Here is a 55,194-nt window from a genome sequence, read left to right as displayed (position 1 = left end):
TGCGCGCCGAGACGCAGATGAGCGCGAATCAGCATTGGCTGGACTACGCGTCGGTCACCACGACCGAGAACTTCGTTTTGTGCGCGGCGTCTGCGAAGGGCACGTCGACGCTGGTCAACGCTGCGTCCGAGCCGCACGTGCAGGAGTTTTGCCGCTTCCTCGCGATGCTGGGTGTCGAGATCGAAGGTATCGGCACCTCGCGTCTGAGCGTGTCGGGCGGCAAGCCGCTCGGCGGCGGCGAGTTCCGCTTCAGCGAGGATTTCCACGAAATCGCTACGTTTCTGGCGCTGGGTGCGATTACCGGCGGCGACATCGTGGTGCGGAATACCGCGCCCGAGCAGTTCCCGCTGATCGACCGGACGTTCGCCAAGTTCGGCGTGGAAGTGGAGCATCGCGACGGCTGGTCCCGCGCGCTTCGCGAAGGGCCGTTGAAGGTCCGCCGGCCGTTCACGCAGAACATCCTCACCAAGGTGGAAGCGGCGCCCTGGCCGTATCTGCCGGTGGATCTGCTGCCTATCTTCATCGCCCTTGGCGTGAAGGCCGAAGGCAGCGCGATGTTCTGGAACAAGGTGTATGACGGCGCCATGGGCTGGTCCGGCGAACTCTCCAAGTTCGGTGCGCACGTGTTCCTGTCCGACCCGCATCGGCTGATCACGTTTGGCGGTTTGACGTTGAGTCCGGCTCGAGTCGAAAGTCCGTACATCATTCGCGTGGCGATCGCGCTGCTGATGGTCGCCGCCAGCATCGAGGGCCGTTCGGAAATCATGAACGCGTTGCCGATCCGCCGCGCGCATCCGCACTTCGTGGAAAACCTGCGCTCGGTCGGGGCAAACGTGGAATGGACCAGCAGCGAATAACCCGCCTTCACTGCACGGTGTAGCCGCGCCCTTGCATGCAGGTTGCGTAGGCGCGCCAGTAGCGCGTCATCGGCGGTTCAGGTGGCGGCATCGGCGGCGCTTTGACTTCGGCCTCGGTGAGCGGCTCGCTGGCGCCACCCAGTTCCGGCACGCCGTTCTTGTCGGTTTTGGGCATCGGCTCACTGGCCTGCGCCGCGGCGGCGGGTGTACTGCTGGCGCTAGCCGGCGCCGCAGTCGCCATCGCCGCGCTGGCCGGCACGCTACCACTGGCCGCCGTCGTACCGCTTGCGGGGAGCGGCGGTTGCGACACCTGGCCCGCCCCACCAATCCCGACGGCGCCCGAGGCGAGCTTCGGACGCATCGGCGACTGGGCTTCACGCGTGATGTTGACGCCGGACTGACGGCTTGCCGTGCTGTAGCAGGTGGCGGCGTCGACGCTCTGCTGCGATGCGCTCTGGCTGCGGACCGGGTAAACCACGGGCTGCCACGCCGAAGCGGCGCCGCTCAAGGTCAACAGCGCCAGGCTCATCGGGATCGTCATTTTCATCGCAGCGCCTCCTGATGCGGTCTCGCTGCAATCCGTGTCCGGGTTCACGGCCCGAAGGCATGCGGCGCCGCGAACCCATCCCCGCTTCGCGGCTCGCGCTCGACCGGCAATAGATATCGGTTCAGCGTAACACCGGGCCTCGGCGATGAGCGGCGCGATATATCGGCGCTGTCGGCCATTGTGAAGTGCAATTAGGGCTGGGTGGCGGCTTCCGGCGGCGGGCACGAGCGGTGCCGCGCCTCGCTGGCTTCTCTACCCTCACCCGGACTGCCAGGTAAGGTATAGGGACTTAGGGCCTAACGCGCCTCGCCAACCGGTTCGAGCGCGACTGACAGCGCCAGATGGCCGGTCTCCACGCCCATCGTGTTGCGCATCGGCGGGGTGCGGAAGGTTTCGAACTCGGCGCGTTGCGCGGCGGTGCCGATGTCGAGCTGGCCCAGCAGATCGGCCACGATGGCGTAAAGCACCGTCGTATTGCCGTCTTCCACCTTCACCGCGATTCCCAGCGCGCCGTGGGCACCCAGCCGCGCCGTCTGCCCGGACGGCCGGACGCCGATCGCATAGCTCGCGTCCGCTCCCACCTTGGCGACCAGCGCCCCGTCGAAAGCGCGCATCAGCATGGTACAAAAGCGCCCTTCGCCTGCGACCATCTCGGGATAGCCGGTCATCGCACGATAGATGCGCGCGAGCGCAGCGCTGCGTGCAGACGCGGCCTCTCCGGCGGGTTGCGCGGCCGCGTCGGCCAGCTTCGCATATAGCCGCGCCAGACGCTCCAGCGGAAAAGCGGGCGTGGGCAGGTTGCAGCCGTCAATCGCCCACTGGACACTCTCGTCAGGCAGATCGCAGACCTCGGCGACGATGTGCTTCACGTGCACCTGCAGCGGATGGTCGGGGCGGTGGTAGTCCCGCACGGCCGCACCGAGCGCCTGCGCGCCCGCGAGCATGCCGGCGTGCTTGCCGGAGCAGTTGCTGCATACCGCGCCCGGTGTGAAATCGCGTTTGATCCACGACCGGTAGACGGCCTCCGAAATGGGCGGATGGCCGCCACAGCGCAGATCTGCTTCGCTCGCGTGGGCTTTCGCAATCATCCGGCGGGCGCGCTCGATATGCCGCTCTTCGCTGCTGTGCGAGCCGCACATGAGCGCGAGATCGGCCTCCTCGAAACCGAAGCGCTCGAGTGCGCCGGTTTCGAGCACGGCGAGCGCCTGCGCGGGCTTGGCTGCCGAACGCGCCAGCGTCATCCGCGCCGGATCGCCGAACGCGTAAAGCAGACGCCCTTGCGCATCGACCACCGCGACGTGCGCCCTATGGGTGTTTTCGATCGCGTCGCCGCGATAGGTCGTAGCCGCAATTGGCCCGGTTGCGCCCGCAGTCATTGAGGTCTCTCCTGGACAGTGTTTGGAATGCAGCGGATTTTACGTTTTATATCGCGAAAACCAAACCCTGATGAGTGCGGGGCTCTGTGGATTGTTCAGGTCATACGGGTGTCAGCGAGCGGACCCGAATATGTCACAACCGGGTCGCATTCTTGAAGGAGCAACACCCGTATTTGTATGATGAATAAGGTACTAATTACTGACTTAAAATTGAATTGAAATGGATGGAAATGTGCAGAGGATTTCGCGGCGAATTTTAGTCAGGGAAAATTCGCAGTATTCGCGCGACTCGCTACTCGTTAAGCGTGCCAAGAATCCGGTCAATTTCGTCGAACTGGGCCGGTGACAATTGATGGTTTTGCATGACGCTTTGCAGGCGCTTGCGCCAATAGGCGCGAGGCAAGCCCGAGCGGTCCAGATCGGACACCGACAGGCGCTCGATTACAAGCCGGATATGCATGATTTCGCTGTGGACGAGTTTTGCCGAATGCGCGCCTGACATTTTCGACTGCTCGCCAATGCACAAACCTCTCTCGGAGATTATTCCCATTGTCGCTTGCCGCCGAGCGGGTGACGCCGCGCAAAAAGCCCCGGAACGCGTCGTCGACTCGAATGCGGCCTCCTGTCGCTATTTTTCGTGGTGGGGCGCACCGTGAATCAGGAACGCCGCGTACCGAATAATTAATTTGTTCGGCTCTACCGAACCGTGTTCGGCAGTAGTTTTATGGTAATTTCCAGATTAGTGACTGTCAATATGAGATGTGGGATGCTATCGGGGCAGTTTCATCAATCAGACGGAATCAAAACAAAATGACAGATGCAGTTCAAACTGCAGAGGACCGATACGCGTTACGCAGTGTTAATCGCGCGCTCGATGTCCTTGAGGCCTTGGGGAAGGCCGGCAACGAGGGGATGACCGTCGCGGGAGTGGCTGAGCAGATCGGCGTATCGAAGAGCACCGCGTTTGCGCTATTGCAGACGTTGTTGCTGCGCCACTTCGTAGCCGATGTCCGGCTTGGCGGTTCGCGTCGTTACCGGTTAGGACTGTCGCTGGTCTTTCTGGGCGATCGCGCCGCGGAAGATGTCGCCGTTTCGCAGCTTGCAATGCCGGTGCTGCGCGATCTCACCGCGCTGACCGGCTTGACTTCGCGTCTTGCGATTCTCGATCATGGCTACGCGGTGGCGATCAGCCGCGTCGACGCGCCCGGCATCTTGCGGATCGCGTCCGCGCTGGGGCAACGCGAACTGCCGCATTGCTCGGCGCTCGGTAAATCGCTGCTGGCGCTGCTGCCGCCGGCGCGGGTCGTCAAACTGCTGACGCAAACCGGCATGCCGCGGCGCACCGAATACACCCTCGTGACACCCGCCGAATTGATGACCGATCTGTTGCTGGTTGCCCAGCGCGGCTATGCGTTCGATAACGAAGAGGACAACATCGGCGTGGTGTGTATCGGCGCGGCCATTACCAACCGCGAAGGCGAGGGCGTTGCGGCGATCAGCGTGACCACGCTGAAAAGCGGTTTGAGCGACGACGACCTGCATGAGCTGGGCCGCACGCTGCGAAGACACGCGGATCGGGTAAGCCGGATGCTCGGTGCCGAAGTGGATCCGGAAGTCCTTACACTTCAAACGACCTAGGCCAGGACAACGAGAGGATTGCCTTGACGCGACACCACGGTACGGCGTACCGGCCGGTTGCGTGCGCGGGGCATTGGCACGAAGGAATTCCATGCTGACAACATTTCTGGCCCTGTTCGATTGGCACGGTGCAGGCGACTACATGCCCGCTCTGCTAAGAGGCGCGGCCACCAGTCTCGCGCTCACCGCATGCATCATGTTGATCAGCCTGCCGCTCGGGCTCGTGATCGCGCTCGTCAAACTGGGTCGCTCGCGGATCTTGCGCACCTGTGCATCGACCTATATCGAGGTGATCCGTGGGACGCCCGCGCTACTGCAACTGTTCTACATCTATTTCGTTCTGCCTTCGTTCGGGATTCGTTTCGATCCGTTTACAGCGGGCGTGATCGGACTGTCGATCAATTATTCGGCTTATCTCGCCGAGGTCTACCGCGCCGGCATCGCCGCCGTTCCGCAAGGCCAGATCGAAGCCGCCAAGGCCCTCGGCATGTCGCGCCGCAAGATGCTGCGCCTGATCGTGCTGCCTCAGGCGATTCGCGTGGTGGTTCCGCCGCTCGGCAATTACGGCATTTCGTTGTTCAAGGACACCTCGCTGGTTTCGATCGTCACCGTCAAAGAGCTGATTTTCACGGGGCAAATCGTTTCGTCGACCAACTTCCAGTACGCGACCGTGTTCACGATCATCGGGGCGATCTACCTCGCGTTTTCGTATCCGAGCGCGTTGCTGGTGCGCTGGCTCGAACGGCGCATGAGCGTCGGCGGCAAGGCGAAGCCGGCGGGTAGCGCGGCGCAGGCCACGGCGGCGACGCAATGATCCGTCTCGAGCGTGTCAACAAGCATTTCGGCGAGCTGCATGCGTTGAAGGACGTGTCGCTCAGCGTCGCCAAAGGCGAGGTGCTGAGTGTCGTCGGACCGTCCGGATCGGGTAAGTCGACGATGCTTCGCTGCATGAATCATCTGGAAACCATCGACAGCGGCACGATCTATTTCGATGAGGTACCGGTCTACCAAAACCCCCAGAGGTGTAGACGGCGTGCCGATAGCGACCGGGCGGTCGAGGCGATCCGGGCCAAGGTCGGCATGGTGTTTCAATCCTTTAACCTGTTCTCGCATTTGAGCGTGATCGAAAACATCACGGTTGCGCCGATTCACGTCCTCGGTCGTTCGTTATCCGATGCAACGCGTGAGGCCAATGTTTTGCTCGACAAGGTCGGTCTGCTCGCGAAGGCGAACGCCTACCCGCACGAGTTGAGCGGCGGGCAGCAGCAGCGCGTGGCGATCGCGCGTGCGCTTGCCATGCAGCCGGAAGCCATGCTGTTCGACGAGGTGACGTCAGCGCTCGATCCGGAGCTGGTAGGCGAGGTGTTGCGTGTGATGCGTACGCTTGCCGACGAAGGCATGACGATGGTCGTCGTCACGCACGAGATGGGTTTTGCGCGCGAAGTGTCCGATCGCATTGTGTTCATGGCGGATGGACGCATTGTCGAAGAGGGCGAGCCGGCGGCGTTTTTTGCCGCGCCTCAGCAAGTACGCACCCGCGAATTCCTGCGCTCGCTGTGGGAGCGAAACCGGCAACTAGGCGGGACAGTGAGCCCGTGAGCCTGCTTAAGACCAAAACTTAAAAACGACCTGGGAGCGCTCCATGAGAATGACATCACTAATGTTTGCTTCGATGATGGCGGCTCTGCTTTCTATCTCTCCCGCCCGGGGCGCCGATGGCGCCGCGCTCAGCAGCACGCGTTTCGACGGCGGCGACGGCTCGTTCAAGCGCGCGCTCGAAAACGGCATCACCTTCGTGATTGCCTCCGATCCGCCTTCGACGTTTCAGGACAGCAAGACCAACAGCTTCGATGGGGCCGACGTGCGCATCTTTCGCGAGATCGCCAAACGCCTTGGCATCACCAAGGTCAGCTGGAATATCGTGCCCTTCGACGCGATGATCCCCACGTTATTGTCCGGTCGCGCCGATGTGATCGTGGATAACCTGCATGAGACGGAGGCGCGCCTGCATGTCGTGGCGTTCACGAGTCCGGCCTACTGGTACGGGTCGGGCATCGCGGTGCCGCGCGGCAATCCCGCGAAGATTCACACGTGGGCCGATTTTGCCGGTCATACCATCGGGACCTTGCGCGGCAGCATCAACCACCAGTTGCTCAGCCAGCGCAAAGACCTGAAAGAGCTGAAGCTTTATACGAGCAACGAGGCTGAATTCGCCGATCTGCTAGCCGGACGTCTCGACGTGGCGATGGAAGACGACATCAAGATCTCGCAGTTCCTGAAGCAGCATCCCACTGCTCCCATGCAGATCGTGACGGACTACACGCCGCTGCCGCAGGAATACGGTTACGCACGCTACGCGCTGCGCAAGAACGATGTCGATCTGAACAACGCCGTATCTCGCGCGCTCGATGAAATCCGCGCTGACGGCACGCTGAGGGCGATCATCTCGCAGTTCGGCTATACCGACCGCAACCTCTGGTACTTCCCCGTCAAGAACTGACGTACGCGATTGGCCACGCACTGCGCGCCCGGCGTGGCGGCAATCCATCGCACCGCGCAAAATCCGCACGGCTCGAACTTCACCGTACAATCACGCCTTCGCAAATCGTACGGTTCGAACCGTGCGCCGCGCGGCGTCTGCCATTCCTCGAATCGAAACCCGAAATACTTGTGACCTCCTCCACCAACGCTTCTGCCTCCGCCCCGCGTAAATCGCTGACCATCATCCAGACGCTCGTCATTGTCGGCACGGCCGGATTGATCGGCTCCTTGCTGGTGAAACTGCTGGTCTAGTCGCGCGCTGGGGCGCAGCCATCGCTGAGCGTGCTTTGTATCAATTTGCGTAATAATATTTCGCAGATAGGGTGATTACTCCAGATGGATTGCATAACTAGAATGCAATCACTGGCTGCGAACAAGGTGTTCGCAGCGGCAGAAAATAAAATCTGGAGGTCGTAACCATGAAGTCGCTCATTCAAGCCGTTGCTGTCGCCGCCGCACTCGTCGTTCCGGTCGCATCGTTTGCCCAACAGTCGAACGCCCCTGTCACCCGCGCCCAGGTGCGTGCCGAGCTGGTTCAGCTCGAACAGGCCGGCTACCGTCCGGGCATCTCGGATCCCTTCTATCCGGCCAACATTCAGGCTGCGGAAGCGCGCGTGTCGGAGCAAAACAGCTCGGCCAGCGCCTACGGCGGCGTGGCCAATGCCACCGCAGTCGGTGTGCACGCGACCGCTCCCGCCGCTTCGACTGGCGTGAAGCCGGTGTATTTCGGCCAGTAAGCTTTAGCCAATAAGCGGTTGACGGCGGCCCGTCCGGCCGCCGCTCGCCGGCTAGCGGATGCGCAATATCCTTGCGCACTGCTGCCCAAACGCAAACAGGCTCGTTCGCGGCATCACCGCCGCTAACGAGCCTGTTTCGTTTGTTTCGATACCTCCGCCATTGGAATCCCGATGGCTTCGCCCAGACCTTCACGGTCTGAGCGCTTTTTCGTCTCAGGCGGCGACCGCTTCTTCCACCGAAGCGGTGAGCAGCACCGGAATCGACTTCGACGTCGGCGTGCCGGCGCCATCCGCAACCGACGACAGCGGCACCAGCGGATTCGTCTCCGGGTAGTAGGCGCCCAGACAGCCGCGCGGAATGTCGTACTCGACCAGCAGGAAGCTGTCCGCGCGCCGCTCGACGCCGTCGTCCCACACGCTGGTGATGTCTACGCGCTGGCCGGCCGCGAAGCCGAGCATCGCAAGGTCGTCCTTGTTGGCGAACAGCACGCGGCGCTGACCGTAGACGCCACGATAGCGATCGTCGAGACCGTAGATGGTGGTGTTGTACTGGTCGTGCGAGCGGGTGGTCATCAGCGTCATCAGGCGCTCGCCATGACGGCTGCGGGCGCGGTGAATCGGCGTGTCGACGGAGATCTCGTGCACGACGAACTGCGCCTTGTTGCTCGGCGTCTTCCAGATCCGGTCGCGCGAGGCGACGCCCAGATGGAACCCGCCTGGCGTCTTGAGCCGCTCGTTGTAGTTCTCGAAGCCGTCGAACACCTTTTCGATGCCGTCGCGGATCAGCGCGTAGTCGTTGGTCTGGGCGCGCCAATCGACCTTGGCGCTGCCGAGGGTCGCCTCCGCCATGCGCGCGACGATCGCGATCTCCGACAGCAGATTCGGCGAGGCCGGCTTGTTCATGCCGTACGAGATGTGCACCATGCTGAACGAATCTTCGACGCTCACGCCTTGCGCCACGCCGTTCTGGATGTCGATCTCCGTGCGGCCGAGCGTGGGCAGGATCAGCGCATCGCGACCGTGGATGAGGTGGCTGCGGTTCAGCTTGGTGGTGATGTGCACGGTCAGATCGCACGAACGCATGGCTTCCCACGTACGCGGCGTGTCCGGCGTCGCGATCGAGAAATTGCCGCCCAGGCCGATAAACACCTTCACCTTGCCGTCGAGCATGGCCTGAATCGAGTTCACGACGTCGAGGCCGTGTTCGCGCGGCGGCTCGAAGTCGTACACCTTGCCGAGACGGTCGAGGAACGCCTGGGTCGGACGCTCTTCAATCCCCACCGTGCGGTCGCCCTGCACGTTCGAGTGGCCGCGCACCGGGCACAGACCCGCGCCGCGCTTGCCGATCATGCCGCGCATCATCATCAGGTTCGACAGGATCTGGATCGTCGGCACCGAATTCTTATGCTGCGTGAGGCCCATGCCCCAGGTGGAGATGACCGCTTTGCCCTTGACGTAGATGTCGGCGAGCTTGAGCACGTCTTCCATCGGCACGCCTGCTTCGGCGACGATGGTGTCCCAGTTTTCGGCGCGCAGATCGTCGGCGAAGGCGTCGAAGCCCACCGTGTGCTCGGCGATGAAGTCCACGTCCAGCACGCGTTCAGCGCCGTTCGCGAGTGCCGCGTCGTCCAGTTCGATCACGCGCTTGGCGACGCCTTTGATCAGTGCGAAGTCACCGCCCACCTTCGGGCGAATGAACACGGAGCTGATCTGGGTGCTGCCCATGGTCAGCATTTCAACCGGGTGCTGCGGGCTGGCGAAGCGCTCAAGACCGCGCTCCTTAAGCGGGTTGATCGACACGATGGTCGCGCCGCGCTTCGCGCACTCGCGCAGTTCGCCGAGCATCCGCGGATGGTTGGTGGCCGGGTTCTGGCCGAAGATCAGCAGCGTGTCGGCGTGTTCCAGATCGTCCATCGTGACCGTGCCCTTGCCGACCCCCACCGTGCCCGGCAGGCCGCGGCTGGTGGCCTCGTGGCACATGTTCGAGCAGTCCGGGAAGTTGTTGGTGCCGTACATGCGCACAAACAGCTGGAACAGGAACGCGGCTTCGTTGCTGGCGCGCCCCGAGGTGTAGAAGGCGGCGCGGTCGGGATCGTCGAGGGCTTTCAGATGACGCGCGATCAGATCGAAGGCCTCGTCCCAGCCTATCGGCACGTAGCGGTCGAGCATTGCGTCGTAGACCATCGGGTCGGTCAGGCGGCCGTGCTGCTCGAGTTCGTAGTCGGACTGCGCCATCAGTTCTGCGACGGTGTACTGCTCGAAGAACGCGGGTGTGACGCGCTTGCTGGTGGCCTCGGCGGCGACGGCCTTGACGCCGTTTTCGCAGAATTCGAAGGTCGATGCGTGTTCCCGATCCGGCCAGGCACAGCCCGGACAATCGAAGCCATCCGGCTGGTTCTGCTTGAACAAGGTCTTGTAGTTGCCGCCGGCGACCTTCTCCTTGATGAGGTTGATCGCGACGTACTTGAGCGCTCCCCAACCCGCTGCGGGGTGGGTGTACGGCTCGATGCGCGCTTCGGGTTTCTTCATGACCTGTTGTTTGGAATGGGCGGATTTGCCGATGAACGCAAGCTTACTGTGTTCCGAAAAGATGGCGGAACACAGAAAACTGGAAAGGCGAGGGATACAGTTTCTTTAGATTTGTCATAGACTTCGGTCATTCCCCTTGTCCTATGTTGTTGTCGACCCTTGAAGCTCTACGAAAAACTCGCCGATGAAATCGGCGAAGCCGTCCGCCGCGGCGTGTTCGCGGCGGGCGAGCGGATTCCCTCGGTGCGGCAGTCGAGCCAGCAGCACGGCGTCAGCATCAAGACCGTGCTGCACGCGTATGCCTTGCTGGAAGGCCGCGGGCTGATCGAAACGCGGCCGCAATCGGGCTATTTCGTGCGCGAACCGGCGGCGGCGCCCCAGAACGAGCGGGAACAGGCGGCGCCGCCTGCGCCCGCTTCGGAAGTCGATGTGAGCCGGCTCGTGCTGTCCACGCTACGCAGCATCCGCGCGCACGATGCGGTGCCGCTCGGCTCGCCGTACCCCGATCCCACGCTGTTCCCCTGGCGGCGCATCAACCAGTACGCGAACGCGATTGCCCGCCGTCATTCGAGCTGGAACCTGATCGACGACCTGCCGCCCGGCAATCCGGAACTGATCCGCCAGATTGCGCGGCGCTACGCCGAAAACGGTGTGCCGGTGGACCCGGACGAAATCATCATCACGCTCGGCGCCACCGAGGCGATCAATCTGAGCCTGCAGGCCGTGGCAAAACCGGGCGACACGGTGGTGGTCGAGTCGCCGACTTACTACGCGATGCTGCACGCCATCGAACGCCTGGGCATGCGCGCGATTGCCGTGGCGACGCACCCGACCGAGGGGATCGACATCGAGGTGCTGGCGCAGATTATCGGCGAACAAAAAATCGCGGCGTGCATGGTGATGCCGAACTTCCAGAATCCGCTGGGTTTTCAGATGCCCGACGAACGGAAGAAGCAGCTTGTCGACCTGCTCACGGTGCACGATATTCCCGTGATCGAAAACGACGTCTATCAGGAACTGTATTTCGGCGAAGCGCGACCGACGACGCTCAAGAACTTCGACACCAAGGGCCTTGTCTTGCACTGTGCTTCGTTTTCGAAGAGCCTGACCGCGTCGTACCGGATCGGCTGGGCGATGCCGGGCCGCTACCGCCCGCAGGTCGAAAAGCTCAAGTTCCTGAACACGCTGACGACGCCTTCGGTGCCGCAGGTGGCCGTCGCCGACTATCTGCGCCAGGACGGCTATGATCGCCACCTGCGGCATGTGCGCAAGCTGTACCGGCAGCAGGCCCGGTTGATGAGTGCGATGGTGCTGCGGTTTTTTCCGTCGGGTACGCGCATCTCTTCGCCGCAGGGCGGCTACGTGCTGTGGGTGCAGATGCCCGAGCGCGTCGATTCGATGCGGCTTTATCAGGCGGCGCTTGCGCGCGGCATCACGGTGGGGCCGGGCTACATGTTTTCGACGCGTAACGATTTCCGCTATTTCATCCGGCTGAACTATAGCTACCCCTGGACCGCGCAGACGGAAGCGGCGCTCAGGACGCTAGGCGGCCTCGTTGCAGAGATGGCTTGAGGAGACCCCGATGAACGACGAAGTCGATCCGATGCTGGTGGCGGTGCTGATGCAACTGTGGCGTGCGCTGGAGGAAACGCCGGGGCGCGACTGGTCGCTGGCGAAGCTTTCGAAGCAGGCCGGCGTGCCGATGAGCGCGCTGCGGCGCCAACTGACGGCCTTGGTGGAGGGCGGCATCGCCGAGACGACCTTTACCGAGGAAGGCACCGGCACCGCGCGCTTGAGCGAGGCGGGCCGCAGTTTGTGCGCCGAGCTGTTTCGCGATTCCACGCAGTGACCTCAGCTTCGCGGCGGTGAGGCGGCGCATGCGTCGCTGCGTTGAGCGCGTCTTTTTGGTACCTTATAGTTGCCTGGCTAACTATTTGAGGGTCGCATGTGGACGTGCGGCTATTTCACCATGAAACGTATTGCAGCTTTTTCTCTCGCGACCTGGTCGGCCGCCGCCATTCTGTATTTTGGCCAACACTCCGTTGCATTGATCGCGTTGAGCGGAGTGGTCGTGCTGGGCGGCTTCGACATGCTGCGTCCGTAATTCCGTCACGCGCCGGACTTGCGATAGATTTTGCCGAAATAGAACGGTGTCCTGATTGAATCGGAATAGTATGCCGGGTCGGCGTTTTACGTGGCAAAGATAATCGGCGGATCAAACAATCTTTGAAGAATGCAAAATGCTTTCAACCTGGTAAGCAGTACAACTTGATCTGCGCGTCAGATTGCTCGCCCGCTATATAGGCTGGCGCGTTAGACACGGATTAACCTGTTCGACTCTCGATTTTGGCGTAAAAGCACTACCGGACTGCGAATAGACTCGGTTTAAGTCGAGTCGGGCCTGCGGCCGCACGAGCGGGACCGTAACAAGGTGAATCGCCGATGACAACAGTACGAGACTTGGCGTTGCCTCCGGAGCGTATGATGCGTGGCCTCGCCGCCTTGCCATCTACGTCTGCGCCGGTGCGCCTGCTCGATGAGTGTGCGGCCCGCTCCATTTTCCATGAACCGTGGTGGCTCGATATCGCAACGGATGGCAACTGGAGCGTAGCCAAGGTCGTGCGTGGCGCCGAGTTGCTTGGCGAATTGCCTTACTACTCCGCGCACAAGGGTGTGTGGCGGATTTCGCAGCTTCCTCCGCTCACGCGCACCCTCGGCCCAGTCATTTCCCCCCTTGGCGTCGACAGCGTTCACGAGCAGCATCATCGACTGAGCGTCACGGCGGAACTGATCGAGCAACTGCCGCGTTTCGATAGCTTCGTGCAGATCTTCGATCCGCGAGTCGAAGACGCGCTTGCATTTGCCTTGCATGGCTTTACCGTGTCCGCACGCTATACCTTTCAGATCGCCCCGGATTGCACCATACCGGAGGCCTGGGCGCGTCTGCACGGTAAAACGCGTAATGTCATTCGCAGCGCCGACAAGAAGCTGACCGTCGCCCCTATCGCCACACCCAGCGAATTTCTGCAGTTCTACGAAGCGAATCTGGCGGAGCGTTCGCGCACGAATGTTTACGGATCGGTGGTGATGCGCCAACTCGTGAATGCGTTTGTGGAACGTAAGGCCGGACATCTGCTGGGTGCCTATGGTCCGGGTGGGACACTGGTCGCCGCGATCGGTCTCGTCTGGGACCGCCATGCGATGTATTACCTGCTTTCGTCGCGCGCGCTGGCGGCGCATGGCGGCTCGATCAGCCTGTTGATCTGGACGGCGATCCAGCATGCCATCGAGCGCAAGCTGACGTTCGATTTCGACGGCTTTTCCAGCCCTGCCACCTTCAACTTCCTCGATGGCTTCGGCGGCGTTCTGAAGCAGCGGCTGGGGGTGGAGCGGCTTAGCACGATGTATTCGGTGGCGCGCATTCTCAAGCGGCGCATCGCGCCCGGCTCGAGCGCGGTGTTTGCGCCTAACCTCTGATCTCTGATACGGCTGATTTCCAATCGTCCTGCTTTGTAAAGGCAGCGCGCGGCGATGCGCAGGCCGGCCGCGTCGCTTAGGCCACCTCTTGCGTGCGGCCGGCCGAGCCGATCATGGATTCCGCCAGTTCAATGGTGTTCGACGCAAAGAGCGCTGGTGTCCAACGCCTGACCGAGGTGAGCGCGTTAGCCGAAAAGCGCTCGCGCAACGCGCTGTTGTTGCCCAGTTGCGTGATCCTCGCCGCCAGCGCGGACTCGTCACCAGGTTCGACGATGAAGCCATTGACGCCGTCATGGACGAGTTCGTTCGCCACGCCGCAGGCGTGCGTGACGATGGCTGGCGTGCCCGCCGCAAAGGCCTCGTTGACACATAGGCCCCATTGATCGAACTGGCTTGCGAGCACGATGAAATCGGCGAGCGCGTAGAGACCCGGCATATGCTGGTTCGGCACTGAACTCAGAATAACTACGTGCTTCGCGAGACCGAGCCGGTCGATCTGCTCCAGCAGTGCATCCTTGCACGGACCTTGCCCGACCAGCACCAGCGAAACCCCTACGGCATGCAGTCCCGACTGAAAGAACGCGGCAATCAGCAGGTCGATATTCTTGCGCGCCACGAAGCGGCTCACGCATAGCACGTAGCGCGGCGGCAGCGCGAAGCGCATGCGGATTTCCGGTGCCTCCAGAACCGCCTCGCGCGACATCCTCGAAAAATACTCGACGTCGATGACGTCGAAACCGATGCGCGATCGCTCCATCGGTATACCTAACGATTCGGCGTAGGTCCGGTGCTTTTCGCCGGCCACCAGGGCGGCGTCGAACTTCGACACCAGCACGCGCTTCACGCGTTCCTTGATGGCGTAGCGCGTGCCGTCGTCGGCTTTCGAGTCCGACATGTACATCAGCGAAAAGCGGCGCGTCAGCGCCTTCAGAATGCACAGGACGATTGAGTAATTGGTGTTGTAGCCCAGCGTGACGACGACATCCGGTGCGAACGAGCGGAACACCGACAGCAGTCTGACCGCGACGCGCAAGGTATGGCCGTCGCCCTCGCTGGCCTCCTTGAGCAGCGTGACACAGTTCGCAGGATGAGTATCGAAGAAGGCGGCGCGGCGGTCCTGGGGGAAGCCGTAGACGCCGGATTTGCCGAACACTTCGACAAGAAACACCTCATGACCTCGGCCTTGGGCCAGCCGCTCAAGCGCCTGGTACCGCGGTACTTGATAGTCACCCAGATTGCCGACGACGAATAGGACTCGCATGGAAGGGCCAATTGATCGGGGTTGGGTTGGCAGGATGCTCAGGTTACCAGCACGTCACTTGTCTCCTCGCCCGGTCTGGCGCGGTCGCATGGCTTCGCGAGTACCTTGCCGGCTGATCGGTCTCTGGTGTTCATCGTAACCTGCTGACGGTGCAGGCCGGAGCCTTGTCCGCTGACGGCGAGGGTTTGGCGGATAAATCGGACCATTGGATCACGCGTGGCTTTTCCTGCCCGCAACGTCGATCTGCAAGCCGATATGCAACGCGCACCGCTTCTGTCTTCAGTCACGGCGGATTGGCGCTGTTCTGGGTGGCGCGCACAGTGCGGGTGTATGACGCGATCATCGTCGCGAGTTCCTGCGCCGCCGGTGTCACGGGAATAGCCGCGCGCTGCAGCAAGCAGACGTTCTGCTCGACGGCGCGCTCGCGCACGGGGACCGTGGTCAGCGTCTGAGCGAACAGCGGATGCCGCGCCACAATCGACGATTCGAGCGAGAGGCAATCCGTCTCCCCGACCAGGTGCAGGCTCTCGAACAACCCCTCGACCGTCGCCAGGATCCTGGGCGGCGGCAAACCGTGGCTTTCAAAAAAATTGTTGAGACGGTTGGCCTGTGGGTCGTCTGTCAGGTTCGGCGAGCGGGTGGCGATCCACGTGCAGTCCGTCAATTTGGCGAGCGAAGTCGCTCTGGCTTTCGGATGACCGCGCCGGCATACGACCACCGGATCGGATGGGTAGAGCGTGGTCACGGAGAGATCGGTCGTGTCCGTGTACTTCGAAACCAGTGCCGCAGCGAAGTCCAGCGTGCCTTCGCGGATCCACGCAATCATCATGCGTGAGGTGCCCGTGCGCAGATGCACGGCCACCCGCGGAAAACGCGTGCGGAATTCGGTGAGGACCGGTGCCAGTGCATCGATCAGCGGCTCGGTGGTCATGCCGAACGAGACCTCGCCGACATAGTCGCCACGCAACTGCTGCACCTCCTGCTCGACGCGCTCGCACTCGCCGAGAATCGCCCCGGCCCGCTGCAACAGCCGTTGACCCAGCGCTGTCAGTGCGATGCCGCGGTTAGTGCGGGTGAACAGCGTCGCGCCGAGGATCAGCTCGAGATTCTGCAATTGCTGGGTGACGCCGCTTTGTGCCGTGCCGAGTGCCCGCGATGCCGCACGAATGCTGCCGTGCTCGGCTATCGCGGTGAACACGCGCAACTGGGAGATCGTCAGGGCCATGGCGGTAGCGAGAGGGGTGATCGGTAAAGGTGATCATGATAGCCCGCCAGGGACTTCTTCGATGCACCGGCGAGGGTTAGCATGAGCCCGGACCACGCCTCTCCCCATTCACCTCCTTACCCGACCGGCTCTCCATGAAGACTCCGTTGATGATCCTGATCGCCGCGCTGAGTTTCAGCAGCGGTGCGTTTGCGGCTGACGGCAACACGCTGCGGCTTGGCATCGATCCAAGTTACCCGCCGATGGACGCCAAAGCGCCGGACGGCAGCGTGAAGGGTTTCGACGTCGATCTCGGCAACGAAATCTGCCGGCGCATCCACGCGCATTGCCAATGGGTCGAGCTGGAGTTCTCCGGGATGATTCCGGCGCTGCAGGCGCGCAAGATCGACGCGATCATGTCGTCAATGGCGATTACCGCCAAGCGCGAGCAACAGATTCTGTTCTCCTCGAAGCTGTTCCAGTTCAAGTCGCACCTGGTGGCGAAGCAAGGCTCGGGGCTGAGCGATTCGGTGGCATCGCTGGCCGGCAAGCAGATTGGCGTGCAGTCGGGCACGCAGTTCGAGACCTATGCGCAGGCCAATTGGGCGCCCCACGGCGTCAACGTGGTGGCGTACAAGAGCCAGGATGAGGTCTTCACCGATCTGATCAACGGTCGTCTGGACGGCGCGTTGCTGGGCACGGTGGAAGCCGATCAGGGCTTTCTGCGCACGCCGGCCGGCAAGGGTTTTGCGTTTGTCGGCGCACCGCTTTCGATGGGCGATCGCGGCGTAGGCATCGGCCTGCGCAAGGACGAGACGGCCTTGCAGGCGTCCATCAATGACGCCATCGCCTCGATGCTCAAGGACGGCACCTACGCGCAGATCGCCCACAAGTACTTCGATTTCGATCCGTACGGCGGCAATTGAAATTGAGCGCTGCGATTGCATTGCGGCGCCTATCTACAGTGAGTCCCCACCTCATTTGCACATGAAAAAACAGTCGATTCCGCTTCTGTCGCCCGCTATCGGTACGCATCGCGAACTGGTGAGCTTCCATTTCGGCCCCACGGATAGCGGCCAGAAAATCTACTTGCAGTCCACCCTGCACGCCGACGAGACGCCGGCGATGCTGACCACGGTGCTGTTGAAGCGCCGCCTGCTTGAACTCGAGGCCCAAGGCGCGCTGGCTGCCGAGATCGTGGTGGTGCCGGTCGCCAATCCGGTGGGACTCGGGCAATACGTGTTGGGGCAGTTTCTCGGACGTTTCGATCTGGGCAGCGGCAAGAATTTCAACCGCCATTTCCTGCAGTTCACGCGCTTGCTGGAGCGCGCCAAGGGCACGCTCGGCCCGGACGTAGCGGCTAACCGCCAGCTCGTCCGGCAACTGATCAGCGAACAACTGGAACAGCACAAGCCGCTGACCGAGTTCGAATCGTTGCAACTGGCCTTGCTGAAGCTCTCGTTCGATGCGGACGTGGTGATCGATCTGCATTGCTCGCTGGAGGCGGTGATGCACGTGTACACGAGCGAGTCCGCATGGTCCGACTTCGAGCCGCTCGCACGGTATCTCGGTTCGCGAGCATCGTTGCTCGCCACCGACTCGGGCGGTGAAGCCTTCGACGAGACGCACAGTTTGTTGTGGTGGCAACTGCAGCAAAACCTGCCGGCGCATCAACCGGTCGACAACGGTGCGATTGCGGTGACGGTGGAATGCCGTGGCCAGCGCGATGTGTCGTACGCGGTAGCGCAGCAGGATGCGGACGCGCTGATCGATTACCTGACGTATCGCAAGGCGATTCGCGGTGAGGCGAAGCCGCTTCCCGAGTTGCTCACGCCGGCGACGCCGCTTGCCGGCAGCGAACAGTTCTATGCACCGGTGAGCGGGATTCTGGTGCACCGGGCGAACATCGGCGACACCATCCGCGTGGGCGATCCGCTGTTCGATATCGTCGATCCGTTGACGGACGAGACCACCACGATCAGCAGCAAGACAGAGGGTATTTTCTACATGCGCCGCGCGATTCGCTTCGTCACCGCGGGTGCGCCGCTGGGGCGGGTGACCGGCACGCGTGCGGTGCGCACCGGAGTGCTGCTGGGGGCGTGACGGGCATGCGGTCCATCCGCTGAACCCGCCGGACATCGATCTTGCACGCCCCTCTTGCGAGGCGCGTGTCGATCGATGCCCGGCGGCACCTCAGAGACTTCAGACCACGGTCAAGGTCGGCGCCACAGCGGCCGGATCGCTGATGCTCGGACGGCCGTTTTCGACGTGGCCGGCAAGGCGGCGAGCGAAGCTGGCGTCTTCAGCGCTGCTGACCGTGAGATCGTACCAGTGATGGCTCGACGCCAGCACCCATGCCTCTTCGATCTCCGCACCACCCGGCACGATCACCTGACGCGGACGCGCGCCGTAGGCGTTGTCCGTCACCGTCAGGCGCGCAATGCCGCGGCCCTTGTTGCTGAACTTCAGGAACACGTTGCCGTTCGCCACGTCGTAATGCGTGCGGACTTCCGGCAGCGACGGCTTGCTGTTGTTCGTCTGCGTTTGAGCCGCGTTGCCGGCGAACTTGCGCACAAAGCCGTTCGGGCCGAACACTTCGAACGTGTACACGCCGCTGGTCGTCGTCAGGTCGAAGGTTTCCTTCAGGGACTTGCCGGCTTCGACGGTGTAGCGCCACGGTCCGTCCGTGCGATTGGTTGCGTACACATAGAAGTGCGCGCCTTGCTCGCCGGTGTTGGCCAGTTCGATCGTGAAGGTGTTTTGCGTGGCTTCGAGACGACCGTTCACATGCAGCTCATACGGCAGCGCGCGGGCAAAGCGGATGCCGGATTCCTGCGCGTCGAACGGACCCGGCGTGGCAGGCACCACAGGCTTCGGGTTCGTCGCGCATTGGTTGTTGGCGGTCGTGATGTAGTTGCTCGTATCCGGCAGCGGCGGCATCGTCGCGTCCGGCGTGCGGAAGTCGAACGCCTTCGTCAGATCGCCGCAGACGGCACGGCGCCATTCCGTGATGTTCGGCTCGTACACGCCAAAACGCTTTTCGATGAAGCGGATTACCGAGGTGTGATCGAACACCTGCGAGCAGACAAAGCCACCCTTGGTCCACGGCGAGACGATTGTCATCGGCACGCGCGGTCCAAGGCCGAAGGGCAGGCCGTCGGCGGTGTAGCTGCCGCCGCGGTAGGGGTTCACGACGTTGTGAATCTCGCCTTCCACGCTGACTGTCGACTGACCCTGTGCTGCCGTCGTGGCCGGTTGCGGCGGCACGATGTGATCGAAGAAGCCGTCGTTCTCGTCGTACATGATGAACAGCACGGTCTTGCTCCAGACTTCCGGATTCGACGTGAGCGCATCGAGAATCTGCGAGGTGTATTCCGCACCGTATGCCGGCGTGTAGCTCGGATGTTCCGAGTAGGCGGCCGGCGGGCACAGCCACGAGACCTGCGGCAGGTTGCCTGCCAGCACGTCGTTCTTCAGGTCGACGATGGTGCGCACCGTCTGTGCGCGTTCGTACAGCGCCGAACCCGGCTGGGCGTTGATGTAGTTGACGAAGTTCTGCAGCACGTTGGTGCCGTAGTTGCCGTTCAGCGGATCGGCGCCCGTCAGGCCCTGCTGGTAGACCTGCCACGTGATGCCGGCGGCCTGCAGACGTTCCGGGTACGTCGTCCACGACAGCAACTGATATTGCGGCGGACCGTCGCCGTCCACGTAGTCGTTGTTGTCGAGCAGAGGGCCGCCCATCGTGCCGCTCGGGTCGATCATGCCCGTCATCAAATACGAGCGGTTCGGGTGGGTCGGGCCGGCCAGCGAGCAGAAGTAGGCGTCGCAAACCGTGAAGGCGTCAGCCAGCGCGTAGTGGAACGGAATGTCGCTGCGCAGGTAATAGCCCATCGTCATGTCGGTCTTGTACTGCGGCCACTGGTTGTACGCACCGTTGTTGATGGCATAGTGCGTCGGGTACCACGAGTGGTCCAGATCGCCGATGCACTGCGCGCTGGTGGTCTGCGTGTTCAGATGGAACGGCAGGACCGGTTGCGCCGCATTTTCCTTCGACGGCTGATACCACACCGGTTGCTGGCCGCCCGGCAGCGGAATCGGGAAACGGTCGTTGTAGCCACGCACGCCGCGCATATGGCCGAAGTAGTGGTCGAACGAACGGTTCTCTTGCATGAACACCACAATGTGCTCGATATCCTCGATCGTTCCGGTGCGCGAATTTGCCGGTACGGCGAGCGCATTGCGGATCGATTCGGGGAATGCGGCCAGTGCGGCGGCTGCACCGGCGGACGATGCGACGGTCTGCAGGAAACGGCGACGGCTATTTGAGGTCATTGGTTATCACCTTCTGCGGGGGTAAAGAATAGCGCGGCGGGCGCGCCGGGGGAATCCGGTGGTCAATTGCTATTGCTGTTCTGTCCGCTGTCGCCGGGCGCGTAGTGCAGCACGGGTGCAACTTGCTGGCTGTCTGCCGCGAGGCTCGCTTCGACGCTTTGCACGGCGCTGTCGGAGGCTGCGTCGGGCGAGGCGTTGGGAAGACTCGTGAGCGTTGCGGATGCGCCGAAGGCAGGCGGCGGCAGCGCCGGGCTGGTCGCCTGAGCCGACGGAGTGGCCGCTGAGTTGACCGCATCGGGTGCGGCACGGCTTTGATCGGCGCTTGTCGATGCGCCGTCGTCCGGTCCGCATGCGGATAGCATGATGGTTGTGAGCGCAACGAGTACAGCCGTGGCCGCGACGTAGTGTCTTCTCATGTCTGCATCCAGATTCGGGTTAGCGCATGCAGTCTCCAGAGACTTGAAGAAAAATTTATGAAAGATCGTGTAACGTTTGCGAGCCGTTACACCCACGTGAAAATTGTCGGTTGTTCGAAAGGCGCGCGACACATTGGAGAGGAAAAACGCAGCCACTTCGCCCCGTTGATGGGCAAATCGGTAATATCGAAGCTGTACTAACGGTAGGCGTAAAAATGACACGTATCGAAAAGCCTTTCGATTCCTTCCAGCTCGAGCACGAGTGGCTCGAGGCCGATGGCTTTGGCGGTTTCGCGTCGGGAACGGTCGGTACGGTGCGCACGCGCCGCTATCACGCGCTGTTGCTGACGGCGACCCATGCGCCGGGTGGACGCGTGGTACTGGTCAACGGCATCGAGGCGTGGCTCGAGGCGAACGGCAAGCGCTATCCGCTGAGCATGCAGCGTTACGTGCCGGACGTCGTGTACCCCGATGTCTCCTCCAGCCTGCTGGGTTTCGATACGCAGCCGTGGCCGAGCTGGCGCTTCCAGCTCGACGCGGAGGCGGTGCTGATCGCCGAAGTATTCGTGGCGAAGGTGACTGGCGAGACAGTATTGCGTTGGCGCTTCGAGCGGGGCAGTGCGAGCGATACGGCGGTGGCCGGCTACACCTTGCATGTGCGGCCGCTGCTGTCGGGCCGCGATTATCATGCGCTGCACCATGAAAACGCTGCGTTCAATTTCAACGCGGATGTAGACGCAGCGCATGCTCGCGTGAGCTGGCAACCGTATGGCGACCTGCCCGTGATCCATGCATCGACCAACGGCACGTACACGCATGCGCCCGACTGGTATCGAAACTTCTGCTACGTGCGTGAGCGCGAACGCGGGCTCGATTTCAGCGAAGACCTCGCGACGCCCGGTATGTTCACTTTCTCGCTCGCCGATAGCGAAGCGTTGATGATCCTGCAAGCGGGCGCTGAGCCGGAGATCGCGTCAGTGGTCGACCGCTTCAAGGCGCTTGCCGACACCGAATATGCGCGACGTAACGCCTTCGCCTCGCGCCTGCATCGATCCGCCGACGCCTATCTGGTGGCGCGCGATGGCGGCCGCACCGTCCTCGCGGGGTTTCCATGGTTCACCGATTGGGGACGCGATACCTTCATCGCGATGCGCGGCTTGCTGCTGGCGTCCGGGCGTCTAGAAGCAGCGGAGTCGATTCTGCTCGAATGGGCTAATACGCTCTCCGAAGGGATGTTGCCGAACCGCTTTCCCGATTACGGCAGTACGCCCGAGTACAACGCCGTCGATGCCTCGCTATGGTTCGTGATTGCCGTGCACGACTACCTCGCGGCAGAGCAAGCCGGCGATGACACGCGCAAGCGCTTGCAGCAGGCCGTAGAGGCGATTCTCACAGGCTATAGCAGCGGCACGCGCTTCGGCATCCGCGCCGATGACGACGGCCTGTTGCGCGCTGGTGTGCCGGGTGTGCAACTGACGTGGATGGATGCGAAGGTTGGCGACTGGGTGGTGACGCCGCGCATCGGCAAGCCGGTCGAAGTCCAGGCGCTGTGGATCAACGCCCTGCGCATTGCGGCGGTCTGGAATGCGCACTGGCAGGAACCCGCGGCGCGGGCGGCGCAGGCATTTCATGAACGGTTCGTCGATCCGGTGTCCGGAGCATTGTTCGACAACGTCGATGTGGATCATGTTGCGGGGGCGATTGACCGATCGATCCGGCCGAATCAGATCTTCGCGGTGGGAGGCTTGCCGTTTCCGTTGCTCGAAGGGGCGGCGGCACGCGCGGTGGTCGATCAGGTGGAGACGCATCTGCTGACGCCGCTGGGTTTGCGCAGCCTCGCGCCTTCCGATCCGGCTTATCGAGGACGTTACGCGGGCAGTCCGGCGGAGCGTGACGGCGCCTATCACCAGGGAACGGTGTGGCCGTGGTTGATCGGGCCGTTCGTCGAGGCATGGTTGCGCGTGCATCAACCGGACGAGGGGGCGAGGGCGCAGGCGCGCACGCGCTTTCTTGCGCCGCTTGTGGAGCATCTGGATCACGACGGGCTCGATCACATCTGCGAAGTCGCCGACGGTGATGCACCGCACCAACCTGGCGGTACGCCGTTTCAGGCCTGGTCGCTGGGAGAGTTGTTGCGGGTGAAGCGGATGCTGGCGAATGGGTAACTGAACCTCCGTGCCCGCGCCGGCGCATCTCGCTCTGAAAAAGCGCTACGATGTGAATCCCACCGCCAAGCTCGTAAAGCAAGGGAACGCTCCATGCCGCCGCTGCGTGCCGCCAATCTGCTCGCAACCATCGAAGGCGCCCGCCTCCACTCCCGCGAATGTGCCCATTGGCAGCGCTGGGGCCCCTATTTGAGCGAACGCCAGTGGGGCACCGTACGCGAGGATTACAGCGAAAACGGCACCGCGTGGGACCATTTCCCGCACGATCATGCCCGCAGCCGCGCGTATCGCTGGGGCGAAGACGGCATTGCCGGTTTCGGCGACGACAAGCTGAACTGGTGCGTCTCCCTCGCGCTCTGGAACCGCCGCGATCCGATTCTCAAGGAGCGTCTGTTCGGTCTCACCAACGCGCAGGGCAATCATGGCGAGGACGTCAAGGAACTGTACTTTTACCTCGACGGCACGCCCACTCACTCCTATATGCGCATGCTGTACAAGTACCCGCATGCTGCGTATCCGTACGACGATCTGATCCAGGAAAACGCCCGGCGCGGCGCCGATATGCCGGAGTACGAAGTGCTCGACACCGGCGTGTTCGACGACGGATGCCATTTCGACGTACAGGTCGAATACGCCAAGCACACGCCTGACGACATGGTGATGCGCATTACCGTCGAAAACCGCGCGGACGAGGCTGCTACGCTCGACGTGCTGCCGCAGATCTGGGCGCGCAACACCTGGTCGTGGAAGGGGACGCAGGACCGCCCGTCGCTCACTAAGCAAACGGCACGCGGCGAAACGCACCTGGTGGGGCGTCAGCATGGCCACGACCCGATCGTCGTCACTGCATGGTCGAAAGACGCGCCCGAGCTGACATGGCTCTTCTGCGAGAACGACACCAACGTCAAACGCCTCTTCGGTATGGACGGCGCAGGGCCGTTCAAGGACGGCATCAACGATTACCTCGTGCATGGCGACGCGCAAGCGGTGCGCTCCGATGCAGGCAGCAAGGCCGCTGCGCATGTGCCGCTCGTCCTCGCTCCTTATGGCCGCGCGGTGGTCTATCTGCGCTGGCGCCCCGAGTCCGCGCCGGACGACACGCCGCTTGACGCCGACGCGTTGTTTGCCCGCCGCCTCGCCGAAGCCGACGCGTTTTATGCGGCGTTGCAGCACGACATGCCCGATCCCGACGCGCGACTGGTGCAGCGGCAAGCGCTCGCCGGCATGCTGTGGTCCAAGCAGTACTACCAGTTCGACGTACAACGCTGGCTTGAGGGTGATCCGGCGCAGCCTACGCCGCCCGCGAGTCGCAAGCATGGCCGCAATGCCGACTGGCGCCATCTGTGCAACGCGGACATTGTCTCGATGCCCGACAAGTGGGAATACCCGTGGTACGCGTCGTGGGACCTGGCCTTCCATGCGGCGGCTTTCGCGCTGATCGATCCGGAGTTCGCCAAGCGTCAGTTGCTGCTGCTGGTGAAGGACCGCTATCAGCATCCCAACGGACAATTGCCAGCCTACGAGTGGGCTTTCAGCGACGCCAATCCGCCGGTGCATGCATGGGCCGCGTGGCGTGTCTATGAAATCGACCGCGCGCTCACCGGCAAAGGCGATCGCGATTTCCTCGAACTGGTGTTTCACAAGCTGCTGCTGAATTTCTCGTGGTGGGTGAACCGCAAGGACGCCGACGGCCACAACATTTTCCAGGGCGGCTTTCTTGGGCTCGACAACGTCGGCATCTTCGACCGTTCGTCGCCGCTGCCCACCGGCGGCCATATCGACCAGGCCGACGGCACCGCATGGATGGCGGCCTACGCGCTCGATCTCATGCGGATCGCGCTGGAACTGGCGTTCGCCAATCATGTGTTCGTCGATATCGGCGTGAAGTTCTTCGAACACTTCCTGTACATCGCCGAGGCGGTCAGTTGCGACGACGGCTGCGATACGGGCCTGTGGGATAGCGCAGACGAATTCTTCTACGACAAGCTGAGACTGCCCGACGGCTCCAATGTGCCGATGCGGGTGCGTTCGATTGTCGGACTGATTCCGCTGTTTGCGGTGCACGTGCTCGAAGAACGCCTGCACGGCGCGCTGCCCGGCTTGCGCGACCGGCTGTTCTGGTTTCTCGAGCACCGTCCCGATCTCGCCAAACTGGTATCGCGCTGGGACGAACCGGGCAAAGGCAACAACCTGCTGCTGTCGTTACTGCGTGGGCATCGCATGAAGGCGCTGTTGCGGCGCGCGCTCGACGAGTCAGAATTTCTTTCCGATCACGGCGTGCGGGCGCTGTCACGAGTGCATCGCGACGAGCCGTTCGTGTTCCGGCATAACGGCGACAGCTTTTGCGTCAAGTATCTGCCGGCCGAATCGGATTCGCGCGTGTTCGGCGGTAACTCGAACTGGCGCGGGCCGGTCTGGATGCCGGTCAACTATCTGCTTATCGAGTCGTTGTACGAATTTCACCGCTACTACGGCGACGATTTCCGCGTCGAGTTTCCCACCGGCTCCGGTCAGAAGTTCTCATTGAGCGAAATTGCCGACCAGCTCGCCAAGCGCTGCACCACGCTGTTTCTGAAGGACCGCAACGGCGAGCGCCCGGTCATGGGCGCGTATCCGCTGCTGCAAGCCGACCCGCGTTCGCGCGATCTTGTGCTGTTCCACGAATACTTTCACGGTGACAATGGGCGCGGCGTCGGCGCTTCGCATCAGACCGGCTGGAGCGGGCTGGTCGCGCTTCTGTTGCAACCGCGTGCGATGTCGGAGGCCGGCGTTGTGCCGGTTGCCGGCGAGGCTGAGGCGGCGCTTGTGACCAAGTAGGCGCGCGTTGCAGGACGGCAGGGCGGGATTCGGCGCATCACCGAATCCTTGCAAGCAGACGATTCGCGACTGTTTTTGAACTGTGCGGCTACGGGCATGGTCTTTCCTATACCGCCACGTCTGTTCCATTGGCTTCTCTGGATTGAGTGAACCTATGTCGACTCCTTCGAACGCACCCGATTCAACGTCCTCCGCCACCAGCCCGAAGCTGGATCTCGGCTCGCACGCCTCCAACCCGGCGGGACCGGCAGGCAAACATCCCGCGCCGCCCTGCACGCTGGTGATCTTCGGCGCAGGCGGCGACCTCACCAAACGTCTCCTGATGCCGGCGCTGTACAACCTGACGGTCGACGGCCTGCTCGATGCGCAGATGAAGATCATCGGCGTGAATCACGGCGAGGGCGAAACCAGCGCATGGCGCGACGAACTGTCCGCCGCGCTACAGCAGTTTGCGGCCGACAAGGCCAGCACCTTCCATACCTCGAAACTCGACGAGAAGGCATGGGGGTCGCTCGCGCAACGCCTCGAATATATGGCCGGCGAGTTCGAAAGCGACGATACGTATGCCAACCTGAAACAGAAGCTCGCCAACACGCCCGGCGGCAACGTGGTGTTTTACCTCGCGGTCACCTCGCGTTTCTTCAAACCGATTGTCGAACACCTCGGCAAGGCGGGCTTACTGAAGGAAGGCGACGACGGCGCTGGGTTTCGTCGCGTCGTGATCGAGAAGCCGTTCGGCACCGACCTCGCCTCCGCCCGCGATCTCAACGCACATATCCTGAGTTATGCGAAAGAAGAGCAGATCTATCGCATCGACCACTTCCTCGGCAAGGATACGGTGCAAAGCATTCTCGCCGTACGCTTTGCCAACGCCTTGTTCGAGCCGGTGTGGCGACGCGAGTATATCGACTGCGTACAGATTACGGCGTCCGAAACCATCGGCGTGGAAGGGCGCGGTAAGTTCTACGAGCAAACCGGCGCGTTTCGCGACATGTTGCCCAATCATCTGTTCCAGTTGCTCGGCATGGTGGCGATGGAACCGCCCAATTCCTTCGACGCCGAAGCGGTGCGCGACAAGAAGGCCGATATCTTCGACGCCATCCAGCCGTTGAAAGCGGATGACGTGGTGTTCGGCCAGTACGGGAAAGGACCGGCAGGGCAGGGGTATCGCGAGGAACCGGATGTGGCGTCCGATAGCCAGACGGAGACCTATGCGGCAGCGCGCGTGTTCATCGAAAATTGGCGTTGGGCCGGCGTGCCGTTCTATCTGCGTACCGGCAAGCGGCTTGCCGCGCGCCGCACGGAGATCTCCGTGCAACTGAAGGCGGTGCCGTTCCGCCTGTTTCGCGATACACCCGTCGACGCGTTGACGCCGAACGTACTGACGTTGCGGATCGATCCCACCCACGGCACCAGTTTCGATTTCAACGTGAAGGCGCCGGGGCCGGTGATGCAGATGGGCGCGGTGCAGTCGTCGTTCAACTATGGCGATTTCTTCGACGAACAGCCCAACGTCGGCTACGAAACGCTGTTGTACGATTGCATGCTAGGCGACGAGACGCTGTTTCAGCGCGCCGATAGCATCGAGACGAGCTGGGCCGCGGTGGAAGACGTGCTGCATCCGAAGGGCAGCCCGCTGCCGGTGCATGGCTACCAGGCGGGTAGCGCGGGTCCGGCCGAGGCCGATGCCTTGCTCGCACAAAACGGCCATACGTGGCGGCCTTTGAGCAAGGACGCGGACGCAAAGAAGTAAGGCGCAACTAAACACTCCCAGGGGACCACTGTGGCGACACGTCAGACCAACGTCAAAGGTAACGTCAAGAGCCGTGCCGAGGGCACCGGTAAAACCACCGTCAAACGTGCGGCTAAGGCTGCGACGAAAGCCGCGCCTAAAGCCGCGCTTAAAGCGGCTCCTAAGGCTGCACCTAAAACCGCACCTAAAACCGCGCGTAAGACCGCAGCCAAGGGCGGCGTGGAGCAGATTCTTGCCATCGATGTAGGCGGCACAGGGTTGAAGGCCGCGATCATCGACGCCAACGGCAAGATGCTCACCGAGCGCCTGCGCGTGGCGACGCCGCATCCCTGCACGCCCGAGCAACTGGTCGATGCGCTGGTCAAGCTCGTGGAGCCGCTGGTGGCGGCGCATCCGCCCACGCGCATCTCGATCGGCTTTCCGGGTGTGGTGCGCAACAACCGCGTGCTGACGGCGCCGCATTTCGGCGACGAGGGCTGGCACGACATTCCGCTTGCCGAGTCGCTGGCCAAGCGGCTGGGCGGCTTGCCGGTGCGCATGATCAACGACGCCGAAGTGCAGGGCTTCGCGGTCATCGAAGGCCACGGCATCGAATTCGTGCTGACGCTCGGCACCGGTGCCGGCACGGCGCTGTTTCGCGACGGCGAACTGATGCCGCATCTCGAACTGGCCCACCATCCGGTCAGCAAAAACCGCGCTTACGACGAATACATCGGCGACGCGGCGCGCATGAAGGCGGGCAACAAGCGCTGGAATCGCCGCGTCGAGAGGATCATCGGCATTCTTGCTTCGCTGGTGAATTACGACAAGCTGTGGATAGGTGGTGGCAACGCCGCGCGCCTGACCTTCAAACTGCCGGCGAACGTCGCGGTGGTGTCGAACGATGCGGGTATCGAAGGCGGTGCGCGACTTTGGCATCCGCTTTCCCTGCGGGACACGCGGCAATTCCCGGAAGCAACCCAACGCACGGGTGCGTTCGAGTGAGGCGATGCGCGGTACCTCGAGCGAGGTGCCGCGCCTTGCTATTTAGCGCGCGGCATCGCCCCAGCGATACTCGTGCGTCGCGTCGTCGAGTTGTGCCTTCAGTTCCGCGTTGAGCGTGAGGTCTATTGCACTCAGCGTGTCCGTCAGTTGATCGGGGTTGCTCGCACCAATGATCGCCGAGGTGATCAGCGGATTGGCAAGCACCCAGGCGAGCGACGTTTTCGTCAACGAGGCGCCGGAATCCACCGCGATTGCACGCAGCGTGTCGATGGTTTCGAATTCGCGCTTATGCCAGTAGCGCTCCTGATACAACGCACCGGCTTTGCCGACGGTGGCGGTGAAGCGTCCTTCCGCAGGCTGCGTATCGTGACGGTGCTTGCCGGTCAGCAGGCCGCCCGCGAGCGGGTTGTATGGGATCACCGCGAGCTGTTCCTCGCCGGCAAGCGGTAGCAACTCCCGCTCGATCTGCCGGAACAGCAGGTTATAGCGCGGCTGTACGGAGACGAAGCGGGCCACACGCAGCACATCCGCGCGTCCCAAGGCACGCGCGAGGCGGTATGCCAGGAAGTTCGACACGCCGACATAGCGCGCCTTGCCCGAGCGCACGATGACATCGAGCGCTTCGAGTGTTTCGTCGAGCGGCGTCTCGGGGTCGTCGGAGTGCAACTGGTACAGGTCCACATAGTCGGTGCCGAGGCGGCGCAGCGACGTATCGATGGCATCGAGCAGGTGCTTGCGCGAGGCGCCCTGATCCCACGGCGACGGTCCGACTTTCCCCACCGCCTTGGTCGCGACGATGAAGCGATCGCGCTTGCCCTTCAACCAGCGGCCGACGATTTCTTCGGTGCGGCCCGCGAGGTTCTCGCCGCCGCCGAGCGGATAGACGTCCGCCGTATCGATGAAGTTGACACCGGCCTCCGCCGCCTTGTCGAGGATGCTGTGCGAGACCGACTCTTCGGTCTGCAAGCCGAACGTCATCGTACCAAGACATAGACGTGAAACGCTTAGGCCGGTGCGGCCGAATTTACGGTATTGCATGGTGGACTCCGCGAGAGGATCAGACTGCCGGTTACGTTAAGCGAAAAGCATAACGCTTATCCACGATTGGCGTCGGCGGGGCGGCCGACCATTTGCTGTTCGCCGAAACGCACGGCGACCGCCGTCAGGCAGGCCATCGCAACGCCGCCGAGCGTGATGAACACGTCGCTGGTGGAGAGCAGGCTCGTCAGCACCGCACCGAAACACGGCGCGATGAACTGCATGAACATTCCCGCGGACTGCAGCGCCGCGCTGGCGCCCGCCACCTCGTCCGGGAGACGTCGGGCGATGAACAACCGGCACTCGACCCTGAAACGTGCGCCGGCGAGGCCGGTCGCAAAGAAAGCGGCGGCCATCATCCACTCAGCCGGCCGTAGCGGCAGCCGGAAGATCCCGCCAATGGCGACGAACAGCGCTGACGAGACGAACGCCGGCGCGAGTAGCGCGCCCAGACCGGCTTTCTGCGCGTTGCGCCCCATCGGCAGCAGACTGCCGAGCACGCCGCCGAGCGCAGAACAGGAGACCACGATGCCCAGCAAGGACTTGTCGAAGCCGTGGTTCTTCAGCATCAATGGAAACTGGTTGTTGACGGCTGCGGCGAGCGCGAAGTAAATGCCGACACAGAGCAGCAGCGGCACGATGGCTCCGCGCAAAGGGATTCGCGCCGCGGTTTGCTCGTCAGGGGCTGAAGGGACTGAGGACGATGCCTTGCCGTTCGACGCGGCCCCCGACGCCGACGCCAGCATCAGGACAATCGCGACGGCGATCAACACAATCGATACCTCCATCGTGTGATTGTCGCCGGCCCAGGCGCCGACGATGCCGCCGGCCGCAGGCGCACAGATCTTCGCCACGCTTTGCGCCAGACTCAGAAGCCGGAACGCGCGGCTTTGCCGCGCCTCGTCGACGCGAGTGGTGACGTAGAGCGTTTCGGACGGATCGGTGAAACCGAGGGCCGCCGATTTCAGCGCGACGACCAGCAGAAAAGCGATGAAGTTGCCGACCCCAAGCAACGCGGCCGTTGTGCCCAGCGTGAGCGTCAAGGCGATCACGAGAACCCGCGTGCTCGCATAACGACTGCAGACCCGGCTGATGGCGCGTGTCAGCAGAATGGGCGGTACCAGCAATGCCGCGCTCAAGATCACCAGGTCGAACGGGGTCGCGTTGAACCGATAAGTTGCAATGTTCAGAATGGCGAGAAAGTTAATCCAGCCACCAAAGCTGGCAAAGAAACTGCCGGTCAGAAACGTATAAAAGCGGCGATCCCCGGACATAGTCACTCTCAATGCGGATTGGATTTGTAAGGTGTGGTGAGCCGACCTGAAACAGCAGGCGCAACGAAGCCGTCGAAAGTGTTCGAATCGTTATCTAAGGAATGCTAAAAAACCACGACGAGACGACGCGAACCCTTGACGACCCAAGGGTTCGATGCCGCTTGCTAAAGGGTGATGCGGATGATGCTGGCCGTCGAAATGCCGGCCTCTAGAACAGCGCCGGTTGCTGCGCCGACACCATGGGTACAACGTTGAGTTCGTCGAGCCGCAGGCGCGCTTTGGCGAGATCGTGAAGCACTTGCCGTTGCAACCAGGTTTCAGCGCCGCCACCGAACGCCTTGTCGAGTCGCAGCGCCATCTCGGGCGAGATGCCTGCCTTGCCGCTCAACAGATTGGTTAATGCCTGGCGGCTGACGCCCAGAACCAGCGCACCCTCGGTGACGGTCAAATTGAACCGCTCGAGGCAGTTCTGCCGGACAGTGACGCCGGGATGGATGAATTCTGAATCGGCCATGGGACGAACAATATCGGCGAACGCGGTGTTCGTCAACTGACAAGCGCTTCTTGTCATAGGCGTGATTCAGGGTTTTAGCGTGCGTGCTTGTCCTGCCAGACCTTGCCGAAGTGCACGGACGTAAAAAGTCCGATGGCCAACGCACCGGCGAGCGGCGCGATCAGGTCCGGGGTGAAGTCGAGCGTGACCGGGTGGCGCGAAAACAGATAAAGACCGACCAGCAGATTGAAAAAGCCCCACACGAAGTTCACGAGCGAGGAAGAGTCGCCGACGCCGTGCGGTTTCGCAAAGGGTGACGGAAAGGGGACGCCCTGCAACCCTGCAACGAGGTGCGGGATGCTGTTGCAGAGAAAAGCACCGGCAAAGAAAGCAGCGAGGTAGTGCATGCGATGACCTAAGGAAAGGGTGGTGTGACGGATTGCTTTCATGCTGCTAACGAAAGCGCGGACAGTCAGTCAAAACCGGATAGCCTTGAAAGATATGAGAGGATATCCTCTCATAAAATAGTAGAGGACACCCTCGCATAAGTCAAACGCCGCATGCTGCCGCGAGACGCGCATGCCGGCGTTTCGTCCGCGCGGGCCGACACCAGATTTGGGTCTTCGCCGCCACCAGCGCTAACATGCGGGTCGATTCCTGCAAAACACCGGTAGATGGGACTAACTGACATGTCAAGCACACGCTCCACGGGCGCGCACGAACCGAAGCGGCAGCGGGGACACCTGCGTGTCGCGGCAATCATGGAAGCGGGCGCCGAGGTGTTCACCGAAAAGGGCTACGACGCGGCGACGATGACTGAGATTGCAGCGCGCTCCGGCACCGCGATCGGCTCGCTGTACCGGTTTTTCCCGTCCAAGGAAGTGTTGGCGGACGCCTTGCTGGAGCGCTACGCGCAACAGTTGATGGAGCGTTTCGCCGCACTCGCCCAGGCGGCGTCTGCCATGACGCTCGACGCGCTGGCCGATGCGCTGGTCGACTTCATGATGTCGTTGCAGTCGCGGCGTAGTATTGCTGTCGCACTGCTTGACGCGCGCGGCGGCAGCGACGAGCGGCGCGTGAAGTTTCGCCAGGCGATGCGCGAAGGATTGGCGGGCATTTTGCGCACGGTCATTCCCGCGCTCAACAAGGCGAAATCGGAAACCATGGCGGTGGTGCTTTTGCACGTACTCAAGGGTCTCGCCGTTGTCGCGGACGAAAAACCTGCGGCACGCCGCTTGCTTCAGGCGGAAATCCGGCAGCTCGTGCACGTCTACCTGGATTCGGCGCAGCGCCCGTTTACGGCCACAACCCGCGCCGCGCCTGGTGATGCGCCGAAAGCGTAAATATCGCTTTCTGATCGAACTGCTACAATCCACGCATTTTCCTCGTCGTAGACTGCATCATGGGCTTTGAACAACTCGCTGCACTGAAAGACCAGCTGGCGAAACAGGCTGAAGAAAAACGCGTGGCAAAGCGTGCGCAGCATGCCAAGCCGGCGCAAAACGCCAAGCCAGCGAAGCAGGCCGAGGCACCGAAGCAAGCGAGGCCGGCGAGGCCAGGACGGGCTGCGCCCACGGCTGCTCGGCAGGCTCAGGCTCAGGCGCAGAAAGCGCCTGCGCAAAAGTCGAAACCGGTCGACCCCGTTGTGCTGTCTATCGGCAAGCTGCAGAAGCGGTTCCCGAAAGCGTTCCCCAAGAATCCGGCCCCGAAAGTGCCGCTCAAGGTGGGCATCTTCAAGGATCTGCTCGAACACGCGGAAGAACTCGGCCTGAACGAAGCGGCCCTGCGCGACGCCATCAAGGTGTGGTGCTGGGGTAGCCGCTATTGGGCCTGCGTCACTGAAAACGCCATGCGCGTCGACCTGAACGGTCAGGATGCCGGCCAGGTGCTGCCGGCGGAAGCGGCGCGTGCGCGCGGCTTGCAGGCCAAGCGGCAAAGAACGAAGAACGCGGCGCAAGCTGGCGCGGGTCAGCCGGTCGCTGCCGCTCAGCCTCAGCAAGAAAGCCCCGCGCAGCAGGATGCGGTGGTTTCGCAAGAAGGTTCTGCGGTTCAGCAGGGTGTTGCTGCGCAGGAAGAACGCGCGGTTCAGCAGGACGTTGCTGCCCAGCAAGACGTTGCAGCCGAGCAAGGCCATGCCGCTTCGCAAGACAGCGCCGCCCAACAGGGCAACGCAGCTTAATCAGGCAGCGCCGTCCTGAATCAGGACGGCGCGGACAACGTCAACGCCATCGGCGTACTCATACCGAATCGCCGTGCATCCTCCACCGGCGTGAATCCCATCGCGCGATAAAACTCCACGGCGTTCGCCGCCGCATTGATCCGCAGATAAGGTCGCTCGCTGCGCGCCGCACATTGTTTGATTGCTTCCTGAATCAGAAGACGACCGATGCCGCGCCGGTGGTAGCTCGGCTCGACAAACAGACTGCACAGATTCCAGAAGTTCTTCACGAGTACGACGCCAACGATGCGCCCGTCATCGACGCATTTCAGGTGCACGCATTGCTGGGCATGCTCGAACGCCCAACGCATGTTCGCGAGGACATTGGCGACGATCTCATTCATCTCCGCCTCCTCCACCGGCACGCTCGTTTTGATGGTTCGCAGCATCATCGCTTCGAGGCTGGATTCATCGGTGGTCTGGATGTCTTCGATTTTCATCGGATGGTCGTGAGGTGCAGGTGATCCGCGTGTAGCGTCTGGCCGCAATCACGCAGTGTTTGCTGATGGCGATATGAATGGCTGTGCTAACTGTTCGTTGGCGGTTTCTGCCGTGCCGGTTTCCAGCCGTTGCCGCTGAACGGAGACGTGGTGCGGCGTCCCCACCACAAGCGCATCAGCACGGCCATCACGGCGAGCAGCACAAGCGCCAGCACGCTGCCTTCCGGGCCGGTTTTGCCGCCGCTCAGCAGGACGTTACCGAACGGATGTGCGGTGAAGAACCGATGGTCCACCAACGTGCCGCTGTCGGACGTGCCGTAGAAGTACGATTCGCCCCAGTCCCAGGCGGCATGGAAACCGATCGCCCAGAACAGCGAGCCCGTATACCAAAGGCTCAAGCAGAACACGATACCGAAGGCTCCAGCGGAGATGAGACCCACGGGTGTTTCGCCGGGATTGGAACCGTGCAGGCCGCCGAACAGGACCGACAGCAGGATCGCGCTCCACCAGAAACCGATGCCTTGCGTCAGCGTGTATTGAAGGTAGCCGCGCAACGCCGACTCTTCGAAAATGGCGACCAGCAGGAACACGCCGCCCCAGGCTAACGCGCCCAACCATGCGGTCGCACTATGTGCCGTGGGGGCGTCGAGCGTCAGCACGTGCATCTGCATCAGCGCAAACACCGTCACGCTGATCGCAACGAATCCGCAGATCAACCCACCGGCGAAGCGTGACCATCCTGCGGACCCTTGCAAGCCGAAGGACAGCATGGGACGCCGCTCGATAGCCGACACCACGGCCAATGCCACCATCAGGCTGACGATCTGGACGCACTCGCCGAGGTAGAACGGCAGCAGCGTCAACAGTGACTCGCTGTTAGGGATGGGTCCAAAAACATAGTGCAGCAGCTTGGCCATGCCGAATGCGACGCCGAGAAACGTCGCAATGAACAGCGCGATTCTCCAGGGCCACCGAATGCCGTGATTGCCGACGAACACCCGGCGCAACAGCCGCTTGCTGCGCGCTGAAGTTGTCAGGTCATGGGTGGTTTGTGCGGATTGCTGAAGTGAGTCGTCCAAGAAACCCTCCGTTCTATTGACGACGATGGAATGGGCGCATTCGGTTCTCTGTACTCATATCGTGGCTGAGGCGCCCCGCTTGTTGATGCGCCGCATATATATCGCGGCGGTCCACTTGAGCGCATTACTTTAACGTCGTTTCGTACGTTATGCCAACCGACACGATTGCGGACGCAACTGCCTATGCTCGCCGAGGGTAAGATAGCCGCACCAGTCACCCCGGCGCTTCGGGGTGACGTGTCGTGTCAAGTGAGCTTCAGTAATCGATCCATGGCAATCAAACTCGCAATCTTCGATTTCGACGGCACCTTGGCCGATACCTTCCCGCTGTTTATCGACTCGATCAATGGTCTCGCGGTTCGCCATGACTTCAGACAGGTCGAGCATCACGAAGTGGACAGGCTGCGCTCCATGGGCGCACGCGAGATCCTCCGTGATTTGCGGCTGCCCGTACATCGTGTGCCCAGAGTGCTGCTCGATTTCAGGGCGCTCATGCAGCAGCGCAGCGGCGAGATCCGGCCGTTCGCCGGCATCGCGCAGGCGCTGCAAAGCCTCGCGGACCGTCAGGTCATGCTTGCGTTGGCTACGTCGAATTCGCTTGCCAATGTCGAGGCCGTGCTCGGCGAGGCGCTGGTCGAGCGCTTTGCCGCGGTCGAATGCAGTTCGGGTTTGTTCGGCAAAGCGCATCGCCTGCGCAGAATCCTGCAGGCGACGCGTGTCGAAAGAACGGACGCCATTTACATTGGCGACGAGATTCGCGATGCACATGCGGCGCGCAAGATCGGGATCCGTTTCGGCGCGGTGGGCTGGGGATACACGGACTTCGCCGCGCTGACGCGCATGAGTCCGGATGCGGCGTTCAACGAGCCGGGTGAGTTGACCGGACTCGCGGATCGAAGCTGAGCGGCAACGCGCACTACCGAACAATCCTTCAAGCTGCCGCAGCGCCCGACTGCCGATCTCCTGATCCGCCGCCGCCCCGCACTTGCCTTTACACCAGCAGCGAAATGATGCCGCCGATGGTGAGCCCCGCTGCGATCCACCGTCCAGCCGTGTAGAAAGCGTTGTGATTTTCCTGCGGCTGATCGGGGCGCTCGAGTCCCAGCGTGCCGTAGGCGAGCGACTTCAGCGGCGAGACGTTGGCGGTATTGCCGGGATCGTCGGTCGTTCCTGCGGTGCCGGCGTCGCTCGTGTCGCTTGTGTCATCTGTCGTGCCTGCGTTGCTTGCGGCAGCCGCTGTGCCCGTTGTCGTGCCGGTGTCAGTGGCGCCGTCAGTATCGTTCGACGTCGCACTGTCCTGTGTAGCCGTGCCGCTCTGGGCGCCGCTCGCTTCCCGCGCCGCAGCGGCCGCGCCCTCCGGCGAAATGGTGACGGCCGAGTCCTGGCTCGGGCTACTGGTCGCCGAGGTCGCGGCGGTGGTTGTGGTCGGGGCAGCATTATTCGCGGACACCGATGCCGGATCCGATGCTGCGTTTTCGCTGGCCGCTGTTTGCGTCAGCGTGGGTGACGACGCGGCGTTGCTGATTTGCATGGCAATCTTTCCTCATTCTTGTATCCCGGCCGGCAGGGCTGCGCATCGAAAGACCACGCGTGCAAAGCCACAGCCGCAAAGCAGGTCATACGACAAACCGCCCCCGGTCGTACGATCCCATCACGTCTGTTTTGACGACCTTGCAGAAACTTATCTTTAGCGTTGGTAAGGCGCCGTAAGGGCCAGTCCCGGCCCTGCGCGCGCCGCGGTATCATGCGGCTCCGGCGGACATCGACCCCATCCATGGTTCACATCACTCTTTCCGACGGCGTTTTAGGCTCCGCGCTGCAGGCACTCGATCTGTACGCGCTGCTCGGCATCCTGGCTGCGCTGGTATTGGGCGGCATGGTGAAGGGAGTGGTCAGCATCGGCGTACCGCTGGTTGCGATGCCGATTCTCAGCCACTTCCTGCCCATCAAGGCGGCGGTGTTGCTGCTGTCCATGCCGATCATCCTCGGCAATATCCCGCAGGCGCTCGAAGGCGGCCAGATGCTCGCCACGGTGCGCCGGATCGCCGCGCCGCTGGTCGGCACGGTGCTCGGCAACATTGTCGGCGTGACGATGCTGATTTCGCTGGCGCCGCATCGTGCGCAAGCCGCCGCCGGCATTCTGCTGATCGTCGCGGCGCTGCTGCTGTTCGCCTCGCCGCGGCTCACGCTGTCGCCGGGCCTCGCCAAACCGGTGGGTCTGGTACTCGGCTTTGGCGCGGCCGTGATGGAGAGCATCGCTTCCGTGCCCGGCCCGCTGCTGGCCATGTACCTGATCGCCACCGGCGCGAGCGGCAAGGCGTTCACCAAGCAGATCGCCATCATCCTCGTGGTCTCGATCATTACGCTGATCGTCGCGTTCAGCGGCGGCGCGCACGCGAGCTGGATCGATCTCGCTCTCTCGGCCGCCGCAAGCATTCCGGTGATTGCCGGCATGCTGATCGTACGACCGCTGCGCGACAAACTGCATCCGGCGGCTTTCCGCAAGCTGGTGCTGCTGTTTGTCCTCGCGGCGGCCGCGCAGATGATCTGGAAGTCTGGGGTTCTTTAGACGCGTTACCGGCTTTAGGCGCAGTCGTGACGGCGCCTGAGTTGGGCGTCGAGGCCGGCGCACCCAACCCGGTTGAACCCGGCCCAACCCGGCCCAGCGCACCCAACCCCGCGCCCACCTCACCCCGCCCCTCGCTCAGGCCGACACGTCGACCAGCACGCCCACCGGCTGCCAGTTCAGGCTGCTGGCGGTACCCGACAGGCCGTCGAGCACGTCGGACAACGTCACCGTCGTGCCCGGGTCCGAATCGAGCGCGGCGACGTGCGCCTGCAACGCGTTGTTCAGATTCGACACGGCGCTGCCCAGCGGATCCTCGCCGTCTTCCGCTTCCTCCGGCTCGGAAACCTCCACGTCGTCGACTTCGACGTCCCACTCGCCGGCGTCGTCATCCGCATCGTTGTCGACCGCGTTGGCGGCGTTCGACAAGTCCGCAATGCGCGACCCCAGGTCGCGATACGCGCTGACGCCGCCGCCCGAGCTGGCCGAGTCGTTAAAGCTGGCGATCGCGTTGCTCGAACTGTTGCCGGACGAGGTGCCGCCGTTGTCCGCCGAGATCGATTGCTGCAGGGCCAGCGCCTGATACAGCGCGGCGAGGAATTGCGCGCCGGTGCTGGTTGCGTCGGAGCTGGACGCGCTCACGCCGCTCGTGCTGCTGCCGTCCGCGCTGTCCGCGCCGCTGGTGCCGGTACTCGTGAGCGAGCCGGCCGGCATGCTATAGCCGAGTTGCGACAGCGTCTGCTGAAGCGCGGCCATCAGCGGGTCGGTACTCGCGGCCGATGTCGTGGACGAGTTGTCCGATGCGGCCTGTTTCTCGGCAGGTACCGCGTCCACGGACGACGGCGCAGACGGCGGGGTAGGCGCCGGCAGCGACGCCATCGCCATACCAAACGAATCGACTGACATGGTCCATTTCCTCCAGATAAGCACGTTGGATAGCGCAGGCGCGCACGCAATCGAAAGACGAACTCACTTCGACGGCACGAGCCTGATCGAACGGGTTATCGGTGGGATGAGCCTGGAATTTGATGGTTTGTAAGGCGACGAAAGAGCAAGCCGCCTTTCGTGAATATCTGGCGGCCCGCCTGCGACGGCAGGAAGCGGCAGACGGCGCGCGTCTACGTATCGCCAGGTGCGAAGGACGCGAACTGGCCCGGATCGGGAAAACCGCGAGTCCGATACCGCACAGGGTACATCGGCTCTTCTTCGAGCAAGCCGCCCACGAGCGGTGCGATCTGCTGCCACGGCACGATGCGCGTCTCGCCCGACTCGGGACGCACCAGCACGATGCGGTCGGCCTGGGGCAGCAGGGATTCGACGCCCGCCGTCCATGTCGCGGCGGAGAACATCTCGCCGGCGTCGTCTTTCGCGCCATAGAGCAGGTAGTTGGCGACGAACACATCGCGTCCTTCCTGCTTGTGCAGGCGGTCGAGCGCGGCCTTCTGCGTGTCGTAGTCATCCTTGCGATAGCGCAGCGCGAGCTGGGCGAGCCGTTGCGTCACCTCGGCCTGACGCGGCGTGAAGCGGCGCAGGCCTTCGTGGTAGCAGTACATGAACGGCGACACCGGACGGCCGCTCTGCGCGGCCTCGCGGCTCAATTCGATCATGCGCGCGAGGCCGCCGTCGTCCTTGTCGCTGGTGACGAGCAACACGTCGCGGGTGGGAATCATGAAGACGGGAAAGCCGTGCACCGGTGCGCGGTGCAGCAGGTCCGGCAGCAACGCGCGGCTTGCGTCGTAGCCGTCGCGCCAGTCGCCGCGATACACGCCGCGCGCCACTTCGACGAACGCATCGGCGGTGATGTCGCGCAGGTTGTCGCAGGCGATCGCGAGCGCATCGTCGAGCGTCAGGCCCCACGACTCGACTGGCCCGCTCATCAACGTCGAGGTGGACTCAGGATAATCGAGCGCCAGCAGCACCGCGCAGTCGTCGTCGAACGCACGCCATTCGGGGGCGAACGTCGCCGTTCGGCCGGCCGTGCGAAGCCGATGCAGGCGCACGTCTTCGAGTACCCCACGGCCACGGATCAACGGGCGCAGCATGGCGCGCGCGTCGGACAGATGCTCGGGCGCCGCCTGCTGGCTCGCGCATAGCGTTGCGACGAAGCCCTGCAGCGCGGTCTCGCGCGCCGGCTTGTCGCTGCCGCAATACGCGCGGTAGGCGTGGTGCAGGTTGAAGACGGCGTTGTCCCCGTATTCGAGCCGGAACTCGTCGGCGTTGTAATGCAACGAAGTGTCGAAACCCCGGCGTTTGGCGGCCTCGATGAACAGGGCAGCGAACGCGTCCGGCGTGGGCTTGCGTACGAACAGCGCGTCGAAAAATCCCATGTTGAGCAAAGGCAATAAGGCGAACGGGGGCGGTCGATCGAGGGCGCCGTACCGGTTAGGCGCAATGGGAACGTCGTCGCAAATCGCGGCCGGTCAGGTCGCCCAGTTTTGGGGCATGCAAGGAATAACGGCCTCGCGCGGCAATTCTTGAAGGCGTTGTGCGTGGCATCGTTTGATGCGGCTGTGCTGCGAGGGGTGGGCGGTGCAGGCGTGACCGCCGCTGGCGGCGTGCCGGCTTGCGAGCAGTCCGGCTGTACGTCGGGCTAGAATCCCTCACAGACAGGCGCGGGGCGGCTTGGCTTATTGACCGGCAATGGCAGGCAATGGACTGACGTAAAGACGGCCCCGCGCCGGCCACCGACAGACGTCATTCAGATGAACGAATCCGTCAACGAGTTCGATACGTTATTGAAGTCGCGGCGCTCAATCCGGGCGTTCCTGCGGACGCCGGTCAATCACTTACGAACCGAGCGAGAACCCGTCGAGCGCTTTGTGAAGTTCCTCGAATAGCTCGCCACAACAACCCCACTCAAACCCCATTCCCACTATGAAAAATTCACGTCGCAGTTTCGTTCTTTTCAGCCTCGGTGTGGCGTCGTCGCTCGCGCTGACACGCGTCGCGACGGCCGACGCGGCCAAGCTCAGCGAAGCGGATCCCAAGGCGCAAGCAGTGGGCTATAAAGAAGTGGCTGCCACGGTGGACAAGAGCAAATTTCCCAGCTACGTGGCGGGGCAGAATTGCAGCAATTGCTCGCTGTTCCAGGGCAAGGCGTCCGATGCGTGGGGTGGCTGCCTGTTGTTCGGCAGCCAGCAGGTGGCTGCGACCGGCTGGTGCAGTTCTTACGGCAACATGTAGCGGATGCGCGGCGTGACGGCACGCATCCGCGCGCTCACTTGCGGAATATGTCCAGCTTGAGCGTATGCGAGCGGCCGATCCACACCGCCGCGTCGCGATGATCGCGCAGGTCGTCGCCGGTGTTGGGGTGCATGAAGACGTCGAGCGCGCCGTGATTGAGCGTGAGCCATTCCACGATCTCGGCAAAGTGGGGCCGCTCGAACTCGAGTTGATACGACCAGAGCGGATGCGGGCCAACCGGGCGCTCATGAAAACGGCCCAGTTGCAGCTTGCCGTCGAAGCGGGCTTCGATCTGTTCGCGCAGCGCCCATGCTGCGTCGCGATGCTCCGCGTCGAAGTACACGTGGGCATGCCAGCTCGTGACAGCCGGCGTGTCGGAATAGGTCATTGGATAAGCGTGAGTTTGGGACAGTCCGTCAGCATAAGGCAGTTTGCGGATGTTGGGGCACGCGAGGCAATCGCCTGTGCCTCGCGTGTCAATATTGCCTGCATTGCAAATCGGTTCGCCTGACAGCCTGGCTGCCGGGCGATCTGCTCAGTTCGCCTACGTATTGACCTGCTGATTGCGCGACGCGATCCTCCCATTCAATGCGCTATTTCCCCAGTTCATAACCCACGGCGCCGCCCACCACCGCGCCACCAATCGTGCCTGCTGCGCTGTGGTTGGTGGCTTCATTGCCGATTACCCCGCCCGCTGCGGCGCCGCCTAGCGTGCAGCCGCTTGCAAGCGATGCCAGAACCACGAGCGTAACGATACCGGTCCACCTGAATCGAGTGCTCATTTTCAACCTCACTTTTTGTGTCGATACCCCTTGTCAGCAAGTCGCGTGCCGGGTGCCCGGCGATCCGCAAGCAGGGTGATGCAAAGGCTGAAGCCGTTCGATGCGTTTGCATCGATCCATCTGCGCTTGCTAGACTGCCTGCGCAAATCGCATCGTTTTGGCGTGTGCCTGTTTTCCGCCTGCCTGCCTACGCACGCCCGCACGCCCGAGCTAATCCGCAAGACGCACGCAGGACGACCGACCGGAGTTCCGTATGGCTTATATGCTGTTTATCGTCGAACCCACCCATCAGCGCAGCGACCGCAGCGAGGAGGAGGGACGGGCGCTCTACGAGCGCATGGGGAATTACGCCGAGCATCTCCGCGAGCGCGGCCTGCTGCTGGCGTGCGAGTCATTGAAGTCGACCCGCGAGGCCGTCCGCGTGCAAAAGCGCGACGGCCAGTCGAGACTGCTCGACGGACCGTTTGCCGAAGCCAAGGAGATGGTGGGCGGTTTCCTGCTGCTGGACTGCGCCACGCGTGAGGAGGCGATAGCGATCGCCGCCGCCTGCCCGGCGGCCGAATGGTGCACGGTGGAGGTTCGCGAAGTCGGGCCGTGCTACGAATGACGGTGGCGGCGCGATAGCGTCGTCACATCACGCCAGTCACGGCTGCCGGCGTTATCCATTCCAGGGGTTTTCCCGGGTGAGTGGGTTCCGTGTCGATCCGTCCACCCGTCGCGCGTCGTATCGGTGAAGAGCACGCAACGCGGCTCGATATCCACTACGACAAGGAGCAATGCAATGCGATTCATGATCATGGTCAAGGCGACCGCACTGAGCGAATCCGGCGCCATGCCGGAGGAATCCCTGATGGCGGCGATGGGCGCCTATCACGAGGAACTGGCGAAGGCCGGCGTGTTGCTCGACGCAACGGGGCTGCAGCCGAGTTCGAAGGGCTGGCGTATCCAGTATTCGCAGGGGCAGCGCAAGGTCGTCGACGGGCCGTTCGCCGAAACCAAGGAATTGCTGGCCGGCTATACGCTGATCCAGGTGCGCTCGCGCGAAGAAGCCATGGAATGGGCGCGGCGCTTTCCGGCGCCGTTCGGCGAGCACGCCGATGGCGAGATCGAAGTGCGGCAACTGTTCGAACTGGAAGACTTCGAACCGGGGCCCGCCATCGATCGCTTTCGCGAACTGGATGCGACGCGGCGCTAATCCGCTCATCGAAAGGTCACATCATGTCTGAGCAGAGCGCTTGCGCCGCCTTCGTGCCGGGACGGCTTCAGAAGGACCCGAACGCAGCGGCGGGGCGCTGAGGTGGCGGTGAGCTCTGCGGCAACGCACCGCGCGATCGAAGCGGTCTGGCGCATCGAATCCGCCAAGGTGGTGGCCTGCGTCGCGCGCATGGTGCGCGACGTGGGTGTGGCGGAGGAACTGGCGCAGGATGCGCTCGTCGCGGCGCTCGAGCATTGGCCCGAGCATGGCGTGCCCGACAATCCCGGCGCCTGGCTGATGACGACCGCGAAAAACCGCGCGCTCGACCGCTTGCGCCAGGACGTGCTGCACGCACGCAAGCGCGAGGAGCTGGGCCGCGACCTGGATGCACAGGAGGCCCACCTCGTGCCGGATTTTGTCGATGCGCTCGATGCCGCGCGCGAGGATGACATCGGTGACGATCTGCTGCGCCTCGTGTTTACCGCGTGTCATCCGGTGCTGTCCACCGACGCGCGTGTCGCGCTCACGCTGCGGCTGCTCGGCGGTTTGACGACCGACGAGATTGCCCGCGCCTTCCTCGTGCCCGAGCCGACTATCGCGCAACGGATCGTACGGGCCAAACGCACGCTGTCGACGGCCAAGGTGCCGTTCGAAGTGCCGCGTGCAGATGCGCGTGCGGCGCGGCTCGCATCGGTGCTCGAAGTCATCTATCTGATCTTCAACGAAGGCTATTCGGCCACGGCCGGCGACGACTGGATGCGCCCGGCGTTGTGCGAGGAGGCGCTGCGGCTCGGCCGTGTGCTGGCGGGTCTCGTGCCGGACGAGAGCGAGGTGCACGGCCTCGTCGCGCTGATGGAGATCCAGGCCTCGCGCATCCACGCGCGCGTCGACGCCCAGGGCCGTCCGGTGCTGTTGCTCGATCAGGACCGCAGCCGTTGGGATTTGCTGCTGATCCGGCGTGGGTTCGCGGCGCTCGAGCGGGCTCAGGCGCTCGGCGGCGCCGGTGGGTCGTATGCCTTGCAAGCGGCGCTGGCTGCCTGTCATGCGCGTGCCCATAGCGCCGAGCAAACCGACTGGGCGCAGATCGTCGCGCTGTATGACGTACTCGCGCAGGTCAGTCCGTCGCCGGTGGTGGAGTTGAACCGGGCGGTCGCGGTAGGCATGGCGTTCGGTCCGGCGGCGGCGCTTGAGATTGTCGACCTGCTGGCCGCCGACGCCGCACTTGCCAACTACCATTGGTTGCCGAGCGTGCGTGGCGACCTGCTCGAGAAGCTCGGGCGCATGGCGGAGGCACGCGCGGAATTCGAGCGTGCCGCAACGATGACGCGCAACGCGCGCGAGCGTGAGTTGCTGCTGGCACGCGCGCGGCGCGGGGCGGCCTGAGTTACCTCGGTTGCCTCAGTTGCCTCAGTTACCGCCGTGGCGAGCGCTGCGTCAGCCGTTCGACGCAGACGCACTGACAAGAAAGAATTCTCGCGGCGCCGCTTCGGCTTGCGGGTTTGTCAGCGGCTCGACGAACGGCTCGATGCAGACCTGGTTGAAGCCTGCGGCCATGCAAGCCAGTTCGAGCGCCAAGGCGTCGTAGACGGCGAAACCGTACGCGGCAAACGGCATCTCGATTGCGGCATCCGGGGTGATGGCCGCGATCGCCAACACCCCGTTCGAACGGAGCACCCGGCGGATTTCCCGTAAGCCCGCAGCCAGGCTGGTCCAGAAATAGACCGTGTTGATGGCCACCGCCTTGTCGAACGTGTGATCGGCAAACGGCAGAAGGCTGACGTCGGCGACTTCAAGGACAACTTGCTTGCGTGCGATGGAGAAGGCATTGCGCGAGCGCGCCACCTCGATCATGGTGGGCGATATGTCGACGCCCGCATAGCGCAGCCCAGGCGCGCGACTAAGGACTGCTTGGATGTGTCCGCCGTTGCCGAGCCCGACTTCCATGATCTGCTCGCCGGCATGCAGATCGAGCAGGTCGAAGGACGCGTTGATCACAGCCTCATTGGAACGTTCGAGCATGTCGCCGACGGCCACGCCTACCTCACCCGATGGACAACCTAGCTGGGGTAGCAGGACACTCTCGTCGAGATTGGCGACGAGATCATTGGATGAATCGGATGTCTGGTCCATCAGTCACACTCCGTGTTGAATTGTGCTCGACAGGTTTCAAACTTTATCTCGAACCTGACGTGTTCAAATGCTCACATTTCCACGCGAAAATTATATGATGGATAACTAAGTGTTTTTATAAATTTGCCATTTCTTTGAGAAATCGCAAAGGAGATAGTTCGTACTACATCATTATCGGAAATGCCTGACATTGATCGGCATTTCCGATGAGGTGTCGAAGCGGACTAAACCGACAGGAACGCCGCCGCGCCGAACAGGAGGCCGGCCACGGCCACCCCCATGGACAGGTTGCGCAGCCACCGCTTGCGCGTGAGCAAGGTGATGGCCGTCAGCGCAATCGAGATCTGGATCAGGGTGGTGGCCTGCGCCCAGCGGTGATGTCCATGCAGCAGCTTCTCGCTTTGCGCGTCGTTGCTGGTTACATCCTTTTCGATCGCTTCGGCGTTGGCGCGAATTGGCTCTTTCTGCTGCTTGTACTTTTCGACATCCGCGAGGAATTTCGCGTGCGCGTCGCTGCCCGGCGACGACAACGCGGCGCCCAGTTCAGCGAGGTTTTCTTTCTCGCCCTTTGCCTGGTAGTACGACCATTGATTGGCAGCCTCGGTCTTCTTGATGGCCGCTTCGTTCTTGTAGTAGAGCGCGAGGTTTTCGCTGGTGCCGCTCTGGTAGGCGTAAATCGCGCCGATCGTCGCAAGGATGGCCGCCATCACCGCCATGCGGCTCGCAAACGGATCGGCATCCGCGTGCGCGCCATGCCCTGCGCCAACGTGTTCGACAGCATGGTCATGCGGACCATGTACTTCATATTCATCTGACATGCAACACTCCGAAACGCACTGATTTATTGAATTCGTTGCAGCGGACCTGGCCGTCTGAAACAAGACTCGGCGAGAGCCTCAAACGTCGACGATCACCAGCGTCCCATGACTGCCCGGCAGCACGGCATGCGGGACACCCGCCTGCGCCACGTACATTTGGCCCGCTTCCACCGCGATGGTTTCGCCTGCGACGCTCAGCCGCATCTGGCCGCTGATGACCAGCAGGCCTTCGTTGTAGTCGTGCGTCTCTTCGTCATAGGCGCTTTCGTCCATCCTGAGCACCTTGATGCGTGCAGGGCCGACCTGGCCGAGCACCGTGGAACGCCAGGCGGCCGGCAACGCGTTTGCAATGGAATCGAGATGCAGCAGGGACATAGGTTGGGCTCCGCGGATCGTGCCGGTTGGGGCAGCAGACAGCGCTGCCGGCGTAGGCGCCAGCCAAAGGCCGGTGATGGCGCTTGCTACGCGGGGTCAATCTTAGCGTGTTGTGTTCAGGATCGCGCGGTGCGATTGGCGAGCTGCTCGACGAGAAAATCCACGAAACTGCGCACGCGCGCCGACAGATGCCGTCCATGCGGGTAGAGCAGCACGAAGGGCCGCGACGCGCCGCCGAAATCCTTCATCACTTCGACGAGACTGCCGTTGCGCAGATCCCGCTCGACCACGAAGCGATACGTCTGAAACAGCCCCGCGCCGTGACGGGCGAGCGTCACGCCGCCGAGCACGTCGCCGCCGGTCGAATAGCCGCCCTCGGTGTTCATGTCGACGAAGCCGTCGCTGCCGCGCAGCGTCCAGGGAATGCGGCGGCCCGTGCTGGGCAGGTCGAACTGGATGCATTCGTGGCGCTGCAGATCGTCGATCGACTTCGGTGTGCCCGCCCGTTCCAGGTAGGCCGGCGTGGCCACGACCACCAGTTCGGCATCTTCTAGCTTGCGCGCGATCAGGTTGGAATCGACCGGCGCCTTGCCGCGGATGGCGAGGTCGTAGCTCTCCTCGGCGAAGTCGACATTGCGGTTGCTGAGGTGCGCATCCACCCGGACTTGCGGAAAGCGCTCGCGAAACAACGGCAGGAGCGGCAGCACCCGGTAATGCGCGTAAGGTGTGGGCATGCTGATGCGCAGCAAGCCGGCCGGCGCCGACTGTTGCCCGGTGGCCTGACGCTCGGCATCCACCAGTTGCGAAAGCGCGCTGCTGCATTGCTCGAAATAGGCGTGGCCGGCCTCGGTCAGGCGGATTTGCCGCGTGGTACGCACGAACAGGCGCACCCCGAGGCGCTCCTCAAGGCGCGATACCGAACGGCTCACCGCGGCGGGCGTGACGCCGGCCGCGTTGGCTGCCGCGGTGAAGCTCGCCAGTTCCGCGGCGAGGCAAAACAGCTCGATGCTGCCGAGCAGCAGGTCGTCGAATTGCCGTTTGGTATTCATTACATGATGTACGGAGTGAAGGGCGCGTATGACGATCTATTCGCCCAGGCGGCAACAGTATAGTCCGTCCCAAGGGCGTCAAGCCGGCTGGCGGGACCCTTCTATCGCGGCGTGACTCCGGCGCCGTTCCAGCACGGTCAGTTGACGCTCAAGCCTAACAACGTCCGCACCAGCGGAATCAGATGTTCGCCGCCGAGCATGCCGAGCAGCCCGACCAGCGCGATAGTCGGCGGCGCCGGAGACTTCACGTTGACGGCGCTGTAGAACAGGCCCACCACGAGGCCGACCACCAACGACACGAAATACGCTTTCATGATTGCTTTACCCTCTGGCGATGGCGCGCGGCGGGTGTCGATACCCACCGCGCGAACCGGATCTCACATCGTGATGACGACACGCCCGCGTGTGCCGGCGGTGACGGCCTCGTAAGCTTCGCGGGTGCGCTCGAGCGTGTAGCGCTCGGCAATGGCCGGCGGCTGCAGGGCGCCGCTCTCGAAGCCTTCGACCAGCGCCGTCATCAGCCGGGCCGATTCGGCGACACCCAGCTTGGCGCTATCGACGCCGAGCAGCTGAGTCTCGTTATGGTAGAAGTCGATCAGGTCGAGTTCGACGCGGCGCTTGCCGGTTGCGCTGATTTCGACCACGCGGCCGCGGCGCTTGACGAGGCCCAAGGCGGTTTCGAAAGCGACCCCGCCCACCGAGTCGTAGACCACGTCGACGCCGCCGTCGCTCAAGGCCTTGACGCGTTCGATGGCGTGCTCGTCGAACGGCACGTATGCGTCGATCAGGCGGCCTGCCGGCGAATCCGGCAGCGGTGGATGACGGTCCACGCCGATCACGCGGCAGCCGCGCGCTTTGGCGATCTGCACCACCGCACCTCCCACGCCGCCACCCGCACCGATCACAGCAATGGTTTCGCCGGCTTTCAGTTGCGCGTGGTCCACCGCGCCGAGCCAGGCCACCACGAAGTTCACGCCGATGGCCGCCGCCTGTTCGTGGCTGAGCGTTTTCGGCTTGCGCGACAGCGCAGCGAGGGGAATCTTGATGAACTGGGCGTGAGTGCCGTCGCGCGTGAAGCCGATGTCGCCGCCCGTGCCCCAAACATCGGCGCCGATCCATTCGGCGGGCCCGTCCACGACGACGCCGCTAAAGTCGCGGCCCGGCGTGCGCGGCAACACGGTGTGCTCGAAATGCCCGGAAACGTTCTTCACATCGCTCGGATTGACCGAGGCGCTCTTGACCTGGACCACGGCGCTGTCCGCGTCGGCCGACGGGGTCGGCACATCGACGTATTCGAGGACGTCCGGGTTGCCGAAAGACTTGAACTGGATGGCTTTCATCGACAATGCTCCTGAGTGGGTGGTGCGCTGCGCGGTGCAGCGATGAACCCATTCTAGATGTCCGAGACTACCTTGTTGAGACAAGCGCTTTCGAATTTCGGACAGCGGTGCCGCGGGCCGCGAAACCTTGCCCGCGCGGCCCCCGGGAGGGTTACTTGCCGGCGTGGGCGCCGGTTTCCTCGCGCGCGGTGCTGAGGGTTTCCTGCGGATCGAATTCGGTGGGCGGCGCGCCGAGTTCGCGGCGGAACATGTCGCTGAAGCTGCTCGGCAGATAGCCGAGATCGCGCGCGATGCTGCTGACCGAGCGTCCTTCCGCCAGACCGGACACGGCCACGGCCAGTTGCACCTGGCGGCGCCACTCGGAGAAGCCGATACCGAGCTCACGCGTGAACAGGCGCGCGAGCGTGCGTACGCTCGCGCCGACCGAGGCGGCATGCTGCTCGAAGCTGACGGCAATCGACGGGTTGCCGATCACCGCGCGGCAGAGCGCGTCGAGCCGCCGGTCGGAGGCATCCGGCAGCGGAATGCGCAAGGACGAGCGCGGCGCATGCATCAGCTCCAGCATGGCGAGCTTGTACGCCACCTCCAGATAGGCGCTGTCGCGGGCGTGGGTGTGTTCGTATTCGGCGATGGTGGTGATGAGCTCGCGCAGCAAGCCGTTGATTTCGAAGACATCGCTTTGCTTGCTGAGGTGCTGGACGTTGCGCTTGTGCAGATAGATATTGCGCATCTCGACCTCGCTCATCATGTGGATCGAGTGCACGGTTCCGGCCGGCAGCCACACGGCGCGCTGCGGCGGCACCACCAGCGCCTCGCGGCCGACTTCGACCCACATGACGCCCGCCATGGCGTACAGCACCTGCGCCCAGGTGTGCGAGTGGGGTTCGATGTGCATCCCACGTGGATAGCGCCGCGCGAGCGAATGGGCGTCGTCGTCTTCGGGGAGTTCGGGAGGGCGGGCTAGCGGCACGGTGGCTTGGGATCGGCGAGTGGTGGAGGGCGTCACGCGTTCAGGGTCACAGCATAGCGCGAGCCGCGCCGGGTGGGGAGGGCGTGGCGTGGGGCGAGCCCTTCGTCCGTACCGGCAACAGCGAGGCAACATCACCTTCGAATTATTTCCGAACCTGCAAAAAAATCCGCGACGGATTTTCCCGGCCGCCGCGTTTAAGACGAAACGGAGCTATTCCGCTTTTCTTAGACCTATGGGAGCGTTACATGCGTTGGGTGGACGGCCACTGGGCGTAAACGGCTGGGCCGGCGTATTACCATCCTGCCGTCGTCGTATATTGAAGACTTGAATAAAAACAGGCGCAAAGCGCACCTCTCGGAGCAACGGCAAGTGAGAAAGGCTCGTGTCGCGACACGATATGTCCGGACGCAACGGCGCCAGCCGCGGATGTCACGGAATTGCGCCCCTTGAGCGAGCGCGATCCCGACGCGGAACTCGTCGCGCGGGTCGGCGAGCAGGATCCGGCGGCGGTGCGCACTCTCGTGTCGCGCAAGCTGCCGCGTCTGCTCGCGCTCGCGACGCGCATGTTGGGAGACCGTATGGAAGCGGAAGACGTCGCACAGGAGGCTTTTGTGCGTATCTGGAAACAGGCGCCCCACTGGAAAGAGGGTGAGGCGCGCTTCGACACGTGGATCCACCGCGTGGCGCTGAACCTCTGTTACGACCGCTTGCGCGGGCGTCGTGAAGACCCGGTGGCCGAGCTGCCGGACGAAGCCGATCCGCAGGCTTTACCCGACATGCAACTCGAAGCCCGTGTGCGCGACGAACGCGTGCGCACGGCGCTTGCTGCGCTGCCGGTTCGGCAGCGCGAAGCTCTGGTACTCAACTACTACCAGGAGCTCTCGAATATCGAAGCTGCCGCGTTGATGGGCATCACGGTCGACGCCCTCGAAAGTCTGCTCGCGCGCGCGCGCCGCAATCTGCGCGCACAACTGGCCGGCAGCGGCTTTAGCAAGGACATGCCATGACACCTGAGAGATTTCGTACCATCGTCGACGCTTATGGCGCCGATCCGCGCCGCTGGCCGGACAAGGAGCGCGCGGCCGCCGAAGCCTGGGCCGATCTGCACCGGGTCGAGGCGAACGGTTTGCTGGCCGAGTCGGCTGGCCTCGACGCGTGGCTGGCGAGCCATACGGTTGCGGCGCCGGAGCGTGCCTTCGTCGAGCGCATCGTGGCGGCGGCGCCTGCCCGGCGTCCGGTGAAACATCGCGGACGGCTCTGGTGGCAAGGCGCGGCGTTTGCCGGCATCGGCCTCGCCGGCGGCCTGGCGGGTGCTTTCGCGGTGTCGTTTTTTGTCCTGACCGGCACGCCGCCGCAGGGGCATGAGTCGTCGTCGTATATGACTTCGAGCTTCGACGGTTCCACCGCCGACTGGAGCGGCGAATGAGCGGCCGTACATGGAAGATTCTGCTGGCCGGTTCGTTCGTGCTGAACGTGTTTTTGCTGGGCGCGATTGCGGGTGGGGCGTATCAGTGGTTCGCCACGCACGACAAGATCGCCAGGGCGCCGCAGCCGCGTACCGCGCTGCGCTTCGCCACGGACGGACTTTCGCCGGAGCGTCAGAAGCAGTTCATGGCGGCGCTGAAGGCCGCGCGTCGCGACGGTAAGGACGATGCGCGCGCGGGTCGCGAAGGACGTCACGAAGTGCTGGCTTTGCTGGCCGCGCCGCAGTTCGATCGCGTCGCACTGGATGCAGCGCTGCAGCACACGCGTGAGGCGGATATCGCGCTGCGCACCGAAGTCGAGAGCAGCGTCGCCGACTTTGCGACGACGCTCACGCCCGACGAGCGCGTCAAGTTTGCTGAAGGACTAAAGCAGGCGGGCCAATGGCGCGAGCCGCCGCCTGCGCCCGCGAAGGGCAAGCGGGCCGCGAGCGCGGAAGCGAATGAGGCGGCGAGCCAGGAGCCCGCGAGCCAGTGAGTGCGCGGTTGAGCGGTTGAGCGTGTGAGCGGGCCGATTCTGGGCCCCGTGCAGAAAACTTCTGTAGGACAGCGACGGAAACTGCGGTCACGAGCGTTTAAAGAAGGTACGCAACGCTCGAAGGAACGCGCATGGTTACGTCACCCAGCGACAACGCCGCGGCAATTGCGCTGAACCGTTTCGGTCTCGGCGCTCGCCCCGACGATACCCCGCCGGCCGATCCCAAGGCCTGGTTGCTCGCGCAGTTCGAGCAGTATCAGCCGCTGCCTGCGGCATGGGCGGGGCAGCCTACTGCTGTGGCGCTGGCGACTCGGCTTGGCGAGCAACGGCAGCAGAATGCCAACGCGAATGCGGGCACCAACGCCAACGCCGATCCGGCGGCCAGCCAGACCGCTGCTGGCCAGGCTGCCAGGCTAGCCGCCAACAAGGCGATCCGCGGCGAAATCCGCGATATCTATCGCACCGCAGTGGATGCGCGCGTCAGCAGCGCATTGACGAGCTCGACGCCGTTTATCGACCGGCTGGTGCATTTCTGGGCGAATCACTTCGCGGTATCCACAGAAAAACCGCAGGTCGCGGCGCTGGCCGGTTCATTCGAAATGGAAGCGATCCGGCCGCACGTGCTGGGCCGTTTCGACGACATGCTGGTCGCGGTGGAACGTCATCCTGCGATGCAGATCTTCCTCGATCAGACACGCTCCGTGGGGCCCGACAGCATGGCGGCGCTGCGCGCCGAGCAACGCAATCCGGACAACAAGCGCGGGCTCAACGAGAACCTCGCGCGCGAAATCATGGAGCTGCATACGCTCGGCGTGCGCAGCGGCTACACCCAGGCTGACGTCACCGAATTCGCCCGCGCCCTCACAGGGTGGAGCGTGGCCGGCGTGAAGGGACCGCAGCCGAACGGCGCCGCGCCCGGCAGCTTCGTGTTTCGCCCGCAAGTGCACGAGCCGGGTTCGCGGACCATCATGGGGCGCCGCTATGATCAGCAGGGCGAAGACCAGGCGCTGGCGATCCTGCACGACTTCGCAGCGTCGCCGGCCACGGCGCAGCACATCGCCGGCAAGCTGGCGCGTCACTTTGTTTCGGACAACCCACCATCTGCGGTCACTGAACGGCTCGCGAATGCCTTCGAGCGCAGCGGCGGCGATTTGCCGACGGTCTATCGCGCGTTGATCGATTCCCCGGAAGCGTGGTCGCCTGTGGCGATGAAATTCAAAACGCCGTGGGAATGGACGATCTCGTCGATGCGCGGTCTCGGCTGGCAAGAGCCCGGCAATCTGCAGAGCGCGCCGCTCCTTACGCAGCTCGGCGAGCCGGTCTGGCGGCCGGGCTCGCCCGCCGGCTACGACGATATCGCCGCGAGCTGGGCCGCTCCCGACGCGCTGGTGCGCCGCGTGGAAGTGGCGCAGCGTTTTGCGTCGCGTGTCGGCGACCGGATCGATCCGCGTACGTTGAGCCAGACGTTGCTGGTGGGTTCGATCAGCGCGCCGACCCAGACCGCGGTATCGCGCGCCGAGAGCGCCTCGATGGCGATCGCGCTGCTGCTCGTGTCGCCCGACTTTCAACGGAGATGAACGCCATGCTTTCCCGTCGCCAATTTCTGAGCTTCGCCGCAGCCGGTGCCGGTGCGATTTTCGTGTCGCCGCACATAGCCTTCGCGAGCGTCGAGACCGACCGCCGCTTCGTCTTCGTGATCCAGCGCGGCGCGGCCGACGGTCTGAATATCGTGGTGCCGTATGCCGAGCCGTCCTACCAGAGCTTGCGCGGTGCGCTCGCCATCGATGCGTCGACGGCCACCAAACTGAACGGTACTTTTGCGCTGCATCCGTCGCTTGCCGAGACCGCGAAAATGTACACGTCCGGCGAAGCGCTGTTCGTGCATGCGGTGGCCTCGCCCTATCGCGACCGCTCCCATTTCGACGGCCAGAATGTGCTGGAAACCGGCGGCACCTCGCCGTATCAGGTGAAGGATGGCTGGCTGAACCGGCTGGTCGCGATGATGCCCGCCAGCCACGAAAACGCCATTGCGTTCGCACCGACGGTGCCGCTGGCGTTGCGCGGCAAGGCCGATGTCACCTCATACGCGCCGTCTGGATTGCCGCAAGCGCCCGACGATCTGCTGACGCGCGTCTCGCAGCTCTACGACCAGGATGCGCAATTCAGGCCGCTCTGGGAATCCGCGATGACGGCGCGCGGCCTCGCGAGCGACGCCGGCGCGCGCCAGGATCCGGCGAGCCTCGGCAAGCTCGCGGCGAGTTTTCTGTCGCGCGAGGACGGTCCGCGCATGGCGATGATCGAAACCGGCGGCTGGGACACGCATAGCGCACAGAACCCGCGCCTCGCGAATCAGCTGAAAGCGCTCGACACGATGCTCGCATCGCTGCGCGACGGACTTGGCCCGCTGTGGGGCAAGACGACCGTGCTGGTAGCCACCGAGTTCGGCCGCACCGCGGCTGCCAACGGCACGGGCGGTACGGACCATGGGACCGGATCGGTGGCGATGCTGGTAGGCGGAGCCGTGCAGGGCGGGCGCGTACTCGGCGACTGGCCGGGACTGAAGCCCAACGATCTCTACCAGGCGCGTGACCTGCGAGCCACCACCGCGCTCGACGGTTTGATCGCGGGCGCGGCGAGCGAGAGCCTCGGACTCGACCCGCATCGCACGGCAGCCACGCTCTTTGCGCAAGCGGGAGCCACGCAACCGCTGACAGGTTTGATCCGTACCTAGCGTGCAGTCTGGGTGACGGCTGTGTTGTTGCAGTTCTAAAAACAGGAGCTTTAAATGAAAAAACCATCCACCTTCACTGCTGCTTTGCTTTCTTGCGTGTGCGCTGCCTTGCTCAGCGCATGCGTGGTTGAACCGGCACGGCCGCCTCAGCCCGCGCCGCTGGTCGAAGTCGTGCCAGCGTCCCCGGCACCCGGCTATCACTGGGTGAAAGGGCACTACCGTTGGGAAGGCAACCATTGGGAATGGGAGCACGGTCACTGGGCACCGGGCTACTAGGCTTCGCTCAAGAGGGGAGTGCCTGCCCTGCGCGCTCCTCGCGTAGACTGAATCTCACCCTCTCCTCTTCGTCCGGCGGCTTGAGTGCCTCGTCGCCCGGCAGCGCGGCGATCGCTTCATAGATGCGCTGGTTGGCCCAGCGGTTATAGCGAGTCAGCATGCAGAGAGTGCTTTCGCTTATTTCACAAAATCTCCATAGGCGGGTTCGATAATCGAAGAAGGTGCTTTGCCCCGTTAAACGGGATTGCATTATTACGCAGGCCTTTCGTCTTGACGGATGTCTTCCTGTTGATTGACGTTTTGCCTACGACTTGCCTTCAGACAGGGTGGCGTCACGCAAAAGTGTGCGGCACCCGAAGATAGATCCCAGGTTGATCGAACTATTGCGGCGGGTTAAGGTTTTCTGCGCTCGGAGACATACATTAATAAGTCCCATGGTTGCGGCAGGAACGCTTCTCCGCACCGCCACCTTTGTCGTTCCCCTCGCTATCAGGCTCAATCGAGCTGGCCGGAGCATCATTCATGAAAACGCTGTTTTTGCAGGCCCCATCGTATGACGGTTTCGATGGCGGCGCGGGTTCGCGCTATCAGGCGAAGCGCGAGATCCGCTCGTTCTGGTATCCCACCTGGCTCGCGCAGCCGGC

The 55,194-nt window shown here is 63.2% G+C and carries 58 protein-coding genes (1 of these 58 only partly in view); 31 read left to right on the top strand and 27 right to left on the bottom strand.

Features of this window, described 5'->3' with window-relative positions; genetic code table 11:
- Nucleotides 1-857 carry the 3' portion of a UDP-N-acetylglucosamine 1-carboxyvinyltransferase gene (locus P3T42_RS26670; protein WP_074293705.1) on the top strand. Its footprint begins 445 nt before the window's first position, so the window shows 857 of its 1,302 coding nt (coding positions 446-1,302); its start codon lies beyond the left edge, outside the window; its stop codon occupies nt 855-857.
- A 7-nt stretch (nt 858-864) separates the two neighbouring features.
- Here the strand turns inward: P3T42_RS26670 and P3T42_RS26665 are convergent, their stop codons facing one another.
- The 3 genes from P3T42_RS26665 to P3T42_RS26655 form a co-directional block, all read right to left on the bottom strand.
- Complete coding sequence (locus P3T42_RS26665) at nt 865-1,404, bottom strand: hypothetical protein (protein ID WP_429307686.1); 540 nt, start codon at nt 1,402-1,404, stop codon at nt 865-867.
- A gap of 296 nt (nt 1,405-1,700) precedes the next feature.
- Entirely contained in the window at nt 1,701-2,780 is a 1,080-nt protein-coding gene (locus tag P3T42_RS26660; RefSeq protein WP_429307685.1) for an asparaginase, read from the bottom strand.
- 292 nt (nt 2,781-3,072) lie between these two features.
- Nucleotides 3,073-3,282, bottom strand: coding sequence for a hypothetical protein (locus tag P3T42_RS26655; RefSeq protein WP_143788211.1), 210 nt, complete (start codon nt 3,280-3,282; stop codon nt 3,073-3,075).
- Between the two features lie 257 nt (nt 3,283-3,539).
- On the opposite strand from P3T42_RS26655, the gene P3T42_RS26650 reads away from it, so the two are divergent.
- From P3T42_RS26650 to P3T42_RS26625, 6 genes are all read left to right on the top strand, one after another.
- Nucleotides 3,540-4,418 (top strand): IclR family transcriptional regulator, encoded by an 879-nt coding sequence (locus P3T42_RS26650; RefSeq protein ID WP_429307684.1) that lies wholly within the window; start codon nt 3,540-3,542, stop codon nt 4,416-4,418.
- A gap of 91 nt (nt 4,419-4,509) precedes the next feature.
- Nucleotides 4,510-5,232, top strand: a complete 723-nt coding sequence (gene ehuD, locus P3T42_RS26645) for an ectoine/hydroxyectoine ABC transporter permease subunit EhuD (RefSeq protein ID WP_074293700.1) — start codon at nt 4,510-4,512, stop codon at nt 5,230-5,232.
- A complete protein-coding gene (locus P3T42_RS26640) occupies nt 5,229-6,017 on the top strand; it encodes an amino acid ABC transporter ATP-binding protein (RefSeq protein ID WP_429307683.1) in 789 nt (262 codons plus the stop codon). Before ehuD ends, P3T42_RS26640 begins: the two co-directional genes overlap by 4 nt.
- A gap of 43 nt (nt 6,018-6,060) precedes the next feature.
- Nucleotides 6,061-6,918 (top strand): substrate-binding periplasmic protein, encoded by an 858-nt coding sequence (locus P3T42_RS26635; protein WP_083640176.1) that lies wholly within the window; start codon nt 6,061-6,063, stop codon nt 6,916-6,918.
- 170 nt (nt 6,919-7,088) lie between these two features.
- Complete coding sequence (locus P3T42_RS26630; RefSeq protein WP_290439554.1) at nt 7,089-7,211, top strand: hypothetical protein; 123 nt, start codon at nt 7,089-7,091, stop codon at nt 7,209-7,211.
- A gap of 167 nt (nt 7,212-7,378) precedes the next feature.
- A complete protein-coding gene (locus tag P3T42_RS26625; RefSeq protein ID WP_074293697.1) occupies nt 7,379-7,696 on the top strand; it encodes a DUF4148 domain-containing protein in 318 nt (105 codons plus the stop codon).
- Between the two features lie 213 nt (nt 7,697-7,909).
- Here P3T42_RS26625 and P3T42_RS26620 read toward each other — a convergent pair whose 3' ends face one another.
- On the bottom strand, nt 7,910-10,225 hold the full coding sequence (locus tag P3T42_RS26620) for an FdhF/YdeP family oxidoreductase (RefSeq protein WP_429307682.1): 2,316 nt from the start codon (nt 10,223-10,225) through the stop codon (nt 7,910-7,912).
- A gap of 159 nt (nt 10,226-10,384) precedes the next feature.
- On the opposite strand from P3T42_RS26620, the gene P3T42_RS26615 reads away from it, so the two are divergent.
- The 4 genes from P3T42_RS26615 (at nt 10,385) to P3T42_RS26600 (ending at nt 13,702) form a co-directional block, all read left to right on the top strand.
- On the top strand, nt 10,385-11,797 hold the full coding sequence (locus P3T42_RS26615; RefSeq protein ID WP_429307681.1) for a PLP-dependent aminotransferase family protein: 1,413 nt from the start codon (nt 10,385-10,387) through the stop codon (nt 11,795-11,797).
- A 10-nt stretch (nt 11,798-11,807) separates the two neighbouring features.
- A complete protein-coding gene (locus P3T42_RS26610; protein WP_074293694.1) occupies nt 11,808-12,074 on the top strand; it encodes a helix-turn-helix domain-containing protein in 267 nt (88 codons plus the stop codon).
- Nucleotides 12,075-12,194: 120 nt separating this feature from the next.
- Nucleotides 12,195-12,329 carry a hypothetical protein gene (locus tag P3T42_RS26605; protein ID WP_290439553.1) on the top strand — a complete coding sequence of 45 codons (135 nt, stop codon included), beginning with the start codon at nt 12,195-12,197 and terminating at the stop codon, nt 12,327-12,329.
- A 377-nt stretch (nt 12,330-12,706) separates the two neighbouring features.
- Nucleotides 12,707-13,702, top strand: coding sequence for a GNAT family N-acetyltransferase (locus P3T42_RS26600; RefSeq protein WP_429307680.1), 996 nt, complete (start codon nt 12,707-12,709; stop codon nt 13,700-13,702).
- A 76-nt stretch (nt 13,703-13,778) separates the two neighbouring features.
- Here P3T42_RS26600 and P3T42_RS26595 read toward each other — a convergent pair whose 3' ends face one another.
- Nucleotides 13,779-14,963, bottom strand: a complete 1,185-nt coding sequence (locus P3T42_RS26595; RefSeq protein ID WP_429307679.1) for a glycosyltransferase family 4 protein — start codon at nt 14,961-14,963, stop codon at nt 13,779-13,781.
- Between the two features lie 283 nt (nt 14,964-15,246).
- Nucleotides 15,247-16,188, bottom strand: a complete 942-nt coding sequence (locus tag P3T42_RS26590; protein ID WP_074293692.1) for a LysR substrate-binding domain-containing protein — start codon at nt 16,186-16,188, stop codon at nt 15,247-15,249.
- Nucleotides 16,189-16,322: 134 nt separating this feature from the next.
- On the opposite strand from P3T42_RS26590, the gene P3T42_RS26585 reads away from it, so the two are divergent.
- Complete coding sequence (locus P3T42_RS26585; protein ID WP_074293691.1) at nt 16,323-17,093, top strand: transporter substrate-binding domain-containing protein; 771 nt, start codon at nt 16,323-16,325, stop codon at nt 17,091-17,093.
- A gap of 61 nt (nt 17,094-17,154) precedes the next feature.
- The gene (locus P3T42_RS26580; protein ID WP_074293690.1) at nt 17,155-18,270 is read left to right on the top strand and encodes a succinylglutamate desuccinylase/aspartoacylase family protein; all 1,116 of its coding nucleotides are present in this window, start codon (nt 17,155-17,157) and stop codon (nt 18,268-18,270) included.
- Nucleotides 18,271-18,369: 99 nt separating this feature from the next.
- On the opposite strand, the gene P3T42_RS26575 is transcribed toward P3T42_RS26580, so the two are convergent.
- Nucleotides 18,370-20,499: a phosphocholine-specific phospholipase C gene (locus P3T42_RS26575; protein ID WP_074293689.1), complete on the bottom strand. Its 2,130-nt coding sequence runs from the start codon at nt 20,497-20,499 to the stop codon at nt 18,370-18,372.
- 62 nt (nt 20,500-20,561) lie between these two features.
- A complete protein-coding gene (locus P3T42_RS26570) occupies nt 20,562-20,915 on the bottom strand; it encodes a lipase chaperone (RefSeq protein ID WP_074293688.1) in 354 nt (117 codons plus the stop codon).
- A gap of 215 nt (nt 20,916-21,130) precedes the next feature.
- Here P3T42_RS26570 and P3T42_RS26565 point away from each other — a divergent pair, with 215 nt between their 5' ends.
- From P3T42_RS26565 to P3T42_RS26550, 4 genes are all read left to right on the top strand, one after another.
- The gene (locus P3T42_RS26565; protein ID WP_429307678.1) at nt 21,131-23,080 is read left to right on the top strand and encodes an amylo-alpha-1,6-glucosidase; all 1,950 of its coding nucleotides are present in this window, start codon (nt 21,131-21,133) and stop codon (nt 23,078-23,080) included.
- Between the two features lie 93 nt (nt 23,081-23,173).
- On the top strand, nt 23,174-25,897 hold the full coding sequence (locus tag P3T42_RS26560; protein ID WP_429307677.1) for an MGH1-like glycoside hydrolase domain-containing protein: 2,724 nt from the start codon (nt 23,174-23,176) through the stop codon (nt 25,895-25,897).
- Nucleotides 25,898-26,051: 154 nt separating this feature from the next.
- Nucleotides 26,052-27,650, top strand: coding sequence for a glucose-6-phosphate dehydrogenase (gene zwf, locus P3T42_RS26555; RefSeq protein ID WP_429307676.1), 1,599 nt, complete (start codon nt 26,052-26,054; stop codon nt 27,648-27,650).
- Between the two features lie 219 nt (nt 27,651-27,869).
- On the top strand, nt 27,870-28,634 hold the full coding sequence (locus tag P3T42_RS26550; RefSeq protein ID WP_429307823.1) for an ROK family protein: 765 nt from the start codon (nt 27,870-27,872) through the stop codon (nt 28,632-28,634).
- 42 nt (nt 28,635-28,676) lie between these two features.
- Here the strand turns inward: P3T42_RS26550 and P3T42_RS26545 are convergent, their stop codons facing one another.
- The 4 genes from P3T42_RS26545 to P3T42_RS26530 form a co-directional block, all read right to left on the bottom strand.
- Nucleotides 28,677-29,672, bottom strand: coding sequence for an aldo/keto reductase (locus tag P3T42_RS26545; protein ID WP_074293684.1), 996 nt, complete (start codon nt 29,670-29,672; stop codon nt 28,677-28,679).
- 56 nt (nt 29,673-29,728) lie between these two features.
- Nucleotides 29,729-30,946: an MFS transporter gene (locus P3T42_RS26540; protein ID WP_429307675.1), complete on the bottom strand. Its 1,218-nt coding sequence runs from the start codon at nt 30,944-30,946 to the stop codon at nt 29,729-29,731.
- Nucleotides 30,947-31,154: 208 nt separating this feature from the next.
- Nucleotides 31,155-31,460: a HigA family addiction module antitoxin gene (locus P3T42_RS26535; RefSeq protein ID WP_074296913.1), complete on the bottom strand. Its 306-nt coding sequence runs from the start codon at nt 31,458-31,460 to the stop codon at nt 31,155-31,157.
- Between the two features lie 74 nt (nt 31,461-31,534).
- Nucleotides 31,535-31,888, bottom strand: coding sequence for a hypothetical protein (locus P3T42_RS26530; protein WP_429307674.1), 354 nt, complete (start codon nt 31,886-31,888; stop codon nt 31,535-31,537).
- 240 nt (nt 31,889-32,128) lie between these two features.
- Here P3T42_RS26530 and P3T42_RS26525 point away from each other — a divergent pair, with 240 nt between their 5' ends.
- Together P3T42_RS26525 and P3T42_RS26520 are read left to right on the top strand one after the other, a co-directional pair.
- Nucleotides 32,129-32,782 carry a TetR/AcrR family transcriptional regulator gene (locus tag P3T42_RS26525; RefSeq protein WP_074293681.1) on the top strand — a complete coding sequence of 218 codons (654 nt, stop codon included), beginning with the start codon at nt 32,129-32,131 and terminating at the stop codon, nt 32,780-32,782.
- A gap of 59 nt (nt 32,783-32,841) precedes the next feature.
- Nucleotides 32,842-33,618, top strand: coding sequence for a ProQ/FinO family protein (locus tag P3T42_RS26520; RefSeq protein WP_429307673.1), 777 nt, complete (start codon nt 32,842-32,844; stop codon nt 33,616-33,618).
- 20 nt (nt 33,619-33,638) lie between these two features.
- Here P3T42_RS26520 and P3T42_RS26515 read toward each other — a convergent pair whose 3' ends face one another.
- Both P3T42_RS26515 and P3T42_RS26510 read right to left on the bottom strand, forming a co-directional pair.
- Complete coding sequence (locus P3T42_RS26515) at nt 33,639-34,097, bottom strand: GNAT family N-acetyltransferase (protein ID WP_429307672.1); 459 nt, start codon at nt 34,095-34,097, stop codon at nt 33,639-33,641.
- A gap of 86 nt (nt 34,098-34,183) precedes the next feature.
- A complete protein-coding gene (locus tag P3T42_RS26510; protein WP_429307671.1) occupies nt 34,184-35,176 on the bottom strand; it encodes a CPBP family intramembrane glutamic endopeptidase in 993 nt (330 codons plus the stop codon).
- A 270-nt stretch (nt 35,177-35,446) separates the two neighbouring features.
- Between P3T42_RS26510 and P3T42_RS26505 the strand changes: the two genes are divergently transcribed.
- A complete protein-coding gene (locus P3T42_RS26505) occupies nt 35,447-36,079 on the top strand; it encodes an HAD-IA family hydrolase (protein ID WP_074293677.1) in 633 nt (210 codons plus the stop codon).
- An 88-nt stretch (nt 36,080-36,167) separates the two neighbouring features.
- Here P3T42_RS26505 and P3T42_RS26500 read toward each other — a convergent pair whose 3' ends face one another.
- Nucleotides 36,168-36,707 (bottom strand): hypothetical protein, encoded by a 540-nt coding sequence (locus tag P3T42_RS26500; RefSeq protein WP_429307670.1) that lies wholly within the window; start codon nt 36,705-36,707, stop codon nt 36,168-36,170.
- A gap of 243 nt (nt 36,708-36,950) precedes the next feature.
- Here P3T42_RS26500 and P3T42_RS26495 point away from each other — a divergent pair, with 243 nt between their 5' ends.
- Entirely contained in the window at nt 36,951-37,745 is a 795-nt protein-coding gene (locus P3T42_RS26495) for a TSUP family transporter (protein WP_429307669.1), read from the top strand.
- A gap of 135 nt (nt 37,746-37,880) precedes the next feature.
- Here the strand turns inward: P3T42_RS26495 and P3T42_RS26490 are convergent, their stop codons facing one another.
- Complete coding sequence (locus tag P3T42_RS26490) at nt 37,881-38,648, bottom strand: resuscitation-promoting factor Rpf1 domain-containing protein (protein ID WP_429307668.1); 768 nt, start codon at nt 38,646-38,648, stop codon at nt 37,881-37,883.
- Between the two features lie 212 nt (nt 38,649-38,860).
- Complete coding sequence (locus P3T42_RS26485; RefSeq protein WP_429307667.1) at nt 38,861-40,069, bottom strand: hypothetical protein; 1,209 nt, start codon at nt 40,067-40,069, stop codon at nt 38,861-38,863.
- 547 nt (nt 40,070-40,616) lie between these two features.
- On the opposite strand from P3T42_RS26485, the gene P3T42_RS26480 reads away from it, so the two are divergent.
- Nucleotides 40,617-40,925 carry a high-potential iron-sulfur protein gene (locus P3T42_RS26480; RefSeq protein WP_429307666.1) on the top strand — a complete coding sequence of 103 codons (309 nt, stop codon included), beginning with the start codon at nt 40,617-40,619 and terminating at the stop codon, nt 40,923-40,925.
- A 34-nt stretch (nt 40,926-40,959) separates the two neighbouring features.
- Here the strand turns inward: P3T42_RS26480 and P3T42_RS26475 are convergent, their stop codons facing one another.
- Together P3T42_RS26475 and P3T42_RS26470 are read right to left on the bottom strand one after the other, a co-directional pair.
- Entirely contained in the window at nt 40,960-41,313 is a 354-nt protein-coding gene (locus P3T42_RS26475; RefSeq protein ID WP_074293672.1) for a DOPA 4,5-dioxygenase family protein, read from the bottom strand.
- Between the two features lie 205 nt (nt 41,314-41,518).
- Entirely contained in the window at nt 41,519-41,707 is a 189-nt protein-coding gene (locus tag P3T42_RS26470) for a glycine zipper 2TM domain-containing protein (protein WP_074293671.1), read from the bottom strand.
- Nucleotides 41,708-41,960: 253 nt separating this feature from the next.
- On the opposite strand from P3T42_RS26470, the gene P3T42_RS26465 reads away from it, so the two are divergent.
- The 3 genes from P3T42_RS26465 to P3T42_RS26455 all read left to right on the top strand — a co-directional run bounded on the left by P3T42_RS26465 (nt 41,961) and on the right by P3T42_RS26455 (nt 44,285).
- Nucleotides 41,961-42,314, top strand: a complete 354-nt coding sequence (locus tag P3T42_RS26465; protein WP_074293670.1) for a YciI family protein — start codon at nt 41,961-41,963, stop codon at nt 42,312-42,314.
- Between the two features lie 174 nt (nt 42,315-42,488).
- A complete protein-coding gene (locus tag P3T42_RS26460) occupies nt 42,489-42,902 on the top strand; it encodes a YciI family protein (protein WP_074293669.1) in 414 nt (137 codons plus the stop codon).
- Nucleotides 42,903-43,010: 108 nt separating this feature from the next.
- On the top strand, nt 43,011-44,285 hold the full coding sequence (locus tag P3T42_RS26455; RefSeq protein ID WP_429307665.1) for an RNA polymerase sigma factor: 1,275 nt from the start codon (nt 43,011-43,013) through the stop codon (nt 44,283-44,285).
- Nucleotides 44,286-44,336: 51 nt separating this feature from the next.
- Here the strand turns inward: P3T42_RS26455 and P3T42_RS26450 are convergent, their stop codons facing one another.
- The 7 genes from P3T42_RS26450 to P3T42_RS26420 all read right to left on the bottom strand — a co-directional run bounded on the left by P3T42_RS26450 (nt 44,337) and on the right by P3T42_RS26420 (nt 49,584).
- Entirely contained in the window at nt 44,337-45,032 is a 696-nt protein-coding gene (locus P3T42_RS26450; protein WP_429307664.1) for a class I SAM-dependent methyltransferase, read from the bottom strand.
- A gap of 224 nt (nt 45,033-45,256) precedes the next feature.
- On the bottom strand, nt 45,257-45,850 hold the full coding sequence (locus P3T42_RS26445; protein ID WP_429307663.1) for a DUF4337 domain-containing protein: 594 nt from the start codon (nt 45,848-45,850) through the stop codon (nt 45,257-45,259).
- Nucleotides 45,851-45,928: 78 nt separating this feature from the next.
- Nucleotides 45,929-46,225: a cupin domain-containing protein gene (locus P3T42_RS26440; protein WP_074293667.1), complete on the bottom strand. Its 297-nt coding sequence runs from the start codon at nt 46,223-46,225 to the stop codon at nt 45,929-45,931.
- A gap of 116 nt (nt 46,226-46,341) precedes the next feature.
- On the bottom strand, nt 46,342-47,274 hold the full coding sequence (locus tag P3T42_RS26435; RefSeq protein ID WP_429307662.1) for a LysR family transcriptional regulator: 933 nt from the start codon (nt 47,272-47,274) through the stop codon (nt 46,342-46,344).
- A 137-nt stretch (nt 47,275-47,411) separates the two neighbouring features.
- Complete coding sequence (locus P3T42_RS26430; protein WP_074293665.1) at nt 47,412-47,588, bottom strand: DUF1427 family protein; 177 nt, start codon at nt 47,586-47,588, stop codon at nt 47,412-47,414.
- A gap of 63 nt (nt 47,589-47,651) precedes the next feature.
- The gene (locus P3T42_RS26425; RefSeq protein WP_429307661.1) at nt 47,652-48,614 is read right to left on the bottom strand and encodes a quinone oxidoreductase family protein; all 963 of its coding nucleotides are present in this window, start codon (nt 48,612-48,614) and stop codon (nt 47,652-47,654) included.
- Between the two features lie 151 nt (nt 48,615-48,765).
- Nucleotides 48,766-49,584 (bottom strand): AraC family transcriptional regulator, encoded by an 819-nt coding sequence (locus P3T42_RS26420; RefSeq protein ID WP_429307660.1) that lies wholly within the window; start codon nt 49,582-49,584, stop codon nt 48,766-48,768.
- Between the two features lie 395 nt (nt 49,585-49,979).
- Between P3T42_RS26420 and P3T42_RS26415 the strand changes: the two genes are divergently transcribed.
- From P3T42_RS26415 to P3T42_RS26390, 6 genes are all read left to right on the top strand, one after another.
- On the top strand, nt 49,980-50,591 hold the full coding sequence (locus P3T42_RS26415) for an RNA polymerase sigma factor (protein WP_083640172.1): 612 nt from the start codon (nt 49,980-49,982) through the stop codon (nt 50,589-50,591).
- A complete protein-coding gene (locus P3T42_RS26410; protein ID WP_074293661.1) occupies nt 50,588-51,010 on the top strand; it encodes a hypothetical protein in 423 nt (140 codons plus the stop codon). Before P3T42_RS26415 ends, P3T42_RS26410 begins: the two co-directional genes overlap by 4 nt.
- Nucleotides 51,007-51,543, top strand: a complete 537-nt coding sequence (locus P3T42_RS26405; protein ID WP_429307659.1) for a periplasmic heavy metal sensor — start codon at nt 51,007-51,009, stop codon at nt 51,541-51,543. Before P3T42_RS26410 ends, P3T42_RS26405 begins: the two co-directional genes overlap by 4 nt.
- A gap of 131 nt (nt 51,544-51,674) precedes the next feature.
- Complete coding sequence (locus P3T42_RS26400) at nt 51,675-53,120, top strand: DUF1800 domain-containing protein (protein ID WP_429307658.1); 1,446 nt, start codon at nt 51,675-51,677, stop codon at nt 53,118-53,120.
- A gap of 5 nt (nt 53,121-53,125) precedes the next feature.
- The gene (locus P3T42_RS26395) at nt 53,126-54,274 is read left to right on the top strand and encodes a DUF1501 domain-containing protein (protein ID WP_429307657.1); all 1,149 of its coding nucleotides are present in this window, start codon (nt 53,126-53,128) and stop codon (nt 54,272-54,274) included.
- Between the two features lie 54 nt (nt 54,275-54,328).
- Nucleotides 54,329-54,550, top strand: a complete 222-nt coding sequence (locus tag P3T42_RS26390) for a YXWGXW repeat-containing protein (RefSeq protein ID WP_429307656.1) — start codon at nt 54,329-54,331, stop codon at nt 54,548-54,550.
- 7 nt (nt 54,551-54,557) lie between these two features.
- Here P3T42_RS26390 and P3T42_RS26385 read toward each other — a convergent pair whose 3' ends face one another.
- Nucleotides 54,558-54,710, bottom strand: a complete 153-nt coding sequence (locus P3T42_RS26385) for a hypothetical protein (RefSeq protein WP_171991563.1) — start codon at nt 54,708-54,710, stop codon at nt 54,558-54,560.
- Nucleotides 54,711-55,194: the final 484 nt, after the last annotated feature.

It is taken from the genome of Paraburkholderia sp. GAS38, assembly GCF_050434965.1.
GTDB classification, from domain to species: domain Bacteria; phylum Pseudomonadota; class Gammaproteobacteria; order Burkholderiales; family Burkholderiaceae; genus Paraburkholderia; species Paraburkholderia phenazinium_A.
Note: the sequence above shows the minus strand (reverse complement) of the source record. Positions and strands in the feature narration are given on the sequence as shown.

Excerpts from the sequence above, each read along its gene's own strand:
- P3T42_RS26525 (WP_074293681.1), top strand. The coding sequence starts at position 32,129 with ATGTCAAGCACACGCTCCACGGGCGCGCACGAACCGAAGCGGCAGCGG.
- P3T42_RS26585 (WP_074293691.1), top strand. The coding sequence starts at position 16,323 with ATGAAGACTCCGTTGATGATCCTGATCGCCGCGCTGAGTTTCAGCAGC.
- P3T42_RS26665 (WP_429307686.1), bottom strand. The coding sequence starts at position 1,404 with ATGAAAATGACGATCCCGATGAGCCTGGCGCTGTTGACCTTGAGCGGC.
- P3T42_RS26530 (WP_429307674.1), bottom strand. The coding sequence starts at position 31,888 with ATGAAAGCAATCCGTCACACCACCCTTTCCTTAGGTCATCGCATGCAC.
- P3T42_RS26475 (WP_074293672.1), bottom strand. The coding sequence starts at position 41,313 with ATGACCTATTCCGACACGCCGGCTGTCACGAGCTGGCATGCCCACGTG.
- zwf (WP_429307676.1), top strand. The coding sequence starts at position 26,052 with ATGTCGACTCCTTCGAACGCACCCGATTCAACGTCCTCCGCCACCAGC.
- P3T42_RS26470 (WP_074293671.1), bottom strand. The coding sequence starts at position 41,707 with ATGAGCACTCGATTCAGGTGGACCGGTATCGTTACGCTCGTGGTTCTG.
- P3T42_RS26580 (WP_074293690.1), top strand. The coding sequence starts at position 17,155 with ATGAAAAAACAGTCGATTCCGCTTCTGTCGCCCGCTATCGGTACGCAT.
- P3T42_RS26515 (WP_429307672.1), bottom strand. The coding sequence starts at position 34,097 with ATGAAAATCGAAGACATCCAGACCACCGATGAATCCAGCCTCGAAGCG.
- P3T42_RS26660 (WP_429307685.1), bottom strand. The coding sequence starts at position 2,780 with ATGACTGCGGGCGCAACCGGGCCAATTGCGGCTACGACCTATCGCGGC.
- P3T42_RS26640 (WP_429307683.1), top strand. The coding sequence starts at position 5,229 with ATGATCCGTCTCGAGCGTGTCAACAAGCATTTCGGCGAGCTGCATGCG.
- P3T42_RS26535 (WP_074296913.1), bottom strand. The coding sequence starts at position 31,460 with ATGGCCGATTCAGAATTCATCCATCCCGGCGTCACTGTCCGGCAGAAC.
- P3T42_RS26505 (WP_074293677.1), top strand. The coding sequence starts at position 35,447 with ATGGCAATCAAACTCGCAATCTTCGATTTCGACGGCACCTTGGCCGAT.
- P3T42_RS26590 (WP_074293692.1), bottom strand. The coding sequence starts at position 16,188 with ATGGCCCTGACGATCTCCCAGTTGCGCGTGTTCACCGCGATAGCCGAG.
- P3T42_RS26500 (WP_429307670.1), bottom strand. The coding sequence starts at position 36,707 with ATGCAAATCAGCAACGCCGCGTCGTCACCCACGCTGACGCAAACAGCG.
- P3T42_RS26575 (WP_074293689.1), bottom strand. The coding sequence starts at position 20,499 with ATGACCTCAAATAGCCGTCGCCGTTTCCTGCAGACCGTCGCATCGTCC.
- P3T42_RS26425 (WP_429307661.1), bottom strand. The coding sequence starts at position 48,614 with ATGAAAGCCATCCAGTTCAAGTCTTTCGGCAACCCGGACGTCCTCGAA.
- P3T42_RS26610 (WP_074293694.1), top strand. The coding sequence starts at position 11,808 with ATGAACGACGAAGTCGATCCGATGCTGGTGGCGGTGCTGATGCAACTG.
- P3T42_RS26440 (WP_074293667.1), bottom strand. The coding sequence starts at position 46,225 with ATGTCCCTGCTGCATCTCGATTCCATTGCAAACGCGTTGCCGGCCGCC.
- P3T42_RS26560 (WP_429307677.1), top strand. The coding sequence starts at position 23,174 with ATGCCGCCGCTGCGTGCCGCCAATCTGCTCGCAACCATCGAAGGCGCC.
- P3T42_RS26400 (WP_429307658.1), top strand. The coding sequence starts at position 51,675 with ATGGTTACGTCACCCAGCGACAACGCCGCGGCAATTGCGCTGAACCGT.
- P3T42_RS26430 (WP_074293665.1), bottom strand. The coding sequence starts at position 47,588 with ATGAAAGCGTATTTCGTGTCGTTGGTGGTCGGCCTCGTGGTGGGCCTG.
- P3T42_RS26570 (WP_074293688.1), bottom strand. The coding sequence starts at position 20,915 with ATGAGAAGACACTACGTCGCGGCCACGGCTGTACTCGTTGCGCTCACA.
- P3T42_RS26635 (WP_083640176.1), top strand. The coding sequence starts at position 6,061 with ATGAGAATGACATCACTAATGTTTGCTTCGATGATGGCGGCTCTGCTT.
- P3T42_RS26565 (WP_429307678.1), top strand. The coding sequence starts at position 21,131 with ATGACACGTATCGAAAAGCCTTTCGATTCCTTCCAGCTCGAGCACGAG.
- P3T42_RS26655 (WP_143788211.1), bottom strand. The coding sequence starts at position 3,282 with ATGTCAGGCGCGCATTCGGCAAAACTCGTCCACAGCGAAATCATGCAT.
- P3T42_RS26650 (WP_429307684.1), top strand. The coding sequence starts at position 3,540 with ATGTGGGATGCTATCGGGGCAGTTTCATCAATCAGACGGAATCAAAAC.
- P3T42_RS26490 (WP_429307668.1), bottom strand. The coding sequence starts at position 38,648 with ATGTCAGTCGATTCGTTTGGTATGGCGATGGCGTCGCTGCCGGCGCCT.
- P3T42_RS26405 (WP_429307659.1), top strand. The coding sequence starts at position 51,007 with ATGAGCGGCCGTACATGGAAGATTCTGCTGGCCGGTTCGTTCGTGCTG.
- P3T42_RS26410 (WP_074293661.1), top strand. The coding sequence starts at position 50,588 with ATGACACCTGAGAGATTTCGTACCATCGTCGACGCTTATGGCGCCGAT.
- P3T42_RS26445 (WP_429307663.1), bottom strand. The coding sequence starts at position 45,850 with ATGTCAGATGAATATGAAGTACATGGTCCGCATGACCATGCTGTCGAA.
- P3T42_RS26545 (WP_074293684.1), bottom strand. The coding sequence starts at position 29,672 with ATGCAATACCGTAAATTCGGCCGCACCGGCCTAAGCGTTTCACGTCTA.
- P3T42_RS26480 (WP_429307666.1), top strand. The coding sequence starts at position 40,617 with ATGAAAAATTCACGTCGCAGTTTCGTTCTTTTCAGCCTCGGTGTGGCG.
- P3T42_RS26495 (WP_429307669.1), top strand. The coding sequence starts at position 36,951 with ATGGTTCACATCACTCTTTCCGACGGCGTTTTAGGCTCCGCGCTGCAG.
- P3T42_RS26465 (WP_074293670.1), top strand. The coding sequence starts at position 41,961 with ATGGCTTATATGCTGTTTATCGTCGAACCCACCCATCAGCGCAGCGAC.
- P3T42_RS26600 (WP_429307680.1), top strand. The coding sequence starts at position 12,707 with ATGATGCGTGGCCTCGCCGCCTTGCCATCTACGTCTGCGCCGGTGCGC.
- P3T42_RS26450 (WP_429307664.1), bottom strand. The coding sequence starts at position 45,032 with ATGGACCAGACATCCGATTCATCCAATGATCTCGTCGCCAATCTCGAC.
- P3T42_RS26435 (WP_429307662.1), bottom strand. The coding sequence starts at position 47,274 with ATGAATACCAAACGGCAATTCGACGACCTGCTGCTCGGCAGCATCGAG.
- P3T42_RS26620 (WP_429307682.1), bottom strand. The coding sequence starts at position 10,225 with ATGAAGAAACCCGAAGCGCGCATCGAGCCGTACACCCACCCCGCAGCG.
- P3T42_RS26385 (WP_171991563.1), bottom strand. The coding sequence starts at position 54,710 with ATGCTGACTCGCTATAACCGCTGGGCCAACCAGCGCATCTATGAAGCG.
- P3T42_RS26625 (WP_074293697.1), top strand. The coding sequence starts at position 7,379 with ATGAAGTCGCTCATTCAAGCCGTTGCTGTCGCCGCCGCACTCGTCGTT.
- P3T42_RS26395 (WP_429307657.1), top strand. The coding sequence starts at position 53,126 with ATGCTTTCCCGTCGCCAATTTCTGAGCTTCGCCGCAGCCGGTGCCGGT.
- P3T42_RS26390 (WP_429307656.1), top strand. The coding sequence starts at position 54,329 with ATGAAAAAACCATCCACCTTCACTGCTGCTTTGCTTTCTTGCGTGTGC.
- P3T42_RS26605 (WP_290439553.1), top strand. The coding sequence starts at position 12,195 with ATGAAACGTATTGCAGCTTTTTCTCTCGCGACCTGGTCGGCCGCCGCC.
- P3T42_RS26595 (WP_429307679.1), bottom strand. The coding sequence starts at position 14,963 with ATGCGAGTCCTATTCGTCGTCGGCAATCTGGGTGACTATCAAGTACCG.
- P3T42_RS26520 (WP_429307673.1), top strand. The coding sequence starts at position 32,842 with ATGGGCTTTGAACAACTCGCTGCACTGAAAGACCAGCTGGCGAAACAG.
- P3T42_RS26485 (WP_429307667.1), bottom strand. The coding sequence starts at position 40,069 with ATGGGATTTTTCGACGCGCTGTTCGTACGCAAGCCCACGCCGGACGCG.
- P3T42_RS26460 (WP_074293669.1), top strand. The coding sequence starts at position 42,489 with ATGCGATTCATGATCATGGTCAAGGCGACCGCACTGAGCGAATCCGGC.
- ehuD (WP_074293700.1), top strand. The coding sequence starts at position 4,510 with ATGCTGACAACATTTCTGGCCCTGTTCGATTGGCACGGTGCAGGCGAC.
- P3T42_RS26540 (WP_429307675.1), bottom strand. The coding sequence starts at position 30,946 with ATGTCCGGGGATCGCCGCTTTTATACGTTTCTGACCGGCAGTTTCTTT.